Annotated in this window: 38 protein-coding genes and 1 pseudogene (1 of these 39 only partly in view); 24 read left to right on the top strand and 15 right to left on the bottom strand. The window is 45.4% G+C overall.

Annotated features, from left to right (window positions below):
* The first annotated feature begins 241 nt into the window (after nt 1-241).
* The 15 genes from AAE02nite_RS08300 to ftsZ all read left to right on the top strand — a co-directional run bounded on the left by AAE02nite_RS08300 (nt 242) and on the right by ftsZ (nt 17,518).
* Nucleotides 242-922, top strand: coding sequence for a fatty acid desaturase (locus tag AAE02nite_RS08300; protein WP_146896930.1), 681 nt, complete (start codon nt 242-244; stop codon nt 920-922).
* Nucleotides 923-1,482: 560 nt separating this feature from the next.
* Nucleotides 1,483-1,950: a division/cell wall cluster transcriptional repressor MraZ gene (mraZ, locus tag AAE02nite_RS08295; RefSeq protein ID WP_146896927.1), complete on the top strand. Its 468-nt coding sequence runs from the start codon at nt 1,483-1,485 to the stop codon at nt 1,948-1,950.
* Nucleotides 1,950-2,852, top strand: a complete 903-nt coding sequence (rsmH, locus tag AAE02nite_RS08290; protein WP_246150895.1) for a 16S rRNA (cytosine(1402)-N(4))-methyltransferase RsmH — start codon at nt 1,950-1,952, stop codon at nt 2,850-2,852. The genes mraZ and rsmH overlap by 1 nt, the downstream gene beginning before the upstream one ends.
* A gap of 118 nt (nt 2,853-2,970) precedes the next feature.
* Nucleotides 2,971-3,405: an FtsL-like putative cell division protein gene (locus AAE02nite_RS08285; protein WP_146896924.1), complete on the top strand. Its 435-nt coding sequence runs from the start codon at nt 2,971-2,973 to the stop codon at nt 3,403-3,405.
* Nucleotides 3,389-5,494 (top strand): PASTA domain-containing penicillin-binding protein, encoded by a 2,106-nt coding sequence (locus tag AAE02nite_RS08280; protein ID WP_146896921.1) that lies wholly within the window; start codon nt 3,389-3,391, stop codon nt 5,492-5,494. Before AAE02nite_RS08285 ends, AAE02nite_RS08280 begins: the two co-directional genes overlap by 17 nt.
* Nucleotides 5,494-6,957, top strand: coding sequence for a UDP-N-acetylmuramoyl-L-alanyl-D-glutamate--2,6-diaminopimelate ligase (locus AAE02nite_RS08275; protein WP_146896918.1), 1,464 nt, complete (start codon nt 5,494-5,496; stop codon nt 6,955-6,957). Before AAE02nite_RS08280 ends, AAE02nite_RS08275 begins: the two co-directional genes overlap by 1 nt.
* 83 nt (nt 6,958-7,040) lie before the next feature.
* The gene (mraY, locus tag AAE02nite_RS08270) at nt 7,041-8,264 is read left to right on the top strand and encodes a phospho-N-acetylmuramoyl-pentapeptide-transferase (protein ID WP_146896914.1); all 1,224 of its coding nucleotides are present in this window, start codon (nt 7,041-7,043) and stop codon (nt 8,262-8,264) included.
* 54 nt (nt 8,265-8,318) lie between these two features.
* A complete protein-coding gene (locus tag AAE02nite_RS08265) occupies nt 8,319-8,702 on the top strand; it encodes a four helix bundle protein (RefSeq protein ID WP_146896911.1) in 384 nt (127 codons plus the stop codon).
* Nucleotides 8,703-8,757: 55 nt separating this feature from the next.
* On the top strand, nt 8,758-10,113 hold the full coding sequence (gene murD, locus AAE02nite_RS08260) for a UDP-N-acetylmuramoyl-L-alanine--D-glutamate ligase (protein WP_146896907.1): 1,356 nt from the start codon (nt 8,758-8,760) through the stop codon (nt 10,111-10,113).
* 46 nt (nt 10,114-10,159) lie between these two features.
* The gene (locus AAE02nite_RS08255) at nt 10,160-11,359 is read left to right on the top strand and encodes an FtsW/RodA/SpoVE family cell cycle protein (RefSeq protein ID WP_146896904.1); all 1,200 of its coding nucleotides are present in this window, start codon (nt 10,160-10,162) and stop codon (nt 11,357-11,359) included.
* A complete protein-coding gene (murG, locus tag AAE02nite_RS08250) occupies nt 11,343-12,458 on the top strand; it encodes an undecaprenyldiphospho-muramoylpentapeptide beta-N-acetylglucosaminyltransferase (protein ID WP_146896901.1) in 1,116 nt (371 codons plus the stop codon). The genes AAE02nite_RS08255 and murG overlap by 17 nt, the downstream gene beginning before the upstream one ends.
* Nucleotides 12,455-13,867, top strand: a complete 1,413-nt coding sequence (gene murC, locus AAE02nite_RS08245) for a UDP-N-acetylmuramate--L-alanine ligase (RefSeq protein ID WP_146896898.1) — start codon at nt 12,455-12,457, stop codon at nt 13,865-13,867. The genes murG and murC overlap by 4 nt, the downstream gene beginning before the upstream one ends.
* Nucleotides 13,851-14,618 carry a cell division protein FtsQ/DivIB gene (locus tag AAE02nite_RS08240; protein WP_146896895.1) on the top strand — a complete coding sequence of 256 codons (768 nt, stop codon included), beginning with the start codon at nt 13,851-13,853 and terminating at the stop codon, nt 14,616-14,618. The genes murC and AAE02nite_RS08240 overlap by 17 nt, the downstream gene beginning before the upstream one ends.
* 9 nt (nt 14,619-14,627) lie before the next feature.
* Nucleotides 14,628-15,959: a cell division protein FtsA gene (gene ftsA / locus AAE02nite_RS08235; RefSeq protein ID WP_146896893.1), complete on the top strand. Its 1,332-nt coding sequence runs from the start codon at nt 14,628-14,630 to the stop codon at nt 15,957-15,959.
* A gap of 23 nt (nt 15,960-15,982) precedes the next feature.
* On the top strand, nt 15,983-17,518 hold the full coding sequence (gene ftsZ, locus AAE02nite_RS08230) for a cell division protein FtsZ (RefSeq protein ID WP_146896890.1): 1,536 nt from the start codon (nt 15,983-15,985) through the stop codon (nt 17,516-17,518).
* A 62-nt stretch (nt 17,519-17,580) separates the two neighbouring features.
* On the opposite strand, the gene AAE02nite_RS08225 is transcribed toward ftsZ, so the two are convergent.
* The 5 genes from AAE02nite_RS08225 to AAE02nite_RS08205 all read right to left on the bottom strand — a co-directional run bounded on the left by AAE02nite_RS08225 (nt 17,581) and on the right by AAE02nite_RS08205 (nt 22,403).
* Nucleotides 17,581-18,162 carry a hypothetical protein gene (locus AAE02nite_RS08225; RefSeq protein ID WP_146896886.1) on the bottom strand — a complete coding sequence of 194 codons (582 nt, stop codon included), beginning with the start codon at nt 18,160-18,162 and terminating at the stop codon, nt 17,581-17,583.
* Between the two features lie 17 nt (nt 18,163-18,179).
* Nucleotides 18,180-18,704: an NADPH-dependent FMN reductase gene (locus tag AAE02nite_RS08220; protein ID WP_146896882.1), complete on the bottom strand. Its 525-nt coding sequence runs from the start codon at nt 18,702-18,704 to the stop codon at nt 18,180-18,182.
* Nucleotides 18,705-18,860: 156 nt separating this feature from the next.
* Nucleotides 18,861-19,616, bottom strand: a complete 756-nt coding sequence (locus AAE02nite_RS08215; RefSeq protein WP_146897140.1) for a succinate dehydrogenase/fumarate reductase iron-sulfur subunit — start codon at nt 19,614-19,616, stop codon at nt 18,861-18,863.
* A 153-nt stretch (nt 19,617-19,769) separates the two neighbouring features.
* Nucleotides 19,770-21,683, bottom strand: coding sequence for a fumarate reductase/succinate dehydrogenase flavoprotein subunit (locus tag AAE02nite_RS08210; RefSeq protein ID WP_146897137.1), 1,914 nt, complete (start codon nt 21,681-21,683; stop codon nt 19,770-19,772).
* A 48-nt stretch (nt 21,684-21,731) separates the two neighbouring features.
* On the bottom strand, nt 21,732-22,403 hold the full coding sequence (locus AAE02nite_RS08205; RefSeq protein ID WP_146896879.1) for a succinate dehydrogenase cytochrome b subunit: 672 nt from the start codon (nt 22,401-22,403) through the stop codon (nt 21,732-21,734).
* Nucleotides 22,404-22,632: 229 nt separating this feature from the next.
* On the opposite strand from AAE02nite_RS08205, the gene AAE02nite_RS08200 reads away from it, so the two are divergent.
* Nucleotides 22,633-25,377: a T9SS type B sorting domain-containing protein gene (locus AAE02nite_RS08200; RefSeq protein WP_146896876.1), complete on the top strand. Its 2,745-nt coding sequence runs from the start codon at nt 22,633-22,635 to the stop codon at nt 25,375-25,377.
* Nucleotides 25,378-25,574: 197 nt separating this feature from the next.
* Complete coding sequence (gene fabD, locus AAE02nite_RS08195) at nt 25,575-26,456, top strand: ACP S-malonyltransferase (protein ID WP_146896873.1); 882 nt, start codon at nt 25,575-25,577, stop codon at nt 26,454-26,456.
* A gap of 99 nt (nt 26,457-26,555) precedes the next feature.
* Here fabD and folK read toward each other — a convergent pair whose 3' ends face one another.
* Together folK and AAE02nite_RS08185 are read right to left on the bottom strand one after the other, a co-directional pair.
* Complete coding sequence (gene folK / locus AAE02nite_RS08190) at nt 26,556-27,044, bottom strand: 2-amino-4-hydroxy-6-hydroxymethyldihydropteridine diphosphokinase (RefSeq protein ID WP_146896870.1); 489 nt, start codon at nt 27,042-27,044, stop codon at nt 26,556-26,558.
* Nucleotides 27,045-27,896: an alpha/beta hydrolase family protein gene (locus tag AAE02nite_RS08185; RefSeq protein ID WP_146896865.1), complete on the bottom strand. Its 852-nt coding sequence runs from the start codon at nt 27,894-27,896 to the stop codon at nt 27,045-27,047. It abuts the gene before it with no gap.
* A gap of 244 nt (nt 27,897-28,140) precedes the next feature.
* Here AAE02nite_RS08185 and AAE02nite_RS08180 point away from each other — a divergent pair, with 244 nt between their 5' ends.
* The 3 genes and pseudogenes from AAE02nite_RS08180 (at nt 28,141) to AAE02nite_RS08170 (ending at nt 30,642) form a co-directional block, all read left to right on the top strand.
* A complete protein-coding gene (locus AAE02nite_RS08180) occupies nt 28,141-29,118 on the top strand; it encodes a polyprenyl synthetase family protein (RefSeq protein ID WP_146897134.1) in 978 nt (325 codons plus the stop codon).
* Between the two features lie 389 nt (nt 29,119-29,507).
* Nucleotides 29,508-30,298 (top strand): annotated as a pseudogene (locus AAE02nite_RS27010) (SDR family oxidoreductase).
* A 158-nt stretch (nt 30,299-30,456) separates the two neighbouring features.
* Complete coding sequence (locus AAE02nite_RS08170; RefSeq protein WP_146896862.1) at nt 30,457-30,642, top strand: DUF4136 domain-containing protein; 186 nt, start codon at nt 30,457-30,459, stop codon at nt 30,640-30,642.
* A gap of 712 nt (nt 30,643-31,354) precedes the next feature.
* Here AAE02nite_RS08170 and AAE02nite_RS08165 read toward each other — a convergent pair.
* Nucleotides 31,355-32,605, bottom strand: coding sequence for a peroxiredoxin family protein (locus AAE02nite_RS08165; RefSeq protein WP_146896860.1), 1,251 nt, complete (start codon nt 32,603-32,605; stop codon nt 31,355-31,357).
* 170 nt (nt 32,606-32,775) lie between these two features.
* Between AAE02nite_RS08165 and AAE02nite_RS08160 the strand changes: the two genes are divergently transcribed.
* Both AAE02nite_RS08160 and AAE02nite_RS08155 read left to right on the top strand, forming a co-directional pair.
* Nucleotides 32,776-33,003, top strand: a complete 228-nt coding sequence (locus AAE02nite_RS08160; protein ID WP_146896857.1) for a hypothetical protein — start codon at nt 32,776-32,778, stop codon at nt 33,001-33,003.
* A 186-nt stretch (nt 33,004-33,189) separates the two neighbouring features.
* Nucleotides 33,190-35,493 carry an aconitate hydratase gene (locus AAE02nite_RS08155; protein ID WP_146896853.1) on the top strand — a complete coding sequence of 768 codons (2,304 nt, stop codon included), beginning with the start codon at nt 33,190-33,192 and terminating at the stop codon, nt 35,491-35,493.
* Nucleotides 35,494-35,647: 154 nt separating this feature from the next.
* Here AAE02nite_RS08155 and AAE02nite_RS08150 read toward each other — a convergent pair whose 3' ends face one another.
* On the bottom strand, nt 35,648-38,770 hold the full coding sequence (locus AAE02nite_RS08150) for a S8 family serine peptidase (protein WP_170252549.1): 3,123 nt from the start codon (nt 38,768-38,770) through the stop codon (nt 35,648-35,650).
* A gap of 693 nt (nt 38,771-39,463) precedes the next feature.
* On the opposite strand from AAE02nite_RS08150, the gene paaN reads away from it, so the two are divergent.
* Nucleotides 39,464-41,131, top strand: a complete 1,668-nt coding sequence (gene paaN, locus AAE02nite_RS08145) for a phenylacetic acid degradation protein PaaN (protein ID WP_146896846.1) — start codon at nt 39,464-39,466, stop codon at nt 41,129-41,131.
* Between the two features lie 81 nt (nt 41,132-41,212).
* Here the strand turns inward: paaN and AAE02nite_RS08140 are convergent, their stop codons facing one another.
* A complete protein-coding gene (locus AAE02nite_RS08140; RefSeq protein WP_146896843.1) occupies nt 41,213-41,515 on the bottom strand; it encodes a sll1863 family stress response protein in 303 nt (100 codons plus the stop codon).
* A 362-nt stretch (nt 41,516-41,877) separates the two neighbouring features.
* On the bottom strand, nt 41,878-42,696 hold the full coding sequence (locus AAE02nite_RS08135) for a hypothetical protein (RefSeq protein ID WP_146896841.1): 819 nt from the start codon (nt 42,694-42,696) through the stop codon (nt 41,878-41,880).
* An 853-nt stretch (nt 42,697-43,549) separates the two neighbouring features.
* Between AAE02nite_RS08135 and AAE02nite_RS08130 the strand changes: the two genes are divergently transcribed.
* A complete protein-coding gene (locus AAE02nite_RS08130) occupies nt 43,550-43,966 on the top strand; it encodes an organic hydroperoxide resistance protein (protein ID WP_146896840.1) in 417 nt (138 codons plus the stop codon).
* Nucleotides 43,967-44,070: 104 nt separating this feature from the next.
* Here AAE02nite_RS08130 and sucC read toward each other — a convergent pair whose 3' ends face one another.
* From sucC to AAE02nite_RS08110, 4 genes are all read right to left on the bottom strand, one after another.
* Complete coding sequence (sucC, locus tag AAE02nite_RS08125) at nt 44,071-45,261, bottom strand: ADP-forming succinate--CoA ligase subunit beta (RefSeq protein WP_146896838.1); 1,191 nt, start codon at nt 45,259-45,261, stop codon at nt 44,071-44,073.
* A 229-nt stretch (nt 45,262-45,490) separates the two neighbouring features.
* Nucleotides 45,491-46,582, bottom strand: coding sequence for a glycoside hydrolase family 113 (locus tag AAE02nite_RS08120; protein WP_246150889.1), 1,092 nt, complete (start codon nt 46,580-46,582; stop codon nt 45,491-45,493).
* A gap of 289 nt (nt 46,583-46,871) precedes the next feature.
* Complete coding sequence (locus AAE02nite_RS08115; protein ID WP_146896836.1) at nt 46,872-52,751, bottom strand: Ig-like domain-containing protein; 5,880 nt, start codon at nt 52,749-52,751, stop codon at nt 46,872-46,874.
* A 1,397-nt stretch (nt 52,752-54,148) separates the two neighbouring features.
* Nucleotides 54,149-57,671: the 3' portion of an Ig-like domain-containing protein gene (locus AAE02nite_RS08110; RefSeq protein WP_146896833.1), read on the bottom strand. It continues 3,464 nt past the right edge of the window; only the last 3,523 of its 6,987 coding nucleotides appear in the window; its start codon lies off the right edge, out of view — the gene reads right to left on this strand; the stop codon is at nt 54,149-54,151.

The following is a 57,671-nucleotide window of genomic DNA, read 5'->3' as shown; positions in this document are numbered from 1 at the left end:
TTAAGGTTAAACAAAAAGGTAAAAGTTTTTTATAAATTGTTTATCTCTTTTATTACCAAATACTTATGAATTATAAATGAATTTGTTTTACTTCCCGGTTGTGACACTATGAATGTTATTTTTCAGGTGATGCAGTAAACCGGAACTTAATTGGTGGCAGGTAAGTATTTAAAACGGAATAGAACCAAATTGAATTTGGTTTGTTTCGTAACCGGGTGGAGCGCCCGGAATTCGTAAAAGCATGAATTTTCTGCAGAAACATAAAGGTGAAGTTATTGCCGCTTTGGTTATCCTTAGCTGGGGTTTCAGCTTGTGGTTCTTACTGCACTGGCCGGTAAATTTTTATACCCCGGTGCCCTATTTTTTTGTGCTGGTGCAAACCCATTTGTATACAGGTTTATTTATTACCGCCCACGATGCCATGCACGGCGTCGTTTCCCGGAATAGAAAACTAAATAAATTTATTGGTACGCTTGCTGCCGGCTTGTTTGCCTACAATAATTTTAACCGGTTATTGCCCCGGCACCACGCCCACCACCATTACGTTGCAACCGGTCAGGATCCGGATTACCACGGCGGTAATTTCTTTGTCTGGTACTTCAGTTTTCTTAAAAATTATATTACCTGGCAGCAACTGGTACTCATGGCTATTACCTTTAACTTACTAAAGTTGGTGTTTCCGGCTGAGAATGTAATATTGTTCTGGATGGTGCCGGCCATTTTGGCTACATTTCAGCTATTTTATTTCGGTACTTACCTGCCGCACCGCGGCGAACATGACGCTGGTAATAGACATAAATCCCATACTCAGGCCAAAAACCACACCTGGGCTTTCATTAGTTGCTACTTTTTTGGCTACCATTACGAGCACCACGACAAGCCTTACGTGCCTTGGTGGCAACTCTACAAAGAGAAAAAATAACTATTGGCGGCGGCCTTAATTAGCTTCATTTTTTATTCACTTATGGCATTGGCTAGTAAATTCTTAGCTGCTTTTAAGCGAAGTTATTTGTAGCAGCAGGCGGCTAAATATTGTCTTTTACTCCCCGTATATATACGTACGAAGAACCTGTTTTCTGCCCGGCTAATCTTGCTCCAAAAGCCGGGAAATAATAGCAATTTGCTCTACTCGGGTAAAAATTCCACAATGAGGGAATTTTCTTTCCACTTTCGCCACTTCCTCCCACTTTGGTATTTGCAGATTCAGAATTTCTGCTTATAATATTATTTTTATATAATAAATGGTTGATATTCAGTGTATTAATTCGTGGCGGCTTGTCGCGAATTGTTTTTAAAACCATTTAGGGGTTGGGAAAACTGGGGTATAAGTGTGGGTGAAAATGTGGAAAATGTGTATAAGTGGGGTTGATAACCATAATTTATCCACAAAGTGGTAAAAAGTGGGAGAATGAGGTTGACTTAATTTTTCTTATCCGTATTTTTGTTTACTCCGGAATCTACCCGGAGATCAAAAGGCCCTGTATGAACTTTCTTTCCGGCGAATACGAGTGTAAGCTAGACCCGAAAGGAAGATTGGTTTTGCCCGCAAAAATCAAAGCCAATCTACCCGAGGAATCTGGTAACCAGGTGGTGCTGACCCGGGGGTTCGAGCCGTGCCTGGTATTGTATCCGCAGGCGGCCTGGAAAGTGATTTACGACAAGGTAGCTAGTTTGAATGAGTTTAACGAAGAGTACCGGAATTTTCAGCGGAATTTTTTCCGGGGCAACACGGAAGTAGAACTGGATAGCGCGGGCCGGTTTATTTTACCCCGCACCATGGTGCGCTACGCCGACATAGAAAAAGAAGTAATTGTAGTGGGCTTGGGCAACCGTGTCGAAATCTGGAACCCCGATAAATACGAAGACTTCCTGATTAAAGACCAGCAAGGTTTCTCGTCGTTGGCCCAGAAGTTTTTAGGCGATCAACCTTTAATCGAACCCGGCATATAATGGCGTACCACCAGCCCGTCATGTTGCAGGAATCGGTAGATGCTTTGGCGATAAAGCCCGCGGGGATTTATGTAGATGTTACGTTTGGAGGTGGAGGGCATTCGGCCCTGATAGCCAGTAAGCTTACCACCGGTAAATTATTTGGTTTCGACCAGGACCCGGATGCTGAGAAAGAAGCCGAAAAGCTGGCCTCTCCGGTTTTTACATTTGTGAAAGCCAACTTCCGGTACCTCAAAAAGTACCTGCGCCTGTACGGGGCAAAGCAGGCCGATGGCATTCTGGCTGATTTAGGCGTATCGAGTTATCAGTTCGATACTTCCGAAAGAGGATTCTCTACCCGTTTCGACGGGCCGCTGGACATGCGCATGGATAAAGAGGCTGATAAAACGGCCAAAGATATTCTGATGACTTACGCCGAAGAAGATTTGCATAAGTTGTTTGGCATATACGGCGAAGTGAAAAATGCCCGGACCCTGGCCCGCACGGTAGTGCTGAAAAGAGCCTCGCAGGAACTCGAAACCATTGGGCAGTTTAAAGAAGTCATTGCCAGTTGTTTACCCAAAGGCAAAGAAAATAAATATTTGGCCCAGGTGTTTCAGGCCTTGCGCATGGAAGTAAACGATGAGTTAAAAGCCCTGGAAGAAATGCTGCTGCAGACGGCAGAAGTGTTAAAGCCAGGCGGACGTCTGGTCGTGATTTCGTACCACTCCCTCGAAGACCGGCTGGTAAAAAACTTTATCCGGCAGGGGAAATTCTTCGGCGAAGTAGAGAAAGATTTGTACGGCAACGAAATAAAGCCTTTTGCCTCGGTGTACCGCAAACCCCTGACCCCTTCGGCTTTAGAGCTGCAGGAAAATAACCGGTCGCGGAGTGCCAAACTGCGGGTAGCCGAAAAGTTATGAGTACCGCGTAATAAGAATCTGGTAGCAGGTTATAAGTAATAAATTAAAGCGAGGAAACCGGAGAAAGAGAATAATGGAAGACTTAAAACTTACCAAACACCAACTAAAACTGTAGAAGATGGCGGCAAACACAGTACAGGAAAGACCCCGGGTACAGCGTAAAGTAAATACGCAGCGACCGTTGCCCCAGGTAGAACCGGAACGTCCGGAACGGCCCAAGGGTACAAGTATTTTTGAACTGCTGGATAGGTATACCAAAATGGATACCTTGTTTCAGTATGGCCTGCCCGTAAAGTTTCTGCCCTATATTATTTACTTAATGATTGTTGGCCTGTTTTATATTGGCAACACCCACTACGCCGAAAAAACTATCCGGAAAATTGATAAGATAAAGAGCGAAGTCGAAGATTTACGCGCTGACTACACCACCCTGGCCGCTGATTACATGGAAGCGAGCAAGCAATCGGAAGTGGCCCGTAAGGTAATGCCTGCCGGTATTGTGGAAAGTTCTTCACCTCCTTACCAGATAGAAGTTTATGGCGAAGAATATTAAGAAATCAATCGTTACCCGGGTGCGGGTAGCGTTTTTGGCTATTTGTTTGTTCGCGGTTGCCATTGTGGCCAAGGTGGTGCACGTGCAGTTTTTCGAAGGCCAGAAGTGGACACAACTGCAAAAAGAAAGCCGGATGATTTATTTGCCGGTGTATGCCACCCGGGGCAATGTGCTGTCGGATAACGAAAGTATCATGGCTACCTCGCTCCCGTTTTACCGGGTAGCTTTTGACCCCACCATTTGCGATGACAAAAAGTTCGAAAAAGGCATCGACTCGCTGGCCCTGTTGCTATCGCGTTTCTATAAAGACAAATCGCCGGAAGGCTACCGGCGCAAAATAAAAAATGCCCGCCTGGCCAAACGGCGCTACATCCGCATTCATAGCCGCCAGTTAAATTATCAGGAAAAAAAGATGATGGCTGCATGGCCTATTTTCCGGGAAGGTAAAAATAGAGGCGGCGTTATTTTCGAGAAGGTAGATAAGCGTTTCCGGCCGTTCGGTACGTTGGCGCAGCGGACCATTGGCCGTATTACCGAAGACAAAAAAGGCTCTGGTCTGGAATATACCTACAACAGCTACCTGGCCGGGAAAGACGGCGAAGCTTTGTTCGAAAGAATGGCCGGTGGTAACAAACCCATCTACAACGCTACCGACGTAAAACCACTGCCCGGCTACGATATTAAAACCACCATTGATATTAACCTGCAGGACGTAGCCGAAAATGCACTGTACAAAGCGCTGGTTGCGAATAATGCCCAGTACGGCTGCGTGGTGCTGATGGAAGTAAAAACCGGCGAGATTAAAGCCATTGCTAACCTAGGCAAAGCCGGAGAAGGGGTTTATGTAGAAAATTATAACTACGCCGTTGGTAATCACGGCCGGACCGAACCCGGATCTACCTTTAAGCTGGCCTCCATGATGGCACTTTTTGAAGAAACCGATTTAACACCTGATGACAGCCTTGATACCGGTAAAGGCCGTGAACTAATTGGCGGATCTTATATGAGTGAATCTACGGGCCGCGGCTACGGGGTACTTTCCATTGCCGATATTTTCGGAAAATCTTCTAATCCAGGCACGGCCAAACTAATCGAAAACGCTTTTAAAGCAAATCCGCAGAAGTATGTAGAATATCTGGAAAAATTCGGGCTGACCAAGCCATTGGGTTTTCAGATGCACGGGGAAGCCCAACCGGTTATTTACACGCCGGATAACCGGCGGTGGAGCCGGACTACTTTAACCCGGATGGCGATTGGTTATAGTTTGCAAATAGCGCCTTTGCAAACGTTGGCTTTGTACAATGCTGTGGCTAATAACGGCATAAAAGTTACGCCCATTATTGTAAAGGAAATCCGGAAGGGTAACACCGTGGTAGAAAGTTTCGGGGCGCAGGATTTTAACCCTACGCGCATTTGCTCCGAAGAAACGGTGAAAAAATTGCGGCTGCTAATGGAAGGGGTAGTAGAACACGGTACCGGAAAACATGTAAAAAGCCAGTATTACAAAGTGGCCGGCAAAACCGGTACAGCCTGGAAGGTAAAAAATGGCAAGTACGATAAAAAAGTTTATTCTACTTCTTTTGCCGGTTATTTCCCCGCCGATAATCCTAAATATTCCTGCATTGTAATTATTGATACGCCAAAGAGTGGCCGTATCTACGGCGGCGATGTGGCAGCGCCGGTTTTCCGGGAACTGGCCGATAAAGCTTATGCCCGCGACCTGACCTTGCACCAGCCGTTGGCCAGCCGGGTAATTACCGATCGCCAGAAATTACCGCCGGTAAAAGCTGGCAACCAGGAAGAGCTAACCTTAATTACAAATAAATTAGGTATCAGTACCCACAACCGATCCGACGAAGAATGGGTAAAAGCCGATTCGCAGGGACATTCGCTGGTTTGGAAATCAAATAAATTAATGGTGGGCCGGGTGCCCGATGTTTCCGGAATGACCCTACGCGATGCGCTTTTTGTGCTGGGTAACCAAGGGTTACGTGTGCAGACCCAGGGCAGTGGGCGGGTACAAACCCAATCACTGGAACCCGGTAGCCCTATTAAGAAAGGAAGTATTATTATTATAACTTTAAGTTAATGCCGCTTTTATCCGCTCTGCTTGCAGATGTAAAACCCATTCAGGTAGTTGGTTCCGAGGCGGTAGAAGTGCTTGGCTTAACCTTCGATTCCCGGCAGGCTGCCGCCGGTATGGCTTTTTTTGCTATCCGGGGCGTGCAGGCCGATGGGCACGCCTATATTTCCAAAGCCGTTGAAGCGGGTACCGCCGTGGTTATTTGCGAACAATTACCCGAAACCCAGGCACCGGCCGTTACCTATGTGCAGGTAGCCGATAGTGCGGAGGCCATGGGTTATATAGCCGCTGCTTTTTACGGCCACCCGGCCAAGCAGTTAAAACTGGTAGGGGTAACCGGTACCAACGGCAAAACCACCTGCGTTACCTTGTTGCACAAATTATTCCGGGAGTTGGGTTACCAGGTGGGTATGCTCTCCACCGTGCAAAACCAGATCAACGAAACCGTTATACCGGCCACGCATACCACCCCCGATGCCATTAACCTGAATAATTTGCTGGCCAAAATGGTAAAAGCCGGCTGTAGCTATTGTTTTATGGAGGTTAGCTCGCACGCGCTGGTGCAGCACCGGGTTACCGGCCTGCAGTTTGCCGGTGCAATTTTTACCAATATTACCCACGATCACCTCGACTACCACAAAACGTTTGAAGAATATATCCGGGCCAAAAAGCTATTTTTTGATAACTTAACAAAAAGCGCTTTTGCTTTGGTAAATGCCGACGACAAACGGGGTAACGTGATGTTGCAGAATACCAAAGCCAAAACCTACACTTACGCGCTCCGCACCGCCGCCGACTTTAAAGCCCGCATCCTTGATAATTCTATTCAGGGATTGCACCTGGAGTTGGAGGGGAAAGAGGTTTACTGCAAACTTATCGGTACGTTTAACGCCTATAATTTACTGGCTGTGTACGGCGCTGCTAATTTGTTGGGCGAAGACCCAGACGAAGTTTTAACCGTGTTATCCAGCTTGTCCTCGGCGGCGGGCCGCTTCGATTATATAGTATCGGATACACAAATTACCGGTATTGTTGATTATGCCCATACCCCCGATGCGCTGCAAAATGTGCTGAATACGATAAAGCAAATTCGCCGTCCTGACCAGCAGGTAATTACCGTAGTGGGTTGCGGCGGTAACCGCGATGCCACCAAGCGGCCCATCATGGCCGATATTGCCTGTCAGTACAGCGACCGCGTCATTTTAACCTCCGATAACCCCCGGTTCGAAGACCCGCAGGAAATATTAAACCAGATGCAGGCGGGCGTAAAGCCTCCGGATTTGAAAAAGACCTTAACTGTGGTAGACCGGAAAGAAGCCATCAAAACGGCCTGTATGCTGGCTCAAAATCAGGATATTATTTTAATTGCCGGTAAAGGACACGAAACCTACCAGGAAGTTAAGGGGGTAAAAACCGATTTCGATGATAAAAAAATATTAGCCCAACTCTTTCAGGTACTGGGCAAGTAAGAACAGAAAACTAACTAAATACGGGTTTGTTGCAGGTTGGGAAATATTCTCAAACCTGGTATTCAAACCATTAAAGGGAATAAATGCTTTACTACTTATTTAATTACCTCGAAGAAAATTTTGACTTTTTCGGCGCCGGGGTTTTTCAATATATTTCGTTTCGGGCAGGTATGGCTACGCTGGTATCGTTGCTGATTGCCATGATATTTGGCGGCCGCCTGATTAAAATGTTGCACCGGAAGCAGGTAGGTGAGAGCATCCGGGATTTAGGCCTGGCCGGACAGATGGAGAAAAAAGGTACACCTACTATGGGCGGCATTATCATTCTGCTGGCCATTCTGGTACCTACTTTGCTATTTGCCCGCCTCGATAATATTTATATTATCCTGATGCTGATTTCTACGGTTTGGCTCGGCATTATTGGTTTTCTGGATGACTACATCAAGGTGTTCCGCAAAAATAAAGAAGGTTTGGCTGGTCGGTTTAAAGTCATCGGGCAGATTGGCTTGGGTTTGATTGTAGGCTATACCTTGTTTGTGAGCGACGATGTGGTGGTACGGCAATATGTAAACGGCAGTACCGGGGCTTTGTCGGCGGTAGATGCTTCACCTACTTACCTCGATGTGAAATCGATGATTACGAGTATTCCGTTCCGCAAAAACAATGAGCTGGATTACTGCACCATGTTTTCGTTTGCCGAACCAATATTCGGGCAATGGGCCTGTTTCCTGTACATTCCTTTTGTAATCATTATAATAACCGCCGTTAGTAACGGCGCCAATATTACTGATGGTTTAGATGGCCTCGCAGCCGGCACTTCGGCTATTATTGGTTTAACGCTGGCGGTTTTTGCCTGGATTTCCGGTAACACCATTATTGCCGATTACCTGAATATTATGTTTATCCCGAACTCCGGCGAACTGGTAATTTTTTGTACCGCTTTCGTGGGAGCTTGTATCGGTTTTTTGTGGTACAACTCATACCCGGCGCAGGTTTTTATGGGCGATACGGGCAGTCTGGCCATTGGCGGCATTATTGCGGTGCTGGCGCTAATTGTACGCAAAGAACTGCTGATTCCCATTTTATGCGGCATTTTCCTGGTCGAAAATTTATCGGTGATGCTGCAGGTAAGCTACTTTAAATACACCAAAAAGAAATACGGCGAAGGCCGCCGCATTTTTAAAATGTCGCCGCTACACCACCACTACCAAAAAGTAGGCTACCACGAATCCAAAATTGTATCCCGGTTCTGGATTGTAGGCATCATGCTGGCCATTTTAAGCTTAGCCACTTTAAAACTGAGATAAGAAGTCGTTATTCGTTAATCGTTATTCGTTATTCGTTGTTCGGAAATAATTAAGATGGGTAAGCAATATACTGATTTAGATGTATGGAAGAATAGCAGAAGTTTAGCAAATAAAATTTATGAAATAACAAAGGGGTTTCCGAAAGAAGAAATATTTGGACTAACAAGTCAGATGCGCCGCGCTGGGGTGTCTATTCCTTCAAATATTGCTGAAGGGTGTGGACGTCAATACTCGAAAGATGCCATTCAATTCTTTTTTGTTGCAAGGGGCTCTTTATATGAATTAGAAACACAGTTATATATAGCTTCTGACCAAGGATATATTTCAATTGATGAAATAACTAAATGTTTAGAAGAAGTTACGAAATGCAAACAGTTGATTAATGGCTTTATCATTTATTACAAATCCTTAAAAGCCCGAACAACTAATAACGATTAACGAGCAACGACCCAAACAAATCGAATAACGAACAACGATTAACGACTAACGAACAATGATAGCGATACTGGGAGCCGGCGAGAGCGGAGTAGGAGCAGCCCTTTTGGCAAAAGCCAAAGGGCTATCGGTTTTTGTATCGGATATGGGTACCATTAAGCCGGCTTATAAAGAACAACTGCAACATGAAAATATTCCGTTTGAAGAAGGAAAGCACACCTTTGAACGGATTTTAGCGGCCGACGAAATTATTAAAAGTCCGGGTATTCCGGATAAAGCCGAAATTATTAAGCTGGCCAAAGCCAAAAGCATTCCGGTTATCTCGGAGATTGAGTTTGGCGCCCGTTATTCCAAGGCCAAATTTATATGCATTACCGGTACCAACGGCAAAACTACCACTACGCTTTTAACCTACCACTTACTGAAAACTGCTGGTTTTAACGTGGAACTGGCCGGCAATATCGGCGAGAGTCTGGCTGAAAAAGTAATTGAAGATACCGCTGAATATTACGTAGTGGAGCTGAGCAGCTTTCAGCTCGACACCATGTACGGGTTTAAAGCCCACATTGCCATTCTGCTGAATATTACCCCGGATCACCTGGACCGCTACGACTATAACATCGGGAATTACGCGCAATCGAAACTGCGCATAACCCAAAACATGGAACCGACTGATTTTTTTATTTACAACCAGGAGGATGCGCTGATAAATGAACATTTAGTAAAAGTAAATACGCAGGCTACCCTGGTGCCATTTGCCTTACAGCCGTCTGGTGGAGTAAAAGCTGCCTTTACCGGTAACAATATCCAAACGGATATAACCGGAAAGCCCGAAAGCATAGATGTGTCGGCTTCGCCGTTAATTGGCAAGCATAACCAATACAATACGCTGGCAGCGGTTACAGCGGCTTTGCTGGCCGGGGCGGAAGCATTTCGGATTGAAGAAGGATTGGCAACTTTTAGAAATGCCGAGCACCGTTTGCAGCCGGTTGGCGAAGCGAACGGCGTTACTTACATCAACGACTCGAAAGCTACCAACGTGGAAGCGGTTTGGTACGCCCTGGAGGGTATTAAGCAACCAATTATTTGGATTGCCGGTGGCGTGGACAAAGGCAACGATTACGAAACCCTGAAACCGTTGGCCAAAGAAAAAATTAAAGCGCTGATCTGCCTTGGTAAAGAAAACGAGAAGCTGTTTCGCGCATTCGGGGAGGTGGTTCCGGTGATTGAAGAAACGCAATCGGTAGACGAGGTGGTGCAAAAGGCCAAAGCTTTGGCCCAGCCCGGCGATGTGGTGCTGTTGTCGCCGGCCTGCGCCAGTTTCGATTTGTTTCAGAACTACGAACACCGGGGCCGCAGTTTTGCCGAAGCTGTGCAGAAATGGGTATTAAACCAAAATACGATGAATAAATAATTCAGCGGGATTAAAAATAATAGTTTAACAACTATATACTAAAGTTATGAATAAAGTAAAAGGCTGGTTGCAGGATAACTTAAAAGGTGATCCGATTTTGTGGGGAATTGTGATTGCTTTTTCACTCATTAGTATTCTGGTAGTGTATTCGGCTATTGGCACGCTGGCTTACCGCAAAGGGCAGGGCAATACCGAATTCTTTTTGTTTAAGCACACCGGCCTGATTGTGATAGGTCTAATATTTATGTGGTTTGCCCATAAAATTAATTACCGCTATTACTCCCGGTTGTCGCTAATTGGTTTGTTTTTATCGGTGCCGCTGCTGCTGTTTGCCTGGAAATTTGGTACTACCGTAAACGAAGCCTCCCGCTGGATTGTCATTCCGGTAATCAAACAAACTTTCCAGCCTTCCGACTTAGCCAAACTGGCCTTGATCACGCATTTGGCCAGTATGCTCTCCAAACGCCAGCTCAATATTGATAATATCAAGGAAACCATTATTCCCATGCTTTTCTGGGTGGGCTTAATCTGCGGTTTAATTGCTTTGATGAATATTTCAACCGGGCTTTTGTTATTCCTGACTTGTATGCTGCTCATGTTTATTGGCCGGGTACCCATGAAATATATTATGATGCAGATTCTGGTAGGCGCCATTGCGGGTTCTTTGTCGCTGGCGTTGGGGCAACGGATGAATACGGCCATCAGCCGGATCGAGAACTTTATGGACAAAGACGAGACGGTGTTCCAGTTAGAGCAGTCTTATATTGCCATTGCTACCGGCGATATTTTTGGGAAAGGTCCGGGCAAAAGCGATCAGCGTAACTTTTTACCTTTACCATACTCCGACTTTATTTACGCCATCATTATAGAAGAATACGGTTTGATTGGCGGGGTGCTGGTAGTCTTTCTGTATTTGGCCTTTCTTTATCGAGGGATGGTGGCTGTTACGAAGAGTTACGGGGCCTTTGGCGGACTGCTCTCGGCGGGCTTGAGTTTTAGTTTAGTAATTCAGGCTATGGTTAATATGGGCGTGGCCGTTGGCTTAGGGCCCATTACGGGTTTGCCTTTGCCGCTGCTCAGTATGGGTGGAACCTCCCTGATATTTACCGGTATTTCCATTGGCATTATTCTCAGCGTTAGCCGCAGCGAAGCTGAATTAGCGGCTTCGTCAACCAAAGGCAATACACCGGGCAATATCAAAACCAATTTCTCGTCCAAAATGGTAGCCCATGTGTCCAGCAACTAAAAAAATAAACCGGGTTATCATTAGCGGCGGTGGCACGGGCGGGCATATTTTTCCGGCCGTAGCTATTGCTAACGAAATAAAGCAACGGAACCCTACAGCCGAAATATTATTTGTAGGGGCTAAAGGCCGCATGGAAATGACTCGGGTGCCCGAAGCTGGTTATAAAATTGTGGGTTTAAATATTAGTGGTTTGCAGCGGCGCATCACTTTAGAAAATTTGTCTTTCCCTTTTAAGGTTTTTTCCAGCATCCGGGCCGCTAAAAAAATTATTAAAGATTTTAAACCCGATGCCGTGGTGGGGGTGGGTGGTTACGCCAGTGCCCCGGTCTTGTTTGCCGGCACCTCGCTCAAAGTACCCAGCCTGATCCAGGAACAGAATTCTTACGCGGGCATCACGAATAAACTGCTTGCCAAGCGGGTAGATAAAATATGCGTGGCTTACGAAGGCATGGAAAGTTTCTTCCCGGCTTCCAAACTAGTCTTAACCGGCAATCCGGTGCGGCAGGATATCCTGGCCAAAGAAGACAAGCGGGCAGAAGCCTTAACGTATTTCGGCCTGCCCTCAAACCACAAGAATATATTGGTAATTGGCGGTAGCCTGGGCGCCCGCACTATTAACCAGGCTACCGAAGCCAGTCTGGCTCAAATGAAAGCTGCGGGATACGGATTAATCTGGCAAACCGGTAAATTTTATCACAACCAGGCGCAAACCGCTACCGATAATATAGGAGCTTTAAATATTAAAGCTTTTGATTTTATCCGGCGCATGGATTTGGCATATGCTGCCGCCGATGTGGTTATTTCCCGGGCCGGAGCCCTATCAATTTCGGAACTGTGCCTCGTTGGCAAGCCAGTTATTCTGGTACCATCGCCAAACGTAGCCGAAGACCACCAAACGAAAAATGCCTTGGCCTTGGTAAAAAAAGACGCGGCGGTGCTGGTTAAAGATGATGAAGCCGGTACGGAATTATACCCTGCGGCTTTTGCCTTAATGGCCGATGCGGCCCGGCAAAAGCAACTAAGCGCTAATATTCTGAAACTAGCCCAGCCCCAGGCGGCTACGGCTATTGTAAACGAACTTTTAAATATTTTGCCTTGAAACTAGAAGCCTATAAATATATTTATTTCCTCGGAATTGGTGGAATTGGCATGAGCGCCATTGCCCGCTGGTTCCGGTCGCAGGGCTATCCGGTTTGGGGTTACGATAAAACCGAAACGCCCTTAACGCAGACGCTTTCAGCGGAAGGTATTCAGATTCATTACGACGACGATATAAAAAATATTCCGGCGGAGGTAATAGAAAATAAAGAAGCCACGCTGGTAATATTAACCCCGGCTATTCCGAAAGAGCACCAGGAGTGGCATTATTTACAGGAGCAGGGCTATACCATTAAAAAACGCTCCGAAGTTTTAGGGCTGATTACCCAGAGTGCTTACACGGTGGCCGTAGCCGGTACGCACGGCAAAACCACTACGTCTTCTATGGTGGCCCATTTGCTGCACCAGGCGGGTGTAAATTGTTCGGCTTTTCTGGGTGGCATTGCCGTTAATTTTAATTCTAACCTGGTGCTGGCGACCGATAGTACTGCTCCCCAAACGGTGGTAGTAGAGGCCGACGAGTATGACCGGTCGTTCTTACGCCTGTTTCCGGATATCGCTATTGTAACTTCCTCTGATGCCGATCACTTAGATATTTATGGAAATAAAGAGGAACTAATTAAGAGCTTCGGGGACTTTATTAGCCAAATCCGGCCCAACGGATACTTGATTTTAAATGAGCAGGTGGATAGCAGGGTAGTAGCGAAAATTGACCCATCGGTTAAAATAATCCGGTATGCATTTGAAAATTCCCAGGTAAGCGCTACAGGCGTAACAGCGGCCGGTCGAACCTTTACTTTTTCTTTACAAAGCGACCTGGGCAATATTCCCGACTTGGAACTGCGGGTGCCGGGCTTTCATAACGTCGAAAATATGCTGGCCGCTGCCACTGCGGCACAATTAGTAGGGGTAACACCCGGGCAAATTAAAGCGGGGGTTAAAACCTACGAAGGCGTACATCGCCGGTTCGAATATATTGTGGATAATAACAAACCCATTTTCATCGACGATTATGCGCATCATCCCGGCGAAATAGATGCCTTTATCCGGTCGTTGAAGGCGCTCTATCCGGGCAAAAAGCTGAAGGTAATATTTCAGCCGCACCTGTATACCCGCACCCGCGACTTTGCCGATGAGTTTGCACAAAGTTTGAGCCAAGTTGACGAGGTTGCGTTGCTGGAAATTTATCCGGCGCGCGAAAAGCCCCTGCCGGGCGTTACAGCGCAACTTATTCTGGATAAAATAAATGGGCCAAAAAAATATATTATTTCGAAGGAAGAAGTACTGAAAAGTATTAAAAATAATAACGATATTGATATCCTGGCAACCGTTGGCGCCGGCGATATTGATACGCTTGTGAAGCCCATAAAACAAATTTTAGGAGGCCAAAATCATGTACCGGAAGCGTAGACTCATTTTTTTGTTGTTTTGTATTTCTCTATTTGGCCTGATTGGTTTTCTGGTGACTTTTGTGAATAAGCGTCAGGAAAAAAGGATAGTTGAAAAGATATATATTACTATTGATAATGAATATAATAATTACTTTATTAGTGACCGAGAAGTAAAAAGTATTCTGACCCAGTACGGCACGAGTAAAATCGAAGGTTTAAATGCCAATGACATAGACCTGAAGCAACTGGAAAGGCGCATCAAATCGCACAAATTTGTGCAGGATGCGGAGGTCTACCGCGATTTAGCTGGCAACGTAAACATAAAAATTCAGCAAAACCGGCCCATTGCCCGAATCGTACACCCCGATTCTGATAAGGATATTTACATTGATGAGAACGGCAGTGTTCTACCGTTGTCCGACAGATTTACAGCCCGTGTTATTCCGATAACAAAAGCTGAAAATTTACCGGCGATTAGTAAAGGTTTTTTTCAGGATTCAACGGGTAAATCGTATCTTGCGCTCTTGAAATTTATCGAGCAGGATAATTTCTGGAAAGCACAACTTGCCCAGATGCATATCGACGCTAAAGGTAAAATCTCTTTTCTGCCCCAGATTGGTAACGAAACCATTGAATTTGGGAAGCCAGAAGATATTGAACAAAAATTTAAAAAGATTTTAATCTTTTACCGGAAGGTGCTCCCCGCTATGGGATGGGATAGGTATCGCCGTGTGAACGTGGAGTTTAAAGACCAGATCATCTGTGAATAAAATATAGGTATGCAAAACGACAAAATTGTAGTAGGCCTGGATATCGGAACAACCAAAATTTGTGCGTTGGTTGGCCGTAAGAACGAGTTTGGCAAACTCGAGATCCTGGGCATGGGTAAAGCGGTTTCCGAAGGTGTTGTGCGGGGCATTGTCAGCAACATCGATAAAACCGTCGATGCTATTAAAAAAGCCATTAAGCAGGCAGAAGAACAATCGGGGATTAACATTGGGGTCGTAAACGTAGGAATAGCCGGTCAGCATATAAAAAGCTTACAGCACAACGGCAGTATTACCCGTTCATCTACCGATCAGGAAATTACCGTTGACGATGTAAACCGGCTGACGAATGATATGTATCGCCTGGTTACCCCGCCGGGCAGCGAGATCATTCACGTTATGCCGCAGGATTACAAAGTAGATTATGAAGAAGGTATTGTGGATCCGGTAGGTATGTCGGGCGTGCGGCTGGAAGGTAACTTCCATATCATCACGGCCCAATCCAACGCCATCAACAATATTAACAAGTGCGTAAACCGGGCCGGTCTTGAAATCGAGAATCTTATTCTGGAACCATTGGCCTCCAGCATGTCGGTTTTGAGTGAAGAAGAAAAAGAAGCCGGCGTAGCCTTAATAGATATTGGGGGTGGTACCACCGATTTAGCTATTTTTAAGGACAACATAATCCGCCACGCAGCGGTATTGCCATTTGGCGGTAACATAATTACTTCCGATATTAAGCAGGGTTGCATGGTTATGCAAAACCAGGCCGAACAATTGAAGGTAAAATTTGGCCGGGCGATTGCCGACGAAGCTTCTGAGAATGAGATTGTTTCGATTCCGGGCTTACGCGACCGGACACCAAAAGAAATTTCTTTAAAAAATCTTGCTTATATTATCGAGGCAAGAATGGAAGAAATTGTTGAACTAGTTTACTCAGAAATTGTTAGAAGCGGATACGCCAACAGCCTGACCGCGGGTATAGTGGTTACAGGTGGCGGTTCGCAATTACAGAATTTAGTACAGTTGGTAGAATATTTAACTGGTTTGGATGCCCGTATCGGCTACCCGAACGAGCATTTGGGCAAAAGCAAAATTGATGCGGTAAAAAGCCCGATGTATGCTACTACGGTGGGACTGGTATTGTCGGGTTACCGTTCGCTGGACGATCGCTTAACCCGCTATACCGAGATTAAGCACAGCGAGACCCGCACGAACGAACAGCGGATAGTACCGACTAATAAAGATAAACAAAGCTCTGGTGGGGGCGATTTCTTTAAAAAGATTTTAGATCGTACCAAAGGTTTGCTTATCGATGACTTTGACGATAAACAAAACTACTAATATTTAAAGCAGCAGATCAAGACATGGCTTTTACATCCTATAAGTTTGATATTCCTTCCCAATCTAAGTCCATCATTAAGGTGATTGGCGTTGGGGGAGGCGGCAGCAATGCGGTAAACCACATGTATAACCAGGGCATCAAAGATGTGGAATTTGTGGTTTGTAATACCGACGCGCAGGCCCTTAAAAGCAGTAGCGTACCCAACAAGCTGCAGATTGGGGTAGACCTGACCGAGGGGCTGGGAGCCGGCGCTAATCCGGAACGCGGAAAGCAGGCAGCGCTGGAAAGCAAAGAGCAGATCCGGGAATTATTGGGTAACGATACCAAAATGGTGTTTATTACGGCGGGTATGGGTGGTGGTACCGGAACAGGTGCGGCCCCGGTAATTGCCAAAGTAGCCAAAGATCTGGAAATATTAACCGTAGGTATTGTAACGGCGCCTTTTATGTTCGAGGGCCGCAAAAAGCGGGTACAGGCCGATAATGGTATAAAGGAATTAAGCGATAGCTGCGATACCGTGCTGGTGATCTTAAATGATAAGCTGCGCGAAATGTTTGGCAATTTGCCCATTCGGCAGGCTTTTGCCAAAGCCGATAATGTCTTGAGTACTGCTGCTAAAAGTATTGCCGAAATTATTACCGTAACTTCCGAAGTTAACGTGGACTTTGAAGATGTTAAAACGGTAATGAAAGATTCCGGTGCAGCCGTGATGGGTTCGGCTACTACCGAAGGCGAAAACCGCGCTTTGCGGGCCGCCGAAGAAGCTTTGTCTTCGCCGTTGCTGAACAATACCGATATTCACGGTGCGCAGAAAATATTGCTGTCCATTATGTCCGGTGACCAGGCTGAACTGGAAATGGATGAACTGACTGAAATTACCGAATATATTCAGGATAAAGCTGGTGAAGAAGCGGAAGTTATTTTCGGTCATGGTATTGATTCTACCTTAGGCCAAAGCATTCGGGTAACGGTAATTGCTACGGGTTTTGCCCGGGAAGGAACCAGCATCGTGCAACCGCAACCAGCTAAAAAAGTAGTCTCTTTAGATTCTGATCCGTTGGCCAATATTTTTGAACCAGCGCCAGTAGTGCGCCGGGAAGAACCAGTTGCGCCACCTGCACCTGCCCCGCGGGCCGTTGAGCCGCCGGTACAGCCACAGCCGCAACCCCAACAACCCGAACCAGTAAAAAAACAGCCGGAACCAACCCGCGTGGTAATGGATCTGGAGTCTTCGCCGGGTAAGAATTTCAACCATGATTATCAGGAGCCGTCGCGTCCGGTGGCGGAGCCTACCCGCATTGAAGTTGACCCGTACGAGGCGGAGCGGATGAGCCTGGAAGCCAAAGCGGCCGAGAGAAGAAAACGCTTGCAGCAATTAAGCAGCGAAGTTACGAGTGAAGCCATCAAAGAAAAACTGGAAGTACCAGCTTATCTGCGCCGGAATGTAGCCCTGGAAAACGTAGCGCCTTCCTCAGCCCGTAGTATTTCGCGGTTTAACCTAAGCGACGATAACGACATTTTAGGCGATAATAAATTTTTACACGACAACGTGGATTAAATACTTAATTAAAAACAAAAAGGGCCGGCTTATATAAGCAGGCCCTTTTTGTTTTTATACATTTATATTTTTTTCCTATTACCATACTTGTTTAATGGTATGTCCTTATTTTTATCTTTATCTATCAAGTATAAAATCCGATCTGCAGCTTTGAATGGAATATTGAATTCATCACAATGCTTTCTTAAATCAATTAGGTACTTTAAATATAGATTAGTCTGCACATCAATTTCTAAATGATTAGAAGTGGATTTTAAATCTAAATTTTTCCCATAAATAAAGCGATAAACCCGTTGATCAATAATCTGGTAAATATAAGGGTTTTTGAAGCGTAGAATAGTTGAAACCATTGGTAAGCCGAAGCCTTTATTTTCTGATTTCAAAAGTGCACCTACAATTTCAAAAGTTAAGGCTTCATCTATTTGAATAGAATTTTTATCTATTTGATTGATTTTTGCTAAAGTCTTTTCTGGTATTTCAGCATATCTATTTACCTTCCAGAGAACTATTTCATTTACTATATTTTGATCAAAATCACCTTTTAATTTATCTAATTTATTGGTTAGTTTTTCTTGATATTTGAATGTTGGAAGTGAATATTTTTTAATAAAATCAGAAGTAAAATCAGTTATTTTTTTAAGCATAGAAATCTGTTTAGAGTCTAAAAAATAATAAACTGATCAATTTGCTGCTGCAATAAATCAAGGTATAAGTTATTCGTAACGCGGCCGTGCTCCATGTTCCGGTGAATGTGCATCAGGCGAGGCTTGGCAGCTAATACATGCATTCCCATATAATTCAGCACATCCGTTAAGTGGCTTAAAGCCAATGCGCCTCCTTGGGTGCCGGTAGAAATGCCTACCAGAGCTCCTTTTTTATTCCGGAAACTATTGGGGTAACTAAGCCCATCTATAAAAGTTTTTAATATGCCTGGGAAAGAACCATTGTATTCCGGCACAATAAACACGAACTTTTCTGAATCCTCGACCATGCTGATGAGCTTATTGAAAGCCGGATTTTTGCCACTGTTACTGTACAAAGCCGTGGTAATAAAATCGGCGGGTACTTCCAGTAAGTCTAAAATCTGGTGGGGAATGTTCATTTGTTGTAATAGTCCGGCGTAAATAGCAGCTATTAGCCGGGCGTTGGCGTTAGGTCGATTGGTACCGGATATAATGGTAATCATAATTGCGTTCAGGAGGAAGTAAACTTAAAAACTTAACTATTAAAACTAATGCTTTTTAATAAAGTTGCGGGAAGGATGCCAAACCAGGCTAGCCCCATTGGTAAAAAGAAAAGCGAGCTGTTGGGCTCGCTTTTCCTAATATTAAAGAAATGAGTACTAAACAATATTCTCAGAAGTAACTTTAGCCGCAATATATTCGCGGTTCAGCATGGCAATATTTTCTAAAGAAATCCCTACCGGGCATTCAGCGGCACACGCACCAATATTGGTACAAGACCCGAAACCTTCGGCATCGTGCTGGGCCAGCATATTTTCGACGCGGGTTTTGCGCTCTACTTTACCTTGCGGCAACATAGCTAATTGCGATACTTTGGCGCTTAAGAACAACATGGCCGAAGCATTTTTACAGGCAGCCACACAGGCGCCACACTGGATACAAGTAGCGGCATCAAAGGCCTTATCAGCAATTGATTTTGGAATCGGAATTTCGTTGGCATCGGGTACCCCACCGGTATTAACCGATACATAACCACCAGCCTGCTGAATCCGATCCAGTGCCGAACGATCCACGCTTAAATCTTTGTGTACGGTAAAGGCATTGGCCCGCCAGGGTTCTACCACAATGGTATCCCCGTCTTTAAACTTGCGCATGTGCAGTTGGCAGGTAGTGGTACCTTTCTCTGGTCCGTGCGCCCGGCCGTTAATATACATACTGCACATCCCGCAGATGCCTTCCCGACAGTCGTGGTCAAAAGCAATCGGCTCCTGTCCCTGCCGTAATAAATCTTCGTTTAATACATCAAACATCTCCAGGAAAGACATATCCGGAGAGATATCGTTTACTTTATAAGTTACCAGCTGGCCCGGGGTTTTGGCATTTTTCTGTCTCCAAACTTTCAGAGTCAGGTTCATGGGCGTGCTATTGGGGTTATTACCTGCCATATATTTAATTAGAAATTATGAATTATGAATTAGAAATTGGTCAGGAATGAAAGATGGCCGGAAAATATCCAAAGCCTGTTATTCATTTCTAATTTTGAATTTCTAACTTTTAATTTATTAACCTTATTTATAACTGCGCTGCGTTAACTTCACGTTTTCGAAGGCCAGCGGCTCTTTGTTTAACCTGGCTTCAGAGTCTGGTCCGGTATATTCCCAGGCCGCCACGTAAGCAAAATTAGCATCATCGCGCAAAGCTTCGTTTTCCGGCGTCTGGTATTCCTCCCGAAAGTGACCGCCGCATGATTCGTTGCGGTGTAAAGCATCGGTTACCATTAGCTCGCCCAATTCTATAAAGTCAGCCACCCGGCCGGCTTTCTCAATGGTCTGGTTCATATCTTCGTTAACGCCGTACAGTTTAACGTTGCTCCAGAATTCTTTGCGCAAGGCTTGTATTTTTCCTTTGGCGTACTGCAAACCTTCGGCATTCCGGGCCATACCGCAGTAATCCCACATCAGCAGGCCAAGTTCTTTGTGGAACTCATCAACCGTTTTGGTGCCATTAATCGAAAGTAGTTTCTGGATAGTGGCCCGTACGTTGGTTTCGGCTTCTTTAAAAGCGGGGTGGTCAACGGTTACTTTGGCCGCCGGCATTTGGGCCAGGTAATCGCCAATGGTGTAAGGCAGCACAAAATAACCATCGGCTAAGCCTTGCATCAGCGCCGAAGCACCCAAGCGGTTCGCACCGTGGTCAGAGAAGTTGGCCTCTCCGGCAGCGTATAAGCCCGGGACAGTTGTCATCAGGTTATAATCAACCCACAAACCACCCATGGTGTAATGCACGGCCGGATAAATTCGCATGGGCGTTTGGTAAGGATCTTCGCCGGTAATTTTGGCGTACATCTCGAACAGGTTACCGTATTTCTGGCTTACCTTATCTAATCCGTCGCGTTTAATGGCATCGGAAAAATCGAGGTAAACCGCTAAACCGGTTGAACCCACGCCGCGACCTTCGTCGCAGGCCAGTTTGGCATTGCGGGAAGCTACGTCGCGCGGCACCAGGTTACCAAACGCCGGGTATTTGCGTTCTAGGAAATAATCGCGTTCGTCTTCCGGAATATCTTTGGCTAATCGTTTGTCGCCTTTGGCTTTGGGTACCCAAACCCGGCCATCGTTCCGCAACGACTCCGACATCAAGGTTAATTTGGATTGATATTCGCCGGAAACCGGAATACAGGTAGGGTGAATTTGGGTAAAGCAAGGATTACCAAAGAAAGCACCTTTTTTATAAGCCCGCCAGATAGCCGTGGTATTAGAACCCATGGCATTTGTCGACAAATAAAATACATTGCCGTAACCACCCGTAGCCAGTACCACTGCGTGCGCACTGTGCGATTCGATGTGGCCGGTTACCAAATGACGAGTTACAATACCGCGGGCTTTGCCATCAACCATTACTAAATCCAGCATTTCGGTGCGGGGGAACATTTGCACCTTGCCGTACGCAATCTGGCGGTTAAGCGCACTGTACGCTCCTAGTAATAATTGCTGACCGGTTTGGCCCCTAGCGTAGAACGTACGCGATACCTGCGCCCCCCCAAAAGAACGGTTAGCCAGTAACCCACCGTATTCGCGGGCAAAAGGAACGCCTTGCGCTACGCACTGATCAATAATATTAACACTTACTTGGGCCAGCCGGTAAACGTTGGCTTCGCGGGCGCGGTAGTCACCGCCTTTAATGGTATCGTAAAACAAACGGTAAACACTGTCGCCGTCGTTCTGGTAGTTTTTAGCCGCATTAATACCACCCTGGGCCGCAATACTATGGGCACGGCGGGCGCTGTCCTGAAAGCAAAAAACCTTTACATTGTAACCTAGTTCGGCCAGGGTAGCCGCCGCCGAAGCACCCGCTAATCCCGAACCTACTATAATAATATCGTATTTACGCTTGTTAGCCGGGTTTACCAGCTTTACATTAAATTTATGTTTTTCCCACTTCTCGGCTAACGGGCCATCAGGAATTTTGGCATCTAACGTCACCACCTCAGGAATCTTGGCATCTAATATCATACAGTAAAACCGAAAGGATTAATATAAAAAGAAGAAATAAAGCGGCATGGCGGCAAAACCAGCACAAACAACAATCGAGAAGAAATAACCAAAAGCCTTAATGGCCGGGGTATATTTCTTATGATTTAAACCCAGCGTTTGGAAAGCACTCTGAAACCCGTGAATCAGGTGCAAGGCCAGTGCTACCATGGAGATAACGTAAAGGGCCACGTACCACCAATGGCTGAAAGCTTCTACCGTTATGGCGTACAGGTTTTTATTTCCGGCGGTATCCAATCCTATCTCTCCAAATTTTAATTTAAAATAAAAATTATAAAGATGAACTAATAAAAAGATAAATATAACGGTACCCAGCAAGCCCATATTCCGCGACGACCAAGCGCTGTTTTCTTCGGGGCGGTTTACCGCGTATTGTACCGAACGGGCACTCTGGTTACGACGGGTAAGGGACCAGGCTTCGTAAATATGCAGCACAAACCCTATTAACAAGATTATTTCCATCGCCCGGATTAATGGGTTATGGGTCATAAAATAAGTATATGCGTTAAAGGCTACTCCCTCATCGTTAGAGAATAACTGTAAATTACCAATCAGGTGAACAACCAGAAACGAGCAAAGAAACAAACCGGTAATGGCTACCAGCAGTTTTCGGCCGATGGTACTAGATAGTGCTTTTGTAAACCAACTCATTTGTTAATTAAAATAGATCTGAAAAATGACACTTTTACGAAGGTCAAAGGTAATGGCCGACCTTTTATAAAACAATATTAAAAACCTATTTTTAAACAATCTAAATTACATACCGTTATGAAAATATTCCTACCTTGTTATAGAGTAAAAACGTAAACTTGTCTGCCGGATAGGTCATACTAAATAATAACGAAATACTATTTCCGTTATTGGAACATAACTGTTTTCTATGCACATACATATACCTTACAGGAGTTGTTTTCTTTTCTGTGTTTTCTGGGTTTTGCTGTTAGGTTTAAATCAGAAAGCACAGGCTACCCACATCCGGGCCGGGGAGATTATTGCTAAATCTATGGCCGATTCGCTGGGCGATCCGTTTATGTATCGGTTCAAGCTGATAACCTTTACCGATTTTGCCCAAACCAACGCCGATAACCCCACGGCTACCATGTTTTTTGGCACCGGCGACAAGCAAACCGTTGATAGACACCAACGTACGACGGTAAGGTCTGATACCTACCGGAGCGTATATTATTTTTACTATAAATTTCCGGGGCCAGGTTCTTATACCGTAACCTACACCGAGGTAAACCGCGCCATTCGGGTAATGAATATTGGTAACTCCGAAAACCAAAGTGAGCTTTTACGCACTACCATTACCATCGACCCGTTTATCGGGCAAAATACCTCGCCCGAATTAAAAGTCGCGCCCCTCGATTATGCTTCCTGCAACCAACCTTTTGTACACAACCCCGGTGCGTATGACCGCGATGGTGATAAACTGGTATTTCGTTTTATTACGCCGCAGCGCAATACTACCGGCGACGCGGATAATCCGGTAGCCGGTCCGGTAGCCGATTACCGCGTGCTGAACGATCCTTCGTTTGGGTGTTCGGCTGCGCCAAATGGCGGGCCCTCTACTTTAAGCATCGATCCCAATACCGGCCAGATTACCTGGAACTCGCCCTGCCAGCAGGGCGATTACAACGTGGCTTTTATTGTGGAAGAATACCGCGGCGGCCGGAAAATAGGCGAGACTTTGCGGGATATGCAGATTCGGGTCCGTTGCGGACAAAACAAGCGGCCCGTTTTGAAGGTACCGCGCGACACCTGTGTGATTGCCGGCACCCGCGCCACTGGGGTAGTAAGTGCGTCGGACCCTGATAACCATCCTTTAACCCTGGAAGCTTTCAGCGGTATTTTGCCTCCTGCCACTTTTACCGTTAGAGGCAACACCGGTACTTTTATCTGGAATACTGTTTGTGCCAACGTGCAAGCCGAACCATACCAGGTAGTATTTAAAGTAACCGATAACCCCGGCGGCACTGAACTGCCTTTAACCGATTTGCAGCCCTGGAACATCCGGGTAATAGGTCCGGCTCCGGAGAATTTTAAAGTAACGCCGGTGGGACGAAATATTACTTTAAACTGGAATTCGTATACTTGCCAGAATGCCTCTAAAATATATATATACCGCCGCGAAGGTAATTCTAACTTTGTGCCGGGGCCTTGCGAAACCGGGGTGCCTGCTTCGGCTGGATTTACCAAAATTGCCGAGGTTAATGCCAATGCAACTACCTATACCGATAATGGCGGTGCAACCGGCTTAAAGCGTGGCGTAAATTACTGCTATGTTATCTATGCCGTGTTCCCGGCGCCGAAAGGCGGGGAGAGTATAGCTACTTTGCCGGTATGTACCATGCTGGAAAATAATATGCCGATACTTACCCACGTAACGGTAGAAACCACTGACCCCACTAATGGTAGTATTTTAGTAAAATGGGTAAAACCAGTTGAAGGCCTGCAAAACCTGGTAGCGCCGTTGCAATACCGCTTGTTGCGGGCAGCCGGTGGCAGCACTAATTTTACCGAAGTTTTCCGCTCTAATAATATTGACGACACCAGTTTTCTGGATAAAAATATTAGCACCTCGGCGGGTGCCGGCGATGTAAAATGGATTTATAAACTAGAGTTTTACCACAATGCTGGCGGATCGCCCGAAATGGTAGATACGGCCATTACAGCCACCAGTGTGCAGCTTAAAGCCACCACCCAAACTTCAACGGTTTCGCTTGCCTGGACGTATACGGTGCCCTGGGATAACAGCCGCCGGCCGCATTATATTTACCGCAAATTAGGTAACGGTGCTTACGAACTGATTGACAGTGTGCGGGCCACTACTACCCGCGGTGAGTACGTAGACCGCGGTACCTATAAAAATACGCCGCTGAAACAAGGGGTGCAATATTGCTACTACGTTACCACCAATGGTACTTATGGTAATCCGCGTTTGCCGGATCCGCTGCTGAATAAAAGCCAGGAGTTTTGTGTGGTTCTGCGCGATACCATACCACCTTGCCCACCCACTCTTAGCATAAACCCGCTGGATTGTGATGCCTTCGCGAAAAACCCGACGGGGCCACCTTACCAGAATGTGTTAACCTGGGTACCCGATACCAGTCCGGCTTGTGCGCAGGATATTAAATATTACACCGTTTATTTCCGGGCGCAGGATAACGAAGAAGCCGAGTTTGATTCTATCAGCTTTACGCCAAATAATATTAATACCTTTACCCATAACAACCTGGAGTCGTTTGCGGGTTGTTATATGGTAACGGCTACCGACTCGACCGGTAATGAAAGCAATCCCAGCAATATTGTTTGTAAAGACAACTGCTTCTTCTTCCAGTTACCTAATATTTTTACGCCGAACAACGACGGTAAAAACGATACTTTCCAGCCAGATCCGCGCTCGCAGTTTATCCGGTCTATTAAGTTTACGGTGTTTAACCGTTGGGGCGAAAAAGTGTACGAAGGGGCCGATGACCCGCGTATTAACTGGAAAGGGGTAAATAGCGCCGGTAAACAAGTGGCCGATGGTGTTTATTATTACCTCGCCGAAGTAGAGTTTATAACCGCTAACCCGCAGAACGCGAAGAAGACTTATAAAGGCTGGGTAGAGATAGTGCGATAGCGCCAGCAAATTATAAATGCAAAAAGGTTTAAGAAAGCCGGTTCTGTTCAGGACCGGTTTTTTATTTGTTCTTATTGGGTAATATCCATTAATTTGTTTCGGAGTTGCGGGTGTTGGAGCCATTATCCTGCAGATACCAAATTAACCCGATCAAATTTGATTCTGATCGTACTGCTAACTTTACTAAAGCATAAACTATGAAAGCATATATTTTCCCCGGACAAGGTTCTCAGTTTCCGGGCATGGGCCAGGAATTATTTCTGCAGCACCCGGAAGCCAAAAAACTTTTTGAATCAGCCAATGAAATATTAGGGTTTTCTTTAACCGACATTATGTTTGCCGGTACCGAAGTAGACCTGAAGCAAACCAGCGTAACCCAACCTGCTATTTTTGTGCACTCGGTGGCGCAGGCGGCTGTTTTGTCCGATTTTAAACCCGATATGGTTGCGGGACATTCGTTAGGCGAATTTTCGGCGCTGGTAGCTAATAAAGTTTTGCGTTTTGAAGACGCTTTGCAATTGGTATCTAAAAGAGCCCAGGCCATGCAGGCGGCCTGCGAAAAAGAGCCTTCTACTATGGCGGCGGTGCTGGGGTTGGATGACGAAACGGTAGCCCGGATATGCGCCGAAATTACCGACGAAGTAGTGGTGCCTGCTAATTATAATTGTCCGGGGCAGTTGGTAATCTCGGGAAGCATTAAAGGCGTGGAAATTGCCTGCGAAAAACTAAAAGCGGCTGGCGCCAAGCGGGCCCTGGTTTTGCCGGTAGGCGGCGCGTTTCACTCGCCGCTGATGCAACCCGCCGAGGAAGAACTGGCTAAAGCTATTCATGCCACTACCTTTGGCACGGCTATTTGCCCGGTTTACCAAAATGTAGATGCCCGGCCTTATACCGATCCGGAGAAAATTAAAGAGAATCTTATAAAGCAACTTACCGCACCGGTTCGTTGGACCCAAACCATTCAGAATATGATACAGGGCGGCGCTACAGAATTTGTAGAATGCGGACCGGGGAAAGTATTGCAGGGCTTGGTTAAAAAAATAAACAAAGAGGCAGAAGTAAGCAGCGCCGGTGCTTAATTTACGGGGTCTTTTTATTTCCTATTTCAGGCTTTGTTTCAGGTTTGTTTAGTAAATAGAATACTTCAAAATAGCTTTCCCTTATCAGATAAAGGAAAGCTATTTTTTTTCATAAATCAGTACAGGCAAGTTATCCGGGCAATCTTTTAATAAATCCTGGTTGGTTTTACGGAAAACCGGATGAATAAATAATGGCGCTAACTCAGTTAAAGGCATGAGCGCAAAGCGCCTGTCCTGTAAACGTGGATGCGGAATCATCAACTCGGGTAAGTTTAATATGAGGTGGTTGTAGTATAAGATATCAATATCAATTACCCGGGCCCCCCATTTAATTATACGTTCCCGGCCTAACTCTTTTTCAATCAAATTTATTTGGGTTAACAGTTCTTCGGGGGGTAACGCAGTAGAAATTTGCAATAATTGGTTTAAAAAAGCCGGTTGCTCTTCCAGGCCCCAGGCAGCCGTTTCGTAAATTTTTGACTGCTGGGTAACCAGACCTACCCGGCTTGCCAGAGCAGTAGTAGCGGTATTTAAAAAATATTCCCGGTTGCCCTGGTTGCTGCCGAGTAATAAATACGTAACCGCCATTCAATATGCGCTAAAAAAAGAAATAGTCCGGTCGGCGGCAATTTGGGCCGCTGCTGGCAAACTATGGCCGGTATAAGGATGCGCACCACCAAAACTGTGGTTCGCTTCCGGAATTATTTCCAACTCGGCATCGGGTTTGTTTTCTTTTAAATCATAAGCCATTTGCAGGGGCAAGGTTTCGTCGTGGTTGCCATGAATTAATAATAATGGCTGCGTCATTTGCCGGGCGGCTGCCGGAATATCCAGTTTGTGTTTGTTGGCCAGGAAATCTTCTACGAGTTGGTAGTACATGGGCATTTGTCTCTTGGTGCGCGCATTCTCCACGTGTAGCACCCCTTTTTGCTTCCATTCGGCTAACGTGTGCGGTGGCCAGCGGTTTTCCAGGTCGCTGATGGCAGCCCAGGTAGCGACGGCTTTTATGCGTTCATCCTGGGCCGCGGCCAGAATGGCCAAGCCACCGCCCCGGCTGTGCCCAATCAGAAACAAACGGTTTAAATCAATCTCGGCTTGGGGTAGGGCGCTACTGCCCAGGAATAGTGTATCTACCAAAGCTTTTACATCGGCTAATTCTATCGAGAAATTATTGTTCGCAAAAGCTTCCAGGTCCAGCACATCGTCTTCGGTAAGGGTACTACCATTATGCGATAAATTTAACTTAATAAATACAAAGCATTGTTGGGCAAAATAATCGGCTAGCAAGTTAAAGTGTCCCCATTCTTTAAACCCTTTAAAACCATGTACAAAAATAACTACGGGTTTGGGTTGGTTGTCCGGGAGCAGGCGGGCATCGGCCCGGGTGGCCCGGCCATGCGGCGGGGTAATTACAAAATCGAGGCGGGTAGGGGCAGACATTGGGTTTAAATTTTGTAGCTACAGGTTAAAGATTCAGCCTAAATATACCATCGGGTTGTGTTTTAAGTTACCGTTGCATCTTCAGGATAAAGCCGGTTCTCTAAAAAGAAACAAGATAGCCGGCAAATATAAATATTCTGGAGCACCTTTTACGTAGCTGCCGGGAGGGCCCGGCGTACTTTAAACTTTAGTCCTAAAAAACTGTTTGGATTCGAGGCGTCTACCTAGTAATATTGTGGCCCACATGCGCGTAACCTTAAAAGATATCCAGGCTCCTATTGTAACCGAAATGACCGAATTTGAAAAAAAATTCCGGAGTTCGATGCAATCACGGGTTTTACTGCTGGATAAAATAATGGGTTACATTGTAAAACGGAAGGGCAAGCAAATGCGGCCCATGTTTGTTTTTTTTTCGGCCAAACTCTTTGGTAAGGGCATAACGGAAGCTACGTACCGCGGTGCGGCTTTAATTGAATTGCTGCACACGGCCACCCTGGTACACGACGATGTGGTAGACGATGCCAATTACCGCCGCGGATTTTTCTCGGTAAATGCCCTCTGGAAAAACAAAATTGCCGTTTTGGTAGGGGATTACTTGCTCTCAAAGGGTTTGCTTTTGTCGTTGCAGAATGATGATTTTGACCTGCTTAAAATTGTATCGAACGCAGTAAAAGAGATGAGTGAAGGCGAGTTACTGCAGATTGAAAAAGCCCGCCGGCTAGATATTACCGAAGACGTTTATTTTGATATTATTCGCCAGAAAACGGCATCTCTAATTGCTTCATGCTGCGCGGTGGGAGCCTCTTCGTCCGGGGCCAATGCCGAAACCATTGAAAAAGCCCGGCTATTCGGTGAAAAAGTGGGCATTGCTTTTCAGATTAAAGACGATTTGTTTGATTATGGTACCGCCGAAATTGGTAAACCGGTGGGCATTGATATCAAAGAAAAAAAGATGACGTTGCCGCTGATTTATGCTTTGCAGCAGGCCGATTGGTTGACGAAGCGTCAGATGATTTACCATGTTAAAAACAACAATGGTAAAAACGAAGTAGTGGCCAAAGTTATCCAATTTGTGCGGCAATCCGGCGGTTTGGAATACGCCATTAACCAAATGAATAAATACGCCGAAGAAGCTTTGCAGATTTTACGCTCTTTCCAGCCGTCGCCGTCCCGCACCTCGCTCGAACAGCTCATTTCCTATACCATCGAGCGGGAAAAATAAAATTTCGCTCCGGGTATTATAAACCCTTTGGTAACGAGATCGTCTGCCCACCACTAACCGGCGAGGTCTTTTGCCCTTCTTTATTCTAACCTGCTACTATTTGCGTTTGCCCAATATTAATTCTCCTGGTGCAGGAACCTGTTAAGCCATTATTCATTCTGGAAACTAGCATGTCAGGACTGTTACCTATCGCAGAGATATTCACCATGACCTTGGGACCAGAATTATACACCACAATACAGAACCTCCGCAGTAGTATTTAAATTTATCCATTTTGCTGAAAATATAGTATTATATAAGTAAACCTTTCTGTTCCGCCTTAGCTTAGCAGCTAACATAAAGCTGCGAATAGACAGGGTAAAATATATTAACCCTTAAATTTTAATATTATGAGCAATCTAGAATCAAAGTCCATTCTGATTACCGGCGCAGCTATGGGGCTGGGACTGGCAGCAGCCAAGGTTTGTGCCGGACAAGGCGCAAAACTTACCCTGGCAGATTATAATGAACAAGCACTGGAAGATGCCAGACAGGATTTAATGAATCAGTTTCCGCAAGCAAATATTATTACGGTAGTTGCGGATGCTTCTAAAGAAGACGAGGTAAAGAAATATGTGGATGAAGCCGTGAAGGCTTTCGGACGTATAGATGGCTTTTACAACAATGCCGGCATTGAAGGCAAACAGGCCTCCTTAACCGAGTACGATATTGCCATTTTTAAACGCGTGATTGATATTAACCTGATGGGGGTGTTTTATGGCATGCGCTATGTTATTCCGGTAATGCAAGCGCAAAAATACGGACGCATCGTAAATGTGGCCTCGGAGGGGGCATCAGGGGCGTGCTTAACCAAACACCCTATGTAGCCAGCAAACACGCTGTTTCCGGAATGACCAAAAACGCGGCCCTTGAATTTGGCCGGCACGGTATTATCACCAATGCCATTGCGCCGGGCGCTATTCTTACACCAATGGTAGCAGAAGCTTTTAGGGAGGTAAACCCGGAAGAACCTAAAAAAGCCGAGACCGAATACGCTCGAAACAATCCTACGAAGCGCTTAGGCCTTCCCGAAGAAGTAGCCAAGGTTGTTGCCTTCCTGTTAAGCGAAGATTGCAGCTATGTAAACGGGCAAACCATTGCAATTGACGGTGGAGAATCAAACAGTTACGGCATCGTTTGATATAAGCTATTTTCTATTGTTAAACAAAAGTTCTTCTAATCTGTGGTAGTGACCTTTCGGGTTTTTAGGAGCCTACGCAACTAATTGGTTTTACCGGTTTAGGCAACGATTACTGGGGTGGTTTTTCAGCGAGAGAACCAAGTAAAGAAACTTATAAGGTGGATGCAGGTACACTTACGTTACTTATAGCGGATAAAAAAACCGGTGAAATATTATTACAGGGTTTTGCTTCCGGTTTAAAGGAAGGAGGTGCGATTGTAAAGGATAAAGTTAAAATTCAGCAAGCTACTTCATCTATTTTTAAGGAGTTTGGGAACAGCCCGATAGATAAGGTTAATGAATAAACTTCCTTTTCCTGAAAAGCAGGTGGCAATTCGGGAGAGGGTTGTGGTGCGCTGTGGGTACGGCGTTCAGTCTAAGCTGCTTAGCCGTAACGCCAGCCCACAGGTAACATTTTCAGGGACAAATAAATGCTTATGCTTACCACCCAGCTACACTCATTTTTGGTTGTAATTACGGCTAATTATATCCTAGCCTTTTTAAGTTGTTTTTACGTTGGTAACAGCTAAACCCGTTATGCATCAAGTTTAAATAGGAAAACTGAACAGTTTTTTATTGGCTTAATTCTTGTTTTTTGTTACAATCAAGCAGTTCTGCTGCCGATTATACAAGTACAATGCAAACGCAAGGCGGCTATATAGCGTTTTTTTAATGGTTGATCAGGATGACTGAGGAAAAATAGATGTTACTTTTTGGGGTATATTGTCCTTTTTTAGCTGAGTATTGTTACATAAGTTTATGATACGAAAACAGCTAAAACAGCAGTACCTACACAATGCATTTTTTGGAAGTAATATTTATTAAAAAAGTAGTATCCCTTATTATGATTTTCCTGGTTGGTTTTACTACGCAAATCAAGGAAAAGAATACCAAGGTTATAGAACCCTTCTCGCTGGCTAAATTTAGAGATAATGTGAAAGTGGCGGAGGAGAGATGCGTCTTAGTTGAAAACCCTAATTGATTCTGTCTTTTCCAGCTTATGTTTTATATGCCGAATTATTCCTGCAATAATTTAGCTATAGTTTTTTCAAAATCCTGTACAAATGCTTCGTAATATTTGCCGGTACCCGGACCCGAAAACCCGGTATGAATTTTCCGGACATCGCCTTTCTTATCAATGATGATAGTGGTTGGGAAAGCCAGCACGTGATTGAGCATAGGTAACGTTTTGGCCGCAGCCTCTTTATCGCGGGTGCCGGCTACCAGCAATGGATATTCAATAGAAAACCGGGTTTTTAGTTTCTCTAAACGCTTTTTGGCTTTCTCAAATTCCGGGCTTTGTTCGTAAGCCAGACCAATTATTTCTAAGCCTTTGTCTTTGTTTTCTTTGTAAAAAGGAGCCAGGTAAGCGGTTTCGTCCATGCAGTTGGGGCACCAGGAACCCATTAATTGCACCACCACCACTTTGCCGCGGAACTGCGGGTCGGATAAAGAAACTTTATTGCCGTTTAAATCCGGGAAAGTAAAAGCTAATTTGGCATAGCCGGGCTTCAGGTAGGTTAGGGTGTCGGCGGCAGGTAGTACGGCATTATCGTTGCGGGTGGCCGTCCAGGTGCTCCGGCCGGTTTTACCCGAAAAGAATTTGCCTTTTAGTTTGCCATCGTTGTCTGGTTCGGCCTTAAATAAATAGGCATGGTACCCATCAAACGTAGATAAACGCAATTCATCGCCGTTTACTTCACCATCGAGGTAGCGATAATCGCCGGTAGGACTCAGGAAAGTGCCGGATAAATGATTGCCTTGCTGGTTAAACACGCCAATGGCTTTTTCTTCGGTGCCGTCGTTGTGGTTAAATAATACTTCCCAATTACCGGTATAATTTTGGGTAGCCTTAGCAGGGTTGCGCGAGAAGCGGTCATCCTGGACGTGTTTAGCGCTAAACGCCACTTCGTAAGGTTCTTCCAGGTTGTACCGGATCCATTTGCCTTTCATGCCGTCTTCCTGGTCGTTAATGTGGGCTTTCAGGTCGGCATCAAAAATATGCAAGGGTATTTTTACCGAGTCGCCGGCAATGGTAATTTCGTCCAATAATATTCTCTCGGTACCGTTTACCAGGTAAGCCACCGTTTTACCCGCCGAATCCTGGGCTACTTCCAGCAAAAAAGGTACTTCCTGGTTCGATATGGTCAGGATGCCGCGCCAGGTACCTGACTTTAAAGTTTTATTTTTTGGCCGGCAAGCATTTAGGGAAAGCACCATAGAACCGATAATTAAACCAAAAAATATATAATTAAATAAATGTTTCATGTTAAAGTAAAGAATCGTTACTCGTCCCCTTTCGGAACAAAAACCGGTAGCAAAAGTAAAAAGAATACCCCTTTGTTCTAAATAAATATCTGCCGGAGCGGTAGACATTAAATTTAGCCCAAATTGTAAATTATACGTAAAACCAGGTTACCAATAGCAAAAGAAATATTATGTGCCCCAATCCAACTCCCAATCCGATAGAACCAGATAAAATAACCAACGCCGATGAGAGCAAAGAACTGCCCGGCAATAATTCCGAAATGCAGCCTCCACGGCAAACAGATGAACTGGATACCCATTACGAAGGCGTGCGGGAAGCGGGCAATGTAGCGGCCGAAGACGAAAAGGAAACTGATAAGCTGGATGGCAGTAATGCCAATAACCTGCGTACCAAGTAGCAGCAGCAATTCGTTTTATAAAAGCAGTGGTTATTTGTTTTAATTTTAAATAATAAAATAGGATTACATTAAATAGCACTTTTATATCAGGTTATATATATTTGCGCAAATTTAAATGGGCTTGTCCCGGCGTGTTTTCCGGTTGGCAGTTAGCCCGATATTGACAAACCTTCAAAACCAATTATTATGGCATTTGATATAGACATGATTAAGGCGGTGTATGCCGGCTTAGGCGAGCGCATAGCCGCTGCCCGTGCGGCGGTAGGCCGTCCGCTTACCCAAACTGAAAAAATTCTTTACGCACATTTATATGAAGGCAAAGCTACCCAGGCTTTTGATCGCGGTAAGTCTTACGTAGATTTTGCGCCGGACCGGGTAGCCATGCAGGACGCTACGGCCCAGATGGCCTTGTTGCAGTTTATGCAGGCCGGTAAGCCGCAGGTTTCGGTTCCGTCTACGGTACATTGCGATCACTTAATTCAGGCCCGTGATGGCGCCAACGAAGATTTAGAAGTGGCTGTTACCGAAAACAAAGAGGTTTATGATTTCCTGGCTTCGGTTTCGAACAAATACGGCATTGGCTTCTGGAAACCAGGTGCCGGTATTATTCACCAGGTAGTGCTGGAAAATTACGCCTTTCCGGGCGGCATGATGATTGGTACCGACTCGCATACACCTAATGCCGGTGGTTTGGGTATGATTGCCATTGGAGTAGGGGGGGCCGATGCCGTGGACGTAATGGCCGGTATGGCCTGGGAGTTAAAGTTTCCGAAAGTGATCGGGGTTAAGTTAACCGGCCGCATGAGTGGCTGGACTTCACCGAAAGACGTAATTTTGAAAGTAGCCGGTATTTTAACCGTAAAAGGAGGAACCGGTGCTATCGTAGAATATTTTGGCGAGGGTGCCAACAGTTTGTCTTGTACCGGTAAAGCCACCATATGTAACATGGGCGCCGAGATTGGTGCTACCACTTCGGTATTTGCTTATGATGGCAAAATGCGTGACTACCTGGTAGGAACCGAGCGGGCTGAAATTGCCGATTTAGCTGACCAGGTAGCGGAGCACCTGCGGGCCGACGATGAGGTTTATGCCAATCCGGCTGCTTTCTACGATCAATTAATCGAAATTAATTTAACAGAACTGGAGCCGCACGTAAACGGTCCGTTTACCCCGGATGCGGCCTGGCCGATTTCTCAATTTGCCGCTGCGGTTAAAGAACACGATTGGCCGGCTAAGTTAGAAGTAGGTTTAATTGGCTCGTGTACCAACTCTTCTTACGAAGATATTACCCGCGCCGCTTCTATTGCTCACCAGGCCATTGAAAAAGGCTTAGCGGTTAATGCGGAATTTACCGTAACCCCGGGTTCGGAACTGGTGCGCTACACCGTGCAGCGCGATGGCCTCTTAGATACTTTTGCCGAAATGGGCGGCGTGGTATTGGCTAATGCCTGCGGACCGTGTATTGGTCAATGGGCCCGTCATACGGATGATCCGAAGCGTAAAAATTCTATTATTACTTCTTTTAACCGGAACTTCGCTAAGCGGAACGATGGTAACCCAAATACCCACGCTTTTGTGGCTTCGCCCGAAATTGTAACCGCTTTTGCGATTGCCGGTGACTTAACATTTAATCCTTTAACCGATACCCTGGTAAATAAGAATGGCGAGGCTGTAAAACTGGATGAACCCAGAGGCGTGGAATTGCCGGTGAATGGTTTTGCCGTAGAAGATGCCGGTTATGTAGCACCTGCCCAAGATGGCAGCCACGTAGAAGTAATTGTGGATCCGCAATCGGATCGTTTGCAATTATTGGATCCGTTCCAGCCCTGGAACGGCAACGATTTGCAAGGCTTACGCCTGCTGATTAAAGCCCAGGGTAAATGTACCACCGACCATATTTCGATGGCAGGCCCTTGGCTGAAATACCGCGGTCACCTGGATAATATTTCGAATAACATGCTGATTGGCGCCATTAATGCTTTTAACGGTGAAGCTAACAGTGTTAAGAACCATACGGTACAAGGCACGCCTTACCAGGAAGTACCAACCGTAGCCCGGGCCTACAAAGCAGCCGGCGTTGGTTCTATCGTAGTCGGCGACGAAAACTATGGCGAAGGTTCATCGCGTGAACATGCGGCCATGGAACCCCGTCATTTGGGAGTTAGAGTAGTGCTGGTGAAATCTTTTGCCCGTATTCACGAAACCAACCTGAAAAAACAAGGTATGCTGGCCTTAACGTTTGCTAATAAAGCGGATTACGACGAGGTTCAGGAGAACGACTTTATTGATGTAATTGGTCTGACCTCATTTACTCCAGGCAAACCATTGCAGGTGGTATTGCACCATGCCGATGGCAGCACCCATACCTTTGAAGCCAACCATACCTACAACGAAGGACAAATTGCCTGGTTTAAGGCTGGTTCTGCGTTAAATCTTATTCGGTTGCAAGGAGCAGGCAAAGCCAGCGAAGGTTTTGTGCAGCAAGGTTAATGCAATAGAATATTAACTTATAAAAAAAGCCCTCCGCAAGAGGGCTTTTTTATTGGTAAAAGTTTCAATTATCGTTCTGGGTGGCCTTAGGCTGATGCTTTTGTTTTTCTGAAGTAATGTAAATCCGGAAATTATATAAGTAAGGTGCCGGCAATTACAGGTGCTGAAACTTCTGGCGGTAAACACCATCTTTACCCCTAATCTGGAGGACGTACATGCCTTTGGCCACACCGGCTAGTCTTAGGTTGTGTAAGCCGGTAGTGGTAATAGTCTGGTGTTTTACTACTTCGCCAATCAGGTTTATTACTTCCAATGTTACCGGGCTGCTTACATCAATATTTTCGGGAACCCTAATGAATAACTGGTCGGGGGTAGGATTCGGATATACCAAGAAATCGGAGGCTTGCCAGTTGTTGCTATAATTTAAATACTTAATCCGGATAGTATTGGTAAGCGAATCCACACAGCCTTTGTTGTCGGTTACCACCAGTTTAACCTGGTAGTTGCCGGGTTGCTGGTATTGTATTACAGGCGCTTTCGCCCGGCTTTCGCCTTTGTCGCCGAAGTACCAGTGCCAGCTAACGGCATTAGGCGTTTGGTCGGCAAAATTGATTAATCCATTTAAAGCCAATGTTTCCGGAGCTGGAGTATAATTAAAGGCTACCTGGGGTTTTTCTACCGCCACCATTACCGGTACCAGGGAGCTTTCGTAAAGCGAATCGGTATTGCTCACGTAGTAGGTGGTGTTGGTGTTAAGCTTGGGTGTAACATACCTTAAACCGGTACCTAAAAGTGTTTTGCGGGCATTATCGGCGTAAAACCTGAACTTAGAACCGTTTTCCGGGCTGATAACCGTTGGCGAGCCCGGACAAATGGTATCGTTTTGCACATACGGTACCGGGCTGCTCTTTACCTGCATGTAGCGGGCCTTAGCTTCCGTGGCGCTACGCTGCAGGTCCTCTAAATTATCGCCGGCTAAAATAGCAAAAGCAACCGTAATACTTTCGCCGGGAGCCAGGTAAGCAATCCGGGCGCCGGTTACATCCGAAACATCGTTGCCCTGGCCATTTAAACCGGCTTTCTGGTTTTTATCGGGCGGATTAGAAAGAGCCCGGTATTTTTTAGCATCGCTGAACCCATCCGAAAGACTGATATTTTCCAAAGGACCATACAAATTATCGATGGCATAATGGGTTGCCGGTAAATCGGAGAGTAATTTAATGCCGGCGTATACATTGCGGCGGTCTACGTTATACGCATAACCCATGTTGTGCACGGGGTCCCAGTCGGCCGCATTACGAAAAGCGCCATCAATATCCCAGTCGGTAAACATGCCGGCGTATAGGTCCTGAAACGGGCTCAATGTATTGTTGGTAATTTTGTATTCCAGCACTACAAATTTATGATTAGGCGCATCTTTCCAGGCGTAGGCCCGGTGCGTTACGCGTACGCCGGCTACATTAGCTGCGGGGAAGGAATCCTGAATGGCACCCTGCGCCGCTATATCGGCAAATTTGGGGTTAGGTAAAAACCGGACCGGCGCTACCTGATAATAGTTATTATCTGATTCGAGTAGGTGATTGCGGATATTATCAGTCACACGGCCCGGCGAAGCGCCAATCATCAGACCACCCTCGGCCAGTAAGGGGTTCCCTTTTTTATAAAACACCCCGTCGCCTTGCTGGTAGTCCAAACCATTGTAGCCAATATTGCCTTTACTCGTAATAGAAACCCCCAGGTTGTTAATGTTAATAGTCAGAAAATCGGGATTGGCTGCTACTTTAAAATATTGATAATCGTTATAACTGCCGTCGCTAAAGCCATACCGGAAATTGATGGATGAATTGAGCGGAATATCGGGGTGAATATAAATGACAAAAGCCTGATCTGTATTGGTTGCAGCATTCCGGGTGGCCAGGGCACCGGCCACATATTCTTTTTGCAAAATGGTAACGTACGGCGAGGTGCTGGAAAGTGTAATCTTTAAATTAGAGGTGGGAGAAAGCAAATTTAAAAAAGTACCGGTAATCCGTAGTGTATCACCTGCCATTAAGCTATTGCCTTTGCTAAATTGGTTCTGAATATTCCTAACCGACTTGGTATTGATTTCGGTTAGCGCCCGGTATATGTTTAGCCGGCCCCGGCCTAATCTTTCCAGAAAAGGAGTGTTAGCTGGTCGTTGGTAAATATCATCGGCGGTTATGCGGAGTTGTTCGGCAACCTGCTGGGCTGTATAGTTAGGAAACTGCTTGAAAACCAAGGCCGCCGCGCCGGCTACAATAGGAGCGGCAAAGGAAGTACCGCCGGCATACGTATATTCGTTGTTGCGGGCGCCAGTAGTCCAGATACCTACTCCCGGGGCCAGTACGTCTATTTTATTACTGTAAGTATGCGAAAAAAAACGGTTATCGCTGCCATCGGTAGAAGTAACCGAAATGACATTGTCGTAAGAGGCAGGATAAAAATCAAGGTCTCCGTTGGTGTTTCCGCCGGCGGCCACTACCACCACATTTTTATTTATAACGGCATAATTAATAATATCCTGCTCGTAAGCCGAATTAAACCCCGGCGAACCCCAGGAAATATTAATAACTTTACAGCCGTGATCGGCGGCATAAACAATGGCTTCGTACCCGGCAAAGCTGCCTTTAGCTTTAGATTGAAATACTTTAAGGGGTAACAGCTTACAATTATAACCAACCCCGGTCACGCCTTTGCCATTGTTCGCCGCCGCCGCAATAACCCCGCTTACCAAAATGCCGTGGGTATTGGCATCAGCCGAGGGGTCATTGTCGTTATCAGCCATATCCCACCCGTAGAAATTATCTACATAGCCATCTTTGTCGTCATCTACGCCATTAATCGGATCGGCATAATTGTATTTTATTTTATCTTGTAAATCTTCGTGCTTTAAATTGATGCCAGTGTCTAATACGCCAATTACCACCGATGAATCGCCCTGCTGAATATCCCAGCCCTTATAAGCCTTTATGTTTTTGAGATAATATTGGGCTCCTGTCAGCGAATCGGCCAACGGGTCGTTGGGCATTTTTAAGATTTCGGGAATATAAACGGGCTCTACATAACTTACTACACCGCTATTTAATAGTTGGGCTTTTAGTTTGTTAAACGTCAGGCCGGGGCTATATTCCAGTTCGTAAAGTAGGGTTAAATCAACTTCGCCGGGTTTTAGAAAGGGCTGTGGCGCTGCCTTCGGGAATTTTTGCTTTAAATGATAAGACTGAATAGGCTGAAGTAATTTTTTTACTTCCTTCAAAAAATAGCTTTGTAGCTCATAATCAGACTTTAACTTAAAAATGAGCGTATTAGGCTTTGTTGTAGGTGCTGCCGGTGCACCGGACTGCTGAGCCGAACAAAGAATAACCGAAAAAGTAAAAAGAATACTTAGAAAAGTTCTGGTAAAAAAGAAATGGGTAAACATTATATCATACCTGCTAACTATAAAAACAACCCTTTAAATTAGAAATTTTCCGGCTTTATGCCGAAACAGCTTCTAAATTAAGATTACACCGCCTGCCCAAATTTGTTACATTAGTCAAGCATAATATTTCCCTTAAATATATTAAAACGCTAATATATATAAGAGTTGTAAATTTCCCCAATAAAAGCGGATTAAATATTAATATACGATAATTTTTTGGGGATAATATTTTAAATAAAGGATTTTATTTCCAGGATAAAAATATTCCTGCTTTTATCCGGATTAAATATTCTGCCATTTTTAGCCCTGCCATTAAGATAATGTCAGAGGTCTGGCTAAGTTTAGTCCTGTTTTCAGAAAAGCCGCAATTTCTTTGCTTCAGCTGATAGGTAAATTCCTGCTTATCAAAATTCCGGAAAATCCGTTTGTACTTATATGGCCTTTTACCAATAGGGTTGATCTGAGTTTCTGGTAAAAAGTACCGGTTTATTTATTCTTTTCTGAGTTACTCCAAAAATATAGCGCTGTATGATAGACTTAAATGAACACGAGCAAATATTAAAACAAGCTATTAATGCTTTGCACGACCGTACTTATTTTGCCGGCTTCCCGGAAAACCCGTCGCCGGATAATTATGGCGCGGATGCCGATGCAAAAGGCCAGAAGCTATTTAATAACCTGTTAAATAAACCTTATGAGGAGTTAAGGCAAGGCGAGCCCGAAGCTTGGGTAGGGCAGGAGGAATCGCCTTATACGCAGGAGTCTTTGGGTATTAAGTATCCGTATTTCAGCCCGGGTAAGTTGGTTGCGCATGCCCAGGAAACCTTTCACCAATGGCGCAAAGTGCCGGCCGATACCCGCGCTACTATCCTGCTCGATGCCTTAAGCAATTTGCAAAATCGCTTTTTCGAGTTGGCGTATGCTACCATGCACACCACCGGTCAGGCTTTTATGATGGCATTTCAGGCTTCGGGGCCGCACGCCGCCGACCGGGCCCTGGAAGCCATTGCAGCCGGCTACGAAGAGTTAAACCGTTTTCCGAAAGAAGCTAACTGGGAAAAACCAATGGGTAAATATAACCTGAAGCTACAGAAATCCTGGGTGGCGGTACCCAAAGGGGTAGCGGTGGCCATTGGCTGCTCTACCTTCCCGACCTGGAATACCGTACCCGGCATGTTTGGCAGTTTGATAACGGGCAACCCCGTGATTGTGAAACCGCACCCTAAAAGCGTGTTGCCCATGGCGCTGATAGTGGCCGAAGTGCAGAAAGCCTTAGCAACGCATGGCCTGAACCCGCAAATCTGCCAGCTCGCCGTAGACCCCGACGACCGGTTAATCACAAAAGATCTGGCCGAACATCCAGTCGTTAAAATAATAGATTATACCGGCAATACCGCCTTTGGCAATTACCTCGAAAGTTTACCTGGCAAAATAGTGTTTACCGAAAAAGCCGGGGTTAATTCGGTTATCCTGGATTCTGCTTCGGATTTAGATAAAGTAATGCAAAACCTGGCATTTTCGGTTTCGTTGTACTCCGGGCAAATGTGTACCGCGCCGCAAAACTTCTTCATTCCCGAATCGGGCCTTAACGTAAACGGAACCCAGATTCCGTACGAACAGGTAGTGCAGAAATTTGCCGATGCCGTAAGTGCACTCATTAATAATCCGAAGGTGGGGCCACACGTGTTGGGGGCTATCCAAAGCCCGGTTACTGCCCAGCGGGTAAAGGATATGGAAAATATACCGGGTAAGCCGCTTTTAACCACTTGCGATTTAGCTAACCCGCAGTTTGCCGGGGCCCGGTTGTGCTCACCGGTTATTTACGAGGTGCCGGCCAGCGCCAAAGAAGTTTATAACCGGGAGCTTTTCGGGCCTATTGCGTTAGTTATTAAAACCCAGAATACGGAGGAGTCGATTGCTTTGGCGAAGGAATTGGCCCAGGAACACGGCGCTATCTCGTGCGGCGCGTATACTACCAACTCCGATATAAAAGAGCAGATAAAAGACGAAATGAGCCTGGCCGGAACTCCGGTTAGCTTTAATTTAACGGGCAATATTTACCTGAACCAGCATGCCAGTTTCTCCGATTTTCATGTAACGGGCGGTAATCCGGCGGGTAATGCATCTTTTACTAATCCCGAATTTATTGTGAAACGATTTACCTGGGTGGGTTTCCGGGAGCCCGTTCGGGAATAAGGTGCCGCTTACGCGCTGTACAACAAAGCAAAAGCCAGCTAAGAAGCTGGCTTTTGCTTTGTTGTACAGGTTAAATAAAAATTATTGCCAGATCTTCTTAATATCATCGGCTAAACCATCAATACCATTTTTTATATCGGTCCAGGTACTTTGGTTGGAGTCGTTGGCCGATGCATTTAGTTTCTCGGCAATTAAACTCCGCTTACGTTCCAGAGCCGCAATATGCTCATGGTAAGTATGGTTTGAGTCGGCGGTGGTAGCATGTGCCCGGCCTTGCAATATTTTTATTTTGCCATCTAATTCTTCCAGGCTTTTTCTGATTTCTTCGTGGCTTAGATGTTCCGGCGCCCGTACGCTTTCTGGTTTTGGCGGATATAAGGTCATAAGTATAGTAATTTAGTTTAGTAATTTTTATCGTTCTGATGTTCCGCTTTTATAAAGCAGAAACACTGATTAAGATAATTACTTATATTCCGGAAAAAAGATTTAAAAAGTAATCAGAATGCACTCCTAAAAGCGGCCGGATTAAATATTCTAACGGCAACGCCCGCAATCAGAAGCAACTGTTAGCCAGATCAAAAACAATAACCTGTAAAGCAGCTCTACAGGTTATTGGGTGATTTAAATTTATAATAAAATAAGCTGGTTAAATTAAGCCCGGCTAGCTGCCAGTAATCGCCTTTTGATATTCCTGCTTTGCGCAACAGCTAGTACGGGCCTGCTTTTTTATAAGGGTAGCCAAATAATTATTTACAAGTAGGATATTCTGTTTCTACAGTAGCAGTAGCCGTAGTACCGCCGGTAATTGTGGTGTTAACCACTTTGGTTTGGCTGCCGGCCGGATTATACGCCCGGTTGAAGCTATAAGCGGTTTTTAAGCTGCCATCGGGGTTGTAAACTTTGTAAGCTATCGCATTATTTTTGCTGAAATTTAAACCTGCCGATGAACTGCTGATGTTTTGCAAAACCACCACGTTTGGTAATGAGTTGGCTAGCAATTTATCATCATAAGCGGTGTATTCTTCTTCTAAATATTCAGCACCGCTGGCCGGCTGGAAGTAAGTTTTGGTTACATTGCCGCCTTCGTTGTACTCATAACGCCAATGTACTCCGCCACTCGAAACTAATTTAGTTACCTTATTATTTTCGTAATAGAAAATACGGGTTTGGAGCAGATTATTTTTGCCATCCTCCACTTTATAGTAATCAGTTTGGCTCAAGGTACCATCATTATAATAAGCAAAGGTGGTTAAATACTGCGTTCCCGCATCAACTCCTTCGCTGCTTATTTTATCAGAAATTTTTACTAACCGGCCTTGGTTATCGTATTCTGCTAAGCTCTCGGTTTTTTTACCATCTAAACCAAAATGGGTCATTTTAGATATTTTGTCACCGTTAAAGGCATATTGATTCAGCAGGACGCGCTTGCCCTGGTTATCAGTCCATTCCTTTAAGGTAGCACAGTCGGTTTCCGTCTTAGGACCATCAATTTCGTTTTCCTTACAGGAAGTGAAAATGGCGCTTGCCATAAATAAGGCAATGAGTAGGGTAGATATTTTTTGCATAGAATAAAATTTAAAAAGTTGGTTAGGCTTATAGATATAATGATTTAAAAATTAGTGTAATTTTTGTAGTGGTAAATTTTCCAAAATTTGGAAAGGGTGTTTATAAGTTTTATTATAACTTAATTGTTCACGCAGATTTTAGCTTATCTAAGTTTATCTGTTTCGTTATGCTCCTCCAGTTGTTTTCCTTTATATATAGGCACTTTTGCGGAATAAACCGGAAATAATTTATCCTGCCTGGGCTTGCCAGGACACCCTGATATATTTAGCCTTATTGAATAAATTATGGATGCAAGTAATACAAAGTATATTTCATTTCCTATAGTTATTTATACTTATATTTATATATTATTTTTGACTTTTGCCAGATTACTTTAAAAGGTTTTTGTTATGATAAAAAGCCTTCTCCCGTAAAGAGCTTCAAATTTTTATTTACAAAAAACTAAAAAGCCCGGTTGAAAGAAGTTTAGAGACCTGCTTAGTCAGCGGATGTTTTGAGAAAAAGGAGGATAAATTCGCTTAAAGCTGACTGGGTTAGCATTCCGGAGCAGAATTACTTTTCCAGTAATTATAGATGGCAGATCGAAAGGCTTTTCGCTTTACTATTATTATAAATGCTTTGGCCGAAGTTTCCGGGTATTCACCTTACTCCAGCACTTTTAACGGGTTACCTTTGCCATTTTGTCTACCAGTAATTCAGTACGCTAATTATTGGCTGTTGTGGTTATAGCTCAAAGCATAATCAGTATTCAGGATATTGCTTGCGCCACGATTTTTCTTATGATGCAAAACAAAAAAGATTAAAATGGGTTTAGTAAGCTGTTACGTTTAACCCTTTAATAATTTAAAAGCTATGAAGACTTTATATACGGCAGAGGTTACCGCTACCGGCGGCCGCAGCGGCCACGTTACCTCATCGGATGGTATAATTGATTTACCGGTTACAGTGCCGGAGGGTTTAGGAGGTAAAGGCGGTAGTACCAACCCGGAACAATTATTTGCGGCGGGGTACGCGGCTTGTTTTCAGAGTGCTTTATTGCTGGTAGCCGGCAAGGAGCGGGTGCGTTTAGAAAAAGACTCGACGGTAACGGCGCACGTAAGCCTGAACCAACTGGATAATGGTAATTATGGCTTGAGTGTAAAACTGGATGTGGATGTTAAAGGATTAGATAAGGAACAGGCTAAAAAGCTGGTTCACCAGGCGCATGAAGTTTGCCCGTACTCGGTAGGAACCCGCGGCAATATAAATGTAGAGCTAAATGTGGTGTAAGTAGTTTTAAGTTGCGCTATAAAATAAAGAACCGCCTTAGTATTCTGAGGCGGTTCTTTATTTGTAAGTAATATTAAATGATATGAAATATTTTCTTTTTTAATTTAGGCTAATACTTCTTTTACCCGCGCTGCGGCATCTTTTAATAAAACAGCGGAGTAAACTTTCAGGCCAGATTCGTCGATGATGCGGGCGCCTTCTTCGGCGTTGGTGCCTTGCAGGCGCACAATAATCGGTACCCGGATATCCCCAATATTTTTATAAGCTTCTACCACCCCGTTGGCTACGCGGTCGCAACGCACAATACCCCCGAAAATATTAATCAGAATAGCTTTTACGTTCGGATCTTTTAAGATAATCCGGAAGCCGGCTTCTACTGTTTGGGCATTGGCACTGCCGCCTACATCGAGGAAGTTGGCTGGTTCGCCGCCGGATAATTTAATAATATCCATGGTAGCCATGGCCAGACCAGCACCGTTTACCATACAGCCTACGTTACCGTCCAGTTTTACGTAATTCAGGTTATGAGCACTGGCTTCTACTTCCAGCGGATCTTCTTCGTTCAGGTCGCGTAAGTCTTCAAAAGCTTTGTGCCGGTAGAGGGCGTTATCGTCGAGGTTTACTTTCGCGTCAACGGCTAATATTTTATTGTCAGAGGTCTTTAAAACCGGGTTAATTTCAAACTGCGAAGCATCGGTATCTTCGTAAGCGCGATACAAGGCCTGAATAAATTTAACCATTTCCTTAAATGCCTCGCCTTCTAAGCCTAAGTTAAAAGCTACTTTACGCGCCTGGAAAGGCTGCAAACCTACCCGTGGATCTATCCACTCTTTTAATATTTTTTCCGGAGAGTGCTCGGCAACTTCTTCAATGTCCATACCGCCTTCGGTGCTGGCCATAATTACGTTGCGGCCTTTAGCCCGATCCAACAAAATACTCAGATAAAATTCTTTTGGCTCCGACGGACCCGGATAATACACATCCTGGGCAATTAATATTTTATGCACTGTGCGGCCTTCGGGGCCGGTTTGGTGCGTTACCAGGTTCATGCCCAAAATAGCTTTGGCATGGTCGCGCACCTGATCCAGGTTTTTGGCCAGCTTTACACCACCACCTTTACCGCGGCCACCCGCGTGAATCTGCGCTTTAACTACGTGCCAGCCCGTTCCGGTTTCGGCGGTTAAGCGTTTGGCGGCTTCCACTGCCTGGTCCGGGTTCCGGACCACAATGCCCTCCTGGATACGTACGCCGTAGCTTTTTAATATTTCTTTACCTTGATATTCGTGTATGTTCATAGGTTCAGGTTTTATCCGGCACGAAAGTAAATCATATTCCTTTTAAATTCAAACACTATTCGTTATTCGTTAACCGTTATTCGTTGTTCGGTAAATTCTGATTCGTTATTTACGTTAGGCGGAATTCGGTAATAATTTATGACCAATTTACCTTGGTTTAAGCAGTTACTAGCACGATTACCGCTAATTTCTAATACCGACCGACAGATAACGACCAACGAACAACCAATTATGGTTTGGCATACCATTGCGCCAGGACTTGCGCAGCCGGTTTATTTTGGGGCGTAAAATCGCCGTGGTAACTCCTGTTTTCCCTAAGCTGGGGGTACCACTTCCAGATATACATACCGCCAAACCAGGGCTGGTGCCACACCGATTGGAACATGGCCTCGTAACAGAGGGCCTGGGTCGCCTTTGCCTCGGGAAGATCGGCGAGGGCACCACGCTCCGGCCACTTCCAGGGTTCTATGCCCGCGTCGGGCGTACTTTTGTAACCGGCCTCAGTAAAAACAATAGGCTTTTTGTATCGCTTAGATAGCCTGGCCAGGTCCGGCAAATGCTTTTCCCAACCTTTTTTTAATTGCAATAGATTAGGGTTATTGTTTTGGGTGAGTGGGAAATAGGCCTGGACCCCGATAAAATCCAGGGCATCCCAGAATTTTATTTCTTCATACTCGAGGTACCAGTTAGCGGCATAGGTGAGTTGGCCACTATATACCTGGCGGATTTCCTTAATTAATTTGCGCCAGGCTCCCTCGTGGGTAACGGCCGGTTTGTGCAGTTCAGTACCAATGCAGAGCGCTTCTATCTGTTCCTGCTGGGCCAATTGGGCATAGTGTAAAATAAAAGTCCGGTAATTGGCAAACCATTCCTGCCATTGGGCTTCGGTGGACATGTCTATGTCGCCCAGCCATTTGCCCGAGCGATCGTGCAGCCAGATGTGCGGTTTTAATAAAGTTTTGATGCCTAATTTTTTTGCCTGGCGGGTGGTATGAATAAGACCCAGATCGCTTTCACCCCAAAATGCGCGGGAGGCATTGGTTTTTAATCTTATTTCGGGAGAATTATAAGCGCCCTGCCAGCCAAAAGGCGTTTGTGAGATCCATTGAATATTATTTTGTTTTAATTGTTGGAGTTGCTCTACGCTTACCGAGTCGGCGGCAACCCAACTTACGCCGCGCATAATTTGCTGACGAGGCCAATAGGCGTTAGAAGCATGCTCATTCAGAGTGCCCTTGCCGGGTACTTTAAATATCCAGCAAATAAAAGCCAGGCTTAAAAGGGTAGCGCCAAACAGAAACAACTTGCCTTTTTTCCCCATCTTTCATTAAGATTACTTCCTTAAAATTCAAGTTATAAATTTTATAAGTTTATACCATCAGGTAGCCGGTAAATAATATTTATTTATAATTGCAAAACCGGTAGTGGGCGTTTATAGCTTTTGTTTTAACCAAGGTGGATGCATTTCTAGCTACAGTTGTTAGGATTACTACCACCTTAGGTATACCCCGATAAAAAAAGCTCTAACCGGTTTAAACGGCTAGAGCTTTTTAGGAAAAGGAGATCTGCCCGGCAGATTCCTTTTGAAGTTAAAAACTAAAGATTAAACGTTATTCCCGCACAATCTTAACATTCTGAACGCCGCTTTTGGTAACGAGTTTGGCCACATAGATGCCGGAAGGCAAATTGCCGGCCTCCCACGTTACCCGCACTAACTCGTTGGCTTTGGCATTACCTTTTTGCATGGTTTTAATCAGCGCGCCTTTCATATCAAAAATGCTCAGGGTATAGGCTTCGTCTTTAGCCAAAGAGAATTCAATAGCTGTACTGGCGGTGAATGGATTTGGATAAGCACTTAAAGCCTTGTCTGTACCAGTAGCGAAGAATTCTTCCGATCCTGCTGGATTTCTGGCAGTGAGTAAACTGGTAGATTCAAAAGGCATCAGGTGCGCACCGGCAATCGGAGCCTGCATGGTACCATCCGGCAGTTTCCAGGCTACATTTACATTATCCAGTCCAACTCCTTCTTTATGCAAAGCCTCGATATAATAACGACGGCCAGCTTGCAAATAGACAGTTTTAGATTGCTGCGAGGCATCTTTGGTATACTGATCCGCCCCGGTCGTACTGCTCAGATAAGCAATCATCTGTTTATTGGCAGGATTATCATCGGTACTTAAAAACAAATCAGCCTGATCGTCGCCTGCGATGTAGAAGACATAGTTACCGGAGGTTGGCGGGCAAATATAACCCCTCATCCGGGCACCAAAGTAATCGGCTACGTTGGCAGGGCTGCTAAATGAAGTTTGTTTTCTTGAACCGTTAGGGGTGGTGTTAACGGGTATTTGCGAAACGCCATACCAGGCCGGTACATTTAACCAATAGTCGTAAGAAATACTTCCGGTGCCGGCACAAGCCGTCGTAGTAGGAGCTGGTGCAGGAGCGGTAATAGTAGCCGGCGCAACGGTAATATTTACCAGAGCCGAAGTGGTGGTCAAGCCCGCGTTATCGGTAGCTTTGGCCGTAACAGTGTAAGAACCGGCGCTTACATTGCTCCAAGTAAAGCTGTACGGACTGCTCAGGTCTTCGCCCAGTTTAGTAGTACCGTTAAAGAACTCTACTTTGCTTACACTGCCATCCGAATCGCTGGCATTAGCCGCCAGACTAACACTGGCCGGGGCGATAAAGCTGTTGCTGGTACTAGGTGAGGTTAGTGCTACAACAGGTGCTGCCGGCGCGGGTGCAGATGCGGTACTGTTCTGAGTCAATACCGAAACCGTTACCGGTGCAGAAGTAGCCGTAATGCCACTAGTGGTAAAAACTTTAGCTGTAATGGTATAAGTACCGGCTGCGGCGTTTATTACGTAAATCTCATAAGGTGCCCAGGTTTTTTCTCCCAGTTTAGTTGAACCATTGTAGAATTCAACTTTACTGATGCCACCATCATTGGTAGTGGCGTTAGCAGCCAAATATAAGTTGGTTGGAATTACCTGCGAACTATTGGTAACCGGAGCTGTAATTGCAATGGTAACACCAGCTGTGCTTGGGGCAGGAGCAGGCACCGGCGCCGGTGCTGTGGTGGTAGTTGCCGGCGCCACGGTAATATTTACCGGAGCCGAAGTGGTGGACAAGCCCGCGTTATCGGTTGCTTTGGCCGTAAGGGTGTACGAACCGGCGCTTACATTGCTCCAGGTAAAGCTGTACGGACTGCTCAGGTCTTCGCCCAGTTTAGTAGTGCCGTTAAAGAACTCTACTTTGCTTACACTGCCATCCGAATCGCTGGCATTAGCCGCCAGGCTAACACTAGCCGGGGCGATAAAGCTGCTGCTGGTACTAGGCGAGGTTAGTGCTACAACAGGTGCTGCCGGCGCGGGTGCGGCTGGTGCGGCTGGTGCTGCTAAAGGCGTTTGAACCGTTACATTAACCGGAGCCGAAGTGGAAGAAAGTCCTGTATTATCGATTGCTTTAGCGGTTAACGAGTAATTACCCGTCGCCACGTTCTGCCAGGTGAAATTGTAAGGGCTGCTGGTATCCTCGCCTAACTTTACACTTCCTAGATAAAACTCTACTTTGCTCACCGAACCATCCGAATCTACTGCATTCGCGCTAATATTGATGATGGCTGGCGCCAGTAAACTGGTGCTGGCGGTTGGCGATGTAATATTTACCGTTGGCGCAGCACTGTTAGTGGTATTGGAGGTGCCAACAGTAACCGTTACGGGAGCCGAAGTAGCAGAAGTACCGGCGTTGTCGGTAGCTTTAGCTGTAATATCGTAAGTACCGGCAATTACATTATTCCAGTTAAATGAATAAGGCGCCGTGGTGCTTTCACCCAGTTTAATAGTGCCATAAAAATATTCAACCTTGCTGATAGAACCGTTGGCATCAGAGGCATTGGCGGTAATAGAGATGCCCGCCGGTGCCTTAAAGCTGCTGGTAGTGGTTGGCGATGCAATACTAACCGTAGGGGAAGTATTTATTATTGTTCCATAATTTACCACATTAAACTTTACCGGCGCCGAGGTGCCTACTGCGCCATTGCTGCCGTAAGCCCGGGCCGTAATGGTGTAAATACCGGTTGGGATGTTCATCCAGTGTATTTCAAAAGGTGCATAACCCCGGTCCGCTATCTTGTTACCGTTGGCATAGAATTCTACCCGGCTGATACTGCCATTGGTTAGTTCTGCATTGGCTAAAATATGCACATTGGTAGGCGCATAGATGGTGCTGTTATCGCCGGGCGTTACAATCGAAACAGTAGGAGCCGTAGCCGTTAAGGCGGTAACCATTATTGGCTCCGAGGTGGTAACGCTACCCGCGTTATCGGTAGCCTTGGCCGTTATTGAATAAGTACCAATGGACACATTATACCAGCTAAACGAATAAGGGCTGCTCAGGTCTTCGCCTATTTTGGTGTTGCCGTTAAAGAATTCAACTTTGGTAATAGTACCATCCGAATCCGAAGCATTGGTCGAAATATTAAAGGTGGCCGGAGCGGCAGTACTACTGTTGGCTGTTGGCGCTGTGAGGGCAATGGTTGGTTCGGCATTAGTTGTTTTGGTAATGCTAACCGCGGCCGATGTGGTAACTTGCCCGCTGCCATTAGTTGCTTTGGCTGTTAACGAATGTGTACCCGCCGGGGCATTGGTCCACGTAAAGCTATAAGGGCTGCTCAGGTCTTCGCCAATCTTGGTAGAACCGGCAAAAAACTCAACTTTTGCAATTGGTGCATTAGCGTCTGCAGCGGTAGCCGTTATCGTAATCTGTTCAGATGCGCCGAATACAGCATTGGCGGTAGGAGCGGTAATCGTAACCCCATTGTTCGGTGCGGTTAGTTTCAGTTCTACGGTGTATTTCTCGGTGAGGGCACCGGCAGTAACGGTAATGGTTGCTTTATGGGTTCCGATTGGTAAGCCTGCCGGATTGGCGGTCAGTTCTATCAGGCTAATGCCTCTTTCATCTTCAATAGTACCACCGTTGGCAGAAAAGGTAAGCCAGGTAGCACTGCTGGTGGCAGCCCAATTCATAGCGGTATAGCCAGCGTTGTATAAAACAAAATTTGTTTTAACCGCGCTGCCGCCTGCTTTGCCTTCCATATCAACTACGTGCTGGGGCGCTTCAATTATAGCACCGGGCAGTAAACCGTCATAAATTTGACTAACGCCAGAATAGCTATTTTCCCGGAAGGCCATTTTAGTGCCGACTGGCAGGGCTTTACTTACCCCGTTGAAATTATTTTTATAGAAAAGCAAATTGGCTAATCCTACTTGGCCGGTAATTAAACCCTGCGGAGCATTATTTATGGCGTTATGCTCGTAAACACTGGCGTTTAATACCCCACTTGCCTGGGGCAAACTGTTGTAGAAACCAGATACTACCGCCGATTCTACCGTGTTGTTGCGGTAAGTTATTCCCAGCATAAACGTACCTTCGTTTCTGGAGAAACGACCTACTTCGTTGTACATTCCCCACCGCACATTCCGCATGGTGTTGTTGGTGAAGAGGTTGAAATAGTTTGGATCCATCCCCGTGGTGTGCTGCGTGGACCAGTTGGCAATGCCCTGCCGCAAATCATTCATGATGTTGTTATCGGCAATTACGTTAAAGGAACCGCCAAATGGCTCAACAGCCGCGGCCGCAATATGGGTAGGACTGGTAGAGGCCCGGTCTTTACCATCGAAGTAGTTTTTGTAAATGGCAATGCGGTCGGCAAAATCACCTACCACCATGTAACTGCTGGCATCCGGAAGTACGTTCCAGGGTTCATCCAGGGTTATGATACCGCCGCTGTTGGTAATTATCCGGCGGGTCTGGCCCAAGCCTCGCCCTTTTACAATTGCTACATACTTAGAGTTAGATTCGTTGGTATAGCCACTAAGCCCATTCAGGGTGGTAGAAGTGGCCGAAGATGAAGAAGGATAGCCAGCCCAGGAAGCCAGGTTACCTTCCCATAAAAATTGCTCGCCGGAGTTCTGATCTACGTCGCCGGCTGGCCGGGGCGTAAGATCGTAAGTAATATTATTGGCTAAATAAGTTAAGTGGTTGCTGCCCCAAGAGCCATTTCCTACAAAGAACCGGCCTTTGCCCCAACCAGCACCACTTGATAAATTGGAATTATCTAAATCGCGGCAGGTAGAGCGGGTCATGCTGATGCCGGCACCGCCCCAGGTGTGCAGGGCCATGTCGCTGTCGTTGGTCATGTAGAAGTTATTCCGATCGATAAAAAGCTGGGAGCAATTTCCCAGGAAGGTAGAAATTCCAATATGATCGGTATTGGTCATAAATACCCGGCGGCTGTTGTGCAGATCCAGCAGGTTAAATCCTTTAAAATTAAACCGAACGTTGTTTATCCAAACATCCTGGCAATCCCGCAGAATAATGGGTTTATCGCGGTTACCCCGGAAGTTATTATTCGTGTCGAAGCCCATGTCGCTAATCGAAAAGGTTCGGGCCACATTGCCGAATACCATGCCGTATTCTGAGTAAAAGTTAGGAGCGCATTTAACGATCGTGTTGTTTCGGCCATCGCCTTTCCATTTTACATCATTATAAATGTGCAGGTAACTGGTTATCATGTAAGTGCCGGCCGGGAAATAAACTGTAGCACCCGGCGATTGGCGGGCTGCGTCAATCGCTTTCCGGATGGCATCGGTATCGTTATTATAGCCGTTACCGGCGGCACCATAATTTTTAACGTTAAAAACGGTGCTGGTCCATTGCGGCCCGTCATAAATAGTTAATGGTTGTGGGCCGCTCCAGCCGTACTGGCCACCATGTCCATTATGAGCCCAAATTTCATATTCGCCATTTGGTAAACCAGATGGTACCGTAAAATCTACCCGGTAAGGGTTTACATCGGTAATATTAACCCATTGGCCGCCGCCACCAACTGCTTTCAGGTACACATAAGAACGCAGGGTGTCATTGTTCTGGGCTAAGTTTCGGCCAAACACCGATACAGTTTGGTTGCGGGTTGCTTTCTCAGGCCCGGCCCACCAAACATCGGTTTTGTTTACGGCAATAGGGGCGCCGTACCCCGCTTCGTTGCCGGGCCAAATCAGATACATCGACCAGCCCGGTAAATCTTTTGGCATTGTTATGACGGCCTTGTCATTATCCAAGCGCTGAATCTGCGCTTCTTTCTGAGTTGAATTCCGGCCGTAGATCAGGAAACGGGTGTCTTTTCCTTCATCGGTACCGGTATACCGCGAAAAGTTTACTCCGGTAAGTACAATTGATTCATCGGGGCCGGCCGTGCGGGTCCACTCAGCGGCCTGAGGAGCGGAAGATGAAGCTGCGCCACTAACAGGAGGTGTAAAGGCATCGCCGGGAGCAGCCGGTTCCGGACTAGGTTTGGTTATGCGCGGTATGGCAGGGTAAGTAGTTTGCGCTTGTAGAGAGAGGAAATTGCCCCAGGTTAGAAGAACGATTAAAAGACGTAGGATTTGCTGTCGTCGTCTTGGCTGTGTTTTGGGTAGTATTAAGGACATTATAGCACTGATTTAATTAAAGTTTCTGTAGATTTTTTTCGATAGACTGAAATTTGAATGTTGGTAAATGGTAATTGGATATTTTTAATTTTAAGGGATAACCGAAAAAGTTTTAATAGGAGTGTGTAGCTGATTTTCTAAACTCTCCTGTAAGCTTTTTGTAACTGGTTTGTCTTTCTATGAGCGGTAAAAATGAATTCGGAAAGTAAGTGTAGAAAGACAAAGCATAAAAAAGTTGATTACTGTACCAAAATTTTCTGCTATCGGTCAAAAAAAGCTAAAACATTGTTCTTATTGCTCTGTTCTGCAACCTTTTGAAAGTCAAGGAATAAGCAATATTTCCGGGGTTTGCCCCTTTATTAAGATTGATTGCACTTTTTTATTTTTTTTAACCGTATCGACTTTGTCGAAACTTTACATAATCCATAACGTATAATAAAAGTTTGAAAACTGCTGTCGGGTTATTTTTACCGCCGCAAACCTACTCTATAAAAATTTAAAAGCAAAATGGGGTAGTATTTTTAGAAAAAATGCAGAAAAAGGCCAAATATTTATATCGATTCCTAATTTGAGTGTTTAAATAGTGAGCGAGGAAATACTTGCGGTAGGTACAATGATTAATGATTGAATATAAGTTTGTAGAATATAATATTTTATATATTTATTATAGATAAATATTATCCAATTTTTATTTGTATATACAAAAAAACCGCAATGTTATTTTGAATATAATCCTAAAAAAAATGATTTTTATATAGGTTTTTGCTATCCTCTTTCTGCTACATTTTTTATTTATAATAGTATGAGTGCTAGTATTTTTGAGTTGCATTTGAGTGCCTGAATTTTCATATTAATCAGGACTTTTGATTAGAGGCGTATTGAAAAATATTTAATAAAATATTTATTTTATTAAATATTTTAATATTGCAGATTACCCAAATGCGCTAGTTGTATTAAATTTATTTCGCTGAAACTAAGTAATATTTATTGTTGAGGTTCAGATTAAAATTAGATTAAAACAATATTAATTTTAGTAAATCTCTTATATGGTCTGTGTAGATTTAAAGCAGAATGGCCTGATTAAACTGAAACGTAATTTACAAAAGGATTAACTTCGTATAAATCGGCCCTAAATTTAGCTTTAAAGTCAATTGGTTCAGCCTGTAGGCTTTCTTTTGTTACCTCCTGTTTTGTTGTCTTTGTTTGCGGAAGAATATTATTTGAACAGAAATTTTCTCTATTACGGGTTCTGGTTCAATAATTCTTCGTAACCTCGATAGCTTCGTTAATATAAGTTTGCAACGTGCACGGATATTTAATTATTTACAAATAAAAAGCTCTAACCAAGTTTAATTGGTTAGAGCTTCTGGCAAAACTTACAAAATTTACGTTAGCGTTTATTGCAGCACAATGCGGGTAGTTTTAATAGCGTTGGTGCTGGTTACCGTAGCATTGTAAATGCCTTTTGGTAGATTTCCTGCCTCCCAGCTAACTTTTACGGCCTCGGCCGCTTTAGCTTTACCGGTTTTAAGGGTTGTTACCAAATTTCCTTTTAAGTCAAAAATCTGCAGTTTGTAGTCTTCGTTTTGAGTCAAGGTAAATTCAATGGTAGTTCTGCCTTGTGCCGGATTAGGATAAGCACTAACCCGAGGTGTGGTGCCAGAATCATCGGCTTGGTTGTTAACCTTGCTGGTAGTTACTAAAGCTACTGCGCTGTTTTCGAATGGTGCTAAATAATTTCCGGCAATTGGTCCTTGCAAGGTGCCATTTGGTGTTTTCCAGCCAACTGATAAGTTATCGTTGCCAGTACCCTCTTTATGAAGCGCCTCAATATAGTACCGTTTACCTGCCTTCAGCATAATTGTTTTAGATTGTTGCGAGGCATGATTGGTGAACAAATTGGCAGCGGTTGGACGGCTTAAGAAGGCAATCTTTTCTTTTTGATTCGGATCCTCCGAAGTGCTCAGGTATAGCTCACCTTGGTCATCGCCGGCAATGTAGAATACATACGCTCCGGTAGCAGGGGGAACCACATAGCCTCTTATACGAGCCCCATAATTATTACCCATGTTTACCGGGGTAGCAAAAGAAGTTAATATTTTTTCTCCTGCCGGGGTGTTGTTTACTGGTAATTGGTTTGGCCCGTGCCAGCCTGGAATGTTTGTCCAGTACTGCCAGGAGATGCCACCGGTTTGGGTAATATTCTCATTTTTAGCGGTGCTTATAATTCCGGCTGTAATTCCGTTGCTAACAGTTATTACTACAGGCTCAGAGGTAGCCATTTGGCCGCTCTTATTGGTTGCTTTGGCCGTTAAAGTATAAGTGCCGGCGGTTACGTTATTCCAGGTAAAGCTAAACGGATTGCTCAGGTCTTCGCCTAATTTCACCGCACCGTTGAAGAACTCTACTTTCTTAATGGTTCCTACCGCAGAAGAAATGCCGGTATTAATAACAATGTTAGTGGTGCTGTTGTAGGTTGTACCCGAAACCGGCGAAGTAATGCTCACAGCAAAGTTTGGTCCGGATTTAGCTGCCACCAGGATACTTACCCCCGTAGAAGTAGTTGAAAGCCCGTTGTTATCGTAAGCTCTGGCAGTTAAGGTATAGGAGCCGGCGGGCACATTGCCCCAGTTAAAACTATATGGGCTGCTCAGGTCTTCGCCTAACTTGGTAGTGCCACTGTAAAATTCAACTTTAACTACGCTGCCATCGGTGTCGGCAGCAGTAGCCGCAATGGTTACGGACGCCGGGTCGGTAAAGCTGCTGCCCGTTGTAGGGGCGGTTATGGCAACGGTTGGTGCTACCAGCGCTTTTACCGTAACGTTTACCGGCGCTGAAGTGGTTATCAGGCTACTGTTATCAATTGCTTTGGCGGTTAAGGTATAGTTACCGGCGGCCACATTGTTCCAATTAAAGCTGTAAGGACTGCTTAGGTCTTCGCCTAACTTGGTAGTACCATTATAGAACTCCACTTTTATCACGGTGCCATCTGCATCGGCAGCATTAGCAGTGATTATGATGTTAGCCGGTTCCTGGAAAATAGCCGTGTTGGTTGGTGAGGTAAGGAATACAGTAGGAGCCGATAATGCTTTGGCTGCAACACCAACTACGGCTGAAGTAGTAGCCATACCTGTATTATCTATGGCCTTAGCGGTTAAAGAATAGCTTCCGGCTGCAACATTGGTCCAGGTGAAGGAATAAGGCGCGGTATTGTCTTCGCCTAGTTTAGTAGTACCATTATAAAACTCGACTGTAGCAACAGTTCCATCGGCATCGGCTGCATTGGCCGTAATGGTAATATTCGCTGGTGCAGTAAAGCTGGTGCCGGATACCGGTGAAGTGATGGCAACTGTTGGCGCTAAAGGTACTACCGGCGCATTCACTTGCACGTTTACCTGGTCCGAAGTGGCAACCAGACCGGTATTGTCAGTAGCTTTTGCGGTAATAGCATAAGAACCGGCAGTTGCATTGTTCCAGATAAAGCTATACGGGCTGCTCAGGTCTTCGCCTAACTTGGTAGTGCCATTGTAAAACTCTACTTTAACTACGCTGCCATCAGCATCTGCGGCGTTAGCGGCAATTGTAATAGAAGCCGGAGCGGTAAAGGTAGCATTGTTTGTTGGGGAAGCAATTATTACCGTTGGTGCAACCGGAAGGGCCGGTGCGTCCACAGTTATATTTACTGCGGTCGAGGTGGTAGCCAGGCCGGTGTTATCGGTAGCTTTGGCGGTTAAAGTGTAGTTGCCGGCAGCTACGTTGTTCCAGGTAAAGCTGTAAGGACTGGTAAAGGATTCACCTATTTTTACAGTACCGTTAAAGAACTCTACTTTGCTTACGGTACCATCCGTATCCGCAGCATTGGCATTAATCGTAATATTAGCTGAAGCGGTAAAAGTGGTACCTGCTGTTGGCGAAGTAATGGCAATCGTTGGCGCTACTAAAACCGGTGCGTTTACAATTACTTGTACTGCCGCAGAGGTAGTAGTAAGTCCGGCGTTATCTGTAGCAACTGCGGTTAAGGTATAGCTGCCTGCTGCTACATTACTCCACGTAACGGTATATGGGCTGGTAAAGTCATCGCTTACTTTAACAGAACCGTTATAGAAAGTTACTTTGCTGATGGCGCCCTCGGCATCGGCTGCATTAGCGGTAATAGTAATACTAGCTGGAGCGGTAAAGGTATTGTTGTTAGTGGGTGCTGTAATAGCTACAGTAGGCGCAACTGGTACTACGGGGTTATTAACAATCAGGCTAATTGCAGCCGAAACCGCAATGGAGCCTGCATTGTCGGTAGCCCGGGCCGTTAAGGTGTAGTTACCGGCGCTTACGTTGCTCCAGGTAAAGCTGTACGGGCTGCTCAGGTCTTCACCCAGCTTGGTTGTACCGTTAAAGAATTCTACTTTGCTCACACTGCCGTCAGAATCGCTGGCATTTACATTAATGGTGATGCTGGCCGGGGCAGTAAAGGTTGCACCTGCGGTTGGCGAGGTAAGCGCTACGGTTGGCAGTGCATTGGTAGTTGAATTGGATGTTTTTACCGTAATATTTACCGGAGCCGAAACGGTAGTAGTACCGGCATTATCGGTTGCTATAGCGGTTAAGGCGTAATTACCGGCCAGTGCATTAGTCCAGGTAAAACTGTAAGGGCTGGTAAAATCTTCACCTACTTTAATGGTGCCGTAATAAAATTCTACTTTGCTAACCGAACCATCTATATCACTTGCATTAGCGTTAATAGTTACGTTGGCCGGAGCGGTAAAACCGGATGTAGTGGTAGGGGCGGTAATATTTACCGATGGCGCTACATTAACCAGGGTTGTGCTGTTTACCACGGTAAAAATAACAGGAGCCGAAGTGGTGGTAGTGCCGTTGCTGCCCAGTGCTTTAGCCGTAATGGTGTAAATGCCGGTAGGCGCATTC

The organism is Adhaeribacter aerolatus, from assembly GCF_007991635.1.
Classification (GTDB): domain Bacteria; phylum Bacteroidota; class Bacteroidia; order Cytophagales; family Hymenobacteraceae; genus Adhaeribacter; species Adhaeribacter aerolatus.
This window is presented reverse-complemented; position numbering and strand designations above follow the sequence as displayed.

Bases quoted from the DNA above. Each gene is read 5' to 3' on its own strand.
- AAE02nite_RS08300 (WP_146896930.1), top strand. From the start codon at position 242: ATGAATTTTCTGCAGAAACATAAAGGTGAAGTTATTGCCGCTTTGGTT.
- mraZ (WP_146896927.1), top strand. From the start codon at position 1,483: ATGAACTTTCTTTCCGGCGAATACGAGTGTAAGCTAGACCCGAAAGGA.
- rsmH (WP_246150895.1), top strand. From the start codon at position 1,950: ATGGCGTACCACCAGCCCGTCATGTTGCAGGAATCGGTAGATGCTTTG.
- AAE02nite_RS08285 (WP_146896924.1), top strand. From the start codon at position 2,971: ATGGCGGCAAACACAGTACAGGAAAGACCCCGGGTACAGCGTAAAGTA.
- AAE02nite_RS08280 (WP_146896921.1), top strand. From the start codon at position 3,389: ATGGCGAAGAATATTAAGAAATCAATCGTTACCCGGGTGCGGGTAGCG.
- AAE02nite_RS08275 (WP_146896918.1), top strand. From the start codon at position 5,494: ATGCCGCTTTTATCCGCTCTGCTTGCAGATGTAAAACCCATTCAGGTA.
- mraY (WP_146896914.1), top strand. From the start codon at position 7,041: ATGCTTTACTACTTATTTAATTACCTCGAAGAAAATTTTGACTTTTTC.
- AAE02nite_RS08265 (WP_146896911.1), top strand. From the start codon at position 8,319: ATGGGTAAGCAATATACTGATTTAGATGTATGGAAGAATAGCAGAAGT.
- murD (WP_146896907.1), top strand. From the start codon at position 8,758: ATGATAGCGATACTGGGAGCCGGCGAGAGCGGAGTAGGAGCAGCCCTT.
- AAE02nite_RS08255 (WP_146896904.1), top strand. From the start codon at position 10,160: ATGAATAAAGTAAAAGGCTGGTTGCAGGATAACTTAAAAGGTGATCCG.
- murG (WP_146896901.1), top strand. From the start codon at position 11,343: ATGTGTCCAGCAACTAAAAAAATAAACCGGGTTATCATTAGCGGCGGT.
- AAE02nite_RS08240 (WP_146896895.1), top strand. From the start codon at position 13,851: ATGTACCGGAAGCGTAGACTCATTTTTTTGTTGTTTTGTATTTCTCTA.
- ftsA (WP_146896893.1), top strand. From the start codon at position 14,628: ATGCAAAACGACAAAATTGTAGTAGGCCTGGATATCGGAACAACCAAA.
- ftsZ (WP_146896890.1), top strand. From the start codon at position 15,983: ATGGCTTTTACATCCTATAAGTTTGATATTCCTTCCCAATCTAAGTCC.
- AAE02nite_RS08225 (WP_146896886.1), bottom strand. From the start codon at position 18,162: ATGCTTAAAAAAATAACTGATTTTACTTCTGATTTTATTAAAAAATAT.
- AAE02nite_RS08220 (WP_146896882.1), bottom strand. From the start codon at position 18,704: ATGATTACCATTATATCCGGTACCAATCGACCTAACGCCAACGCCCGG.
- AAE02nite_RS08215 (WP_146897140.1), bottom strand. From the start codon at position 19,616: ATGAACCTGACTCTGAAAGTTTGGAGACAGAAAAATGCCAAAACCCCG.
- AAE02nite_RS08205 (WP_146896879.1), bottom strand. From the start codon at position 22,403: ATGAGTTGGTTTACAAAAGCACTATCTAGTACCATCGGCCGAAAACTG.
- AAE02nite_RS08200 (WP_146896876.1), top strand. From the start codon at position 22,633: ATGCACATACATATACCTTACAGGAGTTGTTTTCTTTTCTGTGTTTTC.
- fabD (WP_146896873.1), top strand. From the start codon at position 25,575: ATGAAAGCATATATTTTCCCCGGACAAGGTTCTCAGTTTCCGGGCATG.
- folK (WP_146896870.1), bottom strand. From the start codon at position 27,044: ATGGCGGTTACGTATTTATTACTCGGCAGCAACCAGGGCAACCGGGAA.
- AAE02nite_RS08185 (WP_146896865.1), bottom strand. From the start codon at position 27,896: ATGTCTGCCCCTACCCGCCTCGATTTTGTAATTACCCCGCCGCATGGC.
- AAE02nite_RS08180 (WP_146897134.1), top strand. From the start codon at position 28,141: ATGCGCGTAACCTTAAAAGATATCCAGGCTCCTATTGTAACCGAAATG.
- AAE02nite_RS08165 (WP_146896860.1), bottom strand. From the start codon at position 32,605: ATGAAACATTTATTTAATTATATATTTTTTGGTTTAATTATCGGTTCT.
- AAE02nite_RS08160 (WP_146896857.1), top strand. From the start codon at position 32,776: ATGTGCCCCAATCCAACTCCCAATCCGATAGAACCAGATAAAATAACC.
- AAE02nite_RS08155 (WP_146896853.1), top strand. From the start codon at position 33,190: ATGGCATTTGATATAGACATGATTAAGGCGGTGTATGCCGGCTTAGGC.
- paaN (WP_146896846.1), top strand. From the start codon at position 39,464: ATGATAGACTTAAATGAACACGAGCAAATATTAAAACAAGCTATTAAT.
- AAE02nite_RS08140 (WP_146896843.1), bottom strand. From the start codon at position 41,515: ATGACCTTATATCCGCCAAAACCAGAAAGCGTACGGGCGCCGGAACAT.
- AAE02nite_RS08135 (WP_146896841.1), bottom strand. From the start codon at position 42,696: ATGCAAAAAATATCTACCCTACTCATTGCCTTATTTATGGCAAGCGCC.
- AAE02nite_RS08130 (WP_146896840.1), top strand. From the start codon at position 43,550: ATGAAGACTTTATATACGGCAGAGGTTACCGCTACCGGCGGCCGCAGC.
- sucC (WP_146896838.1), bottom strand. From the start codon at position 45,261: ATGAACATACACGAATATCAAGGTAAAGAAATATTAAAAAGCTACGGC.
- AAE02nite_RS08120 (WP_246150889.1), bottom strand. From the start codon at position 46,582: ATGGGGAAAAAAGGCAAGTTGTTTCTGTTTGGCGCTACCCTTTTAAGC.
- AAE02nite_RS08115 (WP_146896836.1), bottom strand. From the start codon at position 52,751: ATGTCCTTAATACTACCCAAAACACAGCCAAGACGACGACAGCAAATC.